Annotated in this window: 55 protein-coding genes and 1 other annotated feature; of the genes, 38 read left to right on the top strand and 17 right to left on the bottom strand. The window is 54.5% G+C overall.

All coding sequences use genetic code 11. The features are described 5' to 3' along the window. The first annotated feature begins 240 nt into the window (after positions 1-240). From OOJ60_RS21270 to phoU, 9 genes are all read left to right on the top strand, one after another. Entirely contained in the window at positions 241-765 is a 525-nt protein-coding gene (locus OOJ60_RS21270) for a fimbrial protein (protein ID WP_042287311.1), read from the top strand. Between the two features lie 94 nt (positions 766-859). Continuing rightward, positions 860-1,534 (top strand): fimbria/pilus periplasmic chaperone, encoded by a 675-nt coding sequence (locus OOJ60_RS21265; protein ID WP_205613147.1) that lies wholly within the window; start codon positions 860-862, stop codon positions 1,532-1,534. Positions 1,535-1,573: 39 nt separating this feature from the next. Then, on the top strand, positions 1,574-4,045 hold the full coding sequence (locus OOJ60_RS21260) for a fimbria/pilus outer membrane usher protein (protein WP_233470914.1): 2,472 nt from the start codon (positions 1,574-1,576) through the stop codon (positions 4,043-4,045). Between the two features lie 10 nt (positions 4,046-4,055). Continuing rightward, the gene (locus OOJ60_RS21255) at positions 4,056-5,114 is read left to right on the top strand and encodes a fimbrial protein (RefSeq protein ID WP_042287306.1); all 1,059 of its coding nucleotides are present in this window, start codon (positions 4,056-4,058) and stop codon (positions 5,112-5,114) included. Between the two features lie 244 nt (positions 5,115-5,358). Then, positions 5,359-6,399: a phosphate ABC transporter substrate-binding protein PstS gene (pstS, locus tag OOJ60_RS21250; RefSeq protein WP_205613145.1), complete on the top strand. Its 1,041-nt coding sequence runs from the start codon at positions 5,359-5,361 to the stop codon at positions 6,397-6,399. Between the two features lie 124 nt (positions 6,400-6,523). Beyond that, complete coding sequence (gene pstC / locus OOJ60_RS21245) at positions 6,524-7,483, top strand: phosphate ABC transporter permease PstC (RefSeq protein WP_042287300.1); 960 nt, start codon at positions 6,524-6,526, stop codon at positions 7,481-7,483. After that, positions 7,483-8,373, top strand: a complete 891-nt coding sequence (gene pstA, locus OOJ60_RS21240) for a phosphate ABC transporter permease PstA (protein WP_042287297.1) — start codon at positions 7,483-7,485, stop codon at positions 8,371-8,373. Before pstC ends, pstA begins: the two co-directional genes overlap by 1 nt. 47 nt (positions 8,374-8,420) lie before the next feature. Next, positions 8,421-9,194 carry a phosphate ABC transporter ATP-binding protein PstB gene (gene pstB / locus OOJ60_RS21235; RefSeq protein WP_015961095.1) on the top strand — a complete coding sequence of 258 codons (774 nt, stop codon included), beginning with the start codon at positions 8,421-8,423 and terminating at the stop codon, positions 9,192-9,194. Positions 9,195-9,220: 26 nt separating this feature from the next. Further along, the gene (gene phoU, locus OOJ60_RS21230) at positions 9,221-9,946 is read left to right on the top strand and encodes a phosphate signaling complex protein PhoU (protein ID WP_012907987.1); all 726 of its coding nucleotides are present in this window, start codon (positions 9,221-9,223) and stop codon (positions 9,944-9,946) included. Between the two features lie 45 nt (positions 9,947-9,991). On the opposite strand, the gene yieH is transcribed toward phoU, so the two are convergent. Beyond that, positions 9,992-10,657, bottom strand: a complete 666-nt coding sequence (gene yieH / locus OOJ60_RS21225) for a 6-phosphogluconate phosphatase (protein WP_205613144.1) — start codon at positions 10,655-10,657, stop codon at positions 9,992-9,994. Positions 10,658-10,823: 166 nt separating this feature from the next. Between yieH and adeP the strand changes: the two genes are divergently transcribed. Next, entirely contained in the window at positions 10,824-12,161 is a 1,338-nt protein-coding gene (gene adeP / locus OOJ60_RS21220; protein WP_042287290.1) for an adenine permease AdeP, read from the top strand. Positions 12,162-12,222: 61 nt separating this feature from the next. Here adeP and OOJ60_RS21215 read toward each other — a convergent pair whose 3' ends face one another. The 8 genes from OOJ60_RS21215 to OOJ60_RS24905 all read right to left on the bottom strand — a co-directional run bounded on the left by OOJ60_RS21215 (position 12,223) and on the right by OOJ60_RS24905 (position 17,914). Further along, positions 12,223-12,789 carry an NADPH-dependent FMN reductase gene (locus OOJ60_RS21215; RefSeq protein ID WP_042287287.1) on the bottom strand — a complete coding sequence of 189 codons (567 nt, stop codon included), beginning with the start codon at positions 12,787-12,789 and terminating at the stop codon, positions 12,223-12,225. A gap of 10 nt (positions 12,790-12,799) precedes the next feature. Continuing rightward, entirely contained in the window at positions 12,800-13,549 is a 750-nt protein-coding gene (locus OOJ60_RS21210; RefSeq protein ID WP_042287283.1) for a 4'-phosphopantetheinyl transferase family protein, read from the bottom strand. Between the two features lie 201 nt (positions 13,550-13,750). After that, on the bottom strand, positions 13,751-15,115 hold the full coding sequence (gene mnmE, locus OOJ60_RS21205; protein WP_205613143.1) for a tRNA uridine-5-carboxymethylaminomethyl(34) synthesis GTPase MnmE: 1,365 nt from the start codon (positions 15,113-15,115) through the stop codon (positions 13,751-13,753). 106 nt (positions 15,116-15,221) lie between these two features. Beyond that, positions 15,222-16,865, bottom strand: a complete 1,644-nt coding sequence (gene yidC, locus OOJ60_RS21200) for a membrane protein insertase YidC (RefSeq protein ID WP_181822286.1) — start codon at positions 16,863-16,865, stop codon at positions 15,222-15,224. A 2-nt stretch (positions 16,866-16,867) separates the two neighbouring features. Continuing rightward, entirely contained in the window at positions 16,868-17,125 is a 258-nt protein-coding gene (gene yidD / locus OOJ60_RS21195; protein ID WP_001307474.1) for a membrane protein insertion efficiency factor YidD, read from the bottom strand. Further along, a complete protein-coding gene (rnpA, locus tag OOJ60_RS21190) occupies positions 17,089-17,448 on the bottom strand; it encodes a ribonuclease P protein component (RefSeq protein ID WP_042287256.1) in 360 nt (119 codons plus the stop codon). Before rnpA ends, yidD begins: the two co-directional genes overlap by 37 nt. Before the next feature lie 16 nt (positions 17,449-17,464). Then, positions 17,465-17,605 (bottom strand): 50S ribosomal protein L34, encoded by a 141-nt coding sequence (rpmH, locus tag OOJ60_RS21185; protein ID WP_000831330.1) that lies wholly within the window; start codon positions 17,603-17,605, stop codon positions 17,465-17,467. A gap of 228 nt (positions 17,606-17,833) precedes the next feature. Continuing rightward, positions 17,834-17,914, bottom strand: coding sequence for a hypothetical protein (locus tag OOJ60_RS24905; RefSeq protein WP_420245489.1), 81 nt, complete (start codon positions 17,912-17,914; stop codon positions 17,834-17,836). 296 nt (positions 17,915-18,210) lie between these two features. On the opposite strand from OOJ60_RS24905, the gene dnaA reads away from it, so the two are divergent. The 10 genes from dnaA (at position 18,211) to OOJ60_RS21135 (ending at position 30,304) form a co-directional block, all read left to right on the top strand. Next, positions 18,211-19,617 (top strand): chromosomal replication initiator protein DnaA, encoded by a 1,407-nt coding sequence (dnaA, locus tag OOJ60_RS21180; RefSeq protein ID WP_060569962.1) that lies wholly within the window; start codon positions 18,211-18,213, stop codon positions 19,615-19,617. A gap of 4 nt (positions 19,618-19,621) precedes the next feature. Beyond that, positions 19,622-20,722 (top strand): DNA polymerase III subunit beta, encoded by a 1,101-nt coding sequence (gene dnaN / locus OOJ60_RS21175; protein ID WP_042287249.1) that lies wholly within the window; start codon positions 19,622-19,624, stop codon positions 20,720-20,722. Between the two features lie 147 nt (positions 20,723-20,869). Continuing rightward, positions 20,870-21,943 (top strand): DNA replication/repair protein RecF, encoded by a 1,074-nt coding sequence (gene recF, locus OOJ60_RS21170; RefSeq protein ID WP_042287247.1) that lies wholly within the window; start codon positions 20,870-20,872, stop codon positions 21,941-21,943. Between the two features lie 28 nt (positions 21,944-21,971). Then, on the top strand, positions 21,972-24,386 hold the full coding sequence (gene gyrB / locus OOJ60_RS21165) for a DNA topoisomerase (ATP-hydrolyzing) subunit B (RefSeq protein ID WP_042287244.1): 2,415 nt from the start codon (positions 21,972-21,974) through the stop codon (positions 24,384-24,386). A gap of 111 nt (positions 24,387-24,497) precedes the next feature. After that, a complete protein-coding gene (gene yidA, locus OOJ60_RS21160) occupies positions 24,498-25,310 on the top strand; it encodes a sugar-phosphatase (protein WP_060569964.1) in 813 nt (270 codons plus the stop codon). Between the two features lie 269 nt (positions 25,311-25,579). Further along, positions 25,580-26,269, top strand: coding sequence for a D-galactonate utilization transcriptional regulator DgoR (gene dgoR / locus OOJ60_RS21155; RefSeq protein WP_042287238.1), 690 nt, complete (start codon positions 25,580-25,582; stop codon positions 26,267-26,269). Then, the gene (locus OOJ60_RS21150) at positions 26,266-27,144 is read left to right on the top strand and encodes a 2-dehydro-3-deoxygalactonokinase (protein ID WP_205613142.1); all 879 of its coding nucleotides are present in this window, start codon (positions 26,266-26,268) and stop codon (positions 27,142-27,144) included. The genes dgoR and OOJ60_RS21150 overlap by 4 nt, the downstream gene beginning before the upstream one ends. Continuing rightward, positions 27,128-27,745, top strand: a complete 618-nt coding sequence (locus OOJ60_RS21145; RefSeq protein ID WP_205613141.1) for a 2-dehydro-3-deoxy-6-phosphogalactonate aldolase — start codon at positions 27,128-27,130, stop codon at positions 27,743-27,745. Before OOJ60_RS21150 ends, OOJ60_RS21145 begins: the two co-directional genes overlap by 17 nt. Further along, positions 27,742-28,890, top strand: coding sequence for a galactonate dehydratase (gene dgoD / locus OOJ60_RS21140; protein WP_042287229.1), 1,149 nt, complete (start codon positions 27,742-27,744; stop codon positions 28,888-28,890). The genes OOJ60_RS21145 and dgoD overlap by 4 nt, the downstream gene beginning before the upstream one ends. Before the next feature lie 76 nt (positions 28,891-28,966). Continuing rightward, positions 28,967-30,304 (top strand): MFS transporter, encoded by a 1,338-nt coding sequence (locus OOJ60_RS21135; RefSeq protein ID WP_060569967.1) that lies wholly within the window; start codon positions 28,967-28,969, stop codon positions 30,302-30,304. On the opposite strand, the gene cbrA is transcribed toward OOJ60_RS21135, so the two are convergent. Continuing rightward, the gene (gene cbrA / locus OOJ60_RS21130; protein WP_205613140.1) at positions 30,301-31,407 is read right to left on the bottom strand and encodes a colicin M resistance lipid reductase CbrA; all 1,107 of its coding nucleotides are present in this window, start codon (positions 31,405-31,407) and stop codon (positions 30,301-30,303) included. The two genes, OOJ60_RS21135 and cbrA, sit on opposite strands and share 4 nt — an antisense overlap. A 99-nt stretch (positions 31,408-31,506) precedes the next feature. On the opposite strand from cbrA, the gene OOJ60_RS21125 reads away from it, so the two are divergent. Continuing rightward, positions 31,507-32,733, top strand: a complete 1,227-nt coding sequence (locus OOJ60_RS21125) for a DUF3748 domain-containing protein (protein ID WP_205613139.1) — start codon at positions 31,507-31,509, stop codon at positions 32,731-32,733. On the opposite strand, the gene OOJ60_RS21120 is transcribed toward OOJ60_RS21125, so the two are convergent. After that, the gene (locus OOJ60_RS21120; protein ID WP_060569970.1) at positions 32,734-33,066 is read right to left on the bottom strand and encodes a YceK/YidQ family lipoprotein; all 333 of its coding nucleotides are present in this window, start codon (positions 33,064-33,066) and stop codon (positions 32,734-32,736) included. A 243-nt stretch (positions 33,067-33,309) separates the two neighbouring features. Beyond that, positions 33,310-33,382, top strand: a sequence feature (ROSE (Repression Of Heat Shock gene Expression) occurs in the 5'-region of heat shock genes and acts as an RNA thermometer to modulate expression.). Between OOJ60_RS21120 and ibpA the strand changes: the two genes are divergently transcribed. From ibpA to OOJ60_RS21105, 3 genes are all read left to right on the top strand, one after another. Further along, positions 33,376-33,789: a small heat shock chaperone IbpA gene (gene ibpA / locus OOJ60_RS21115; RefSeq protein ID WP_001532742.1), complete on the top strand. Its 414-nt coding sequence runs from the start codon at positions 33,376-33,378 to the stop codon at positions 33,787-33,789. Its footprint overlaps the feature before it by 7 nt. Before the next feature lie 108 nt (positions 33,790-33,897). Next, positions 33,898-34,326, top strand: a complete 429-nt coding sequence (ibpB, locus tag OOJ60_RS21110; protein WP_042287214.1) for a small heat shock chaperone IbpB — start codon at positions 33,898-33,900, stop codon at positions 34,324-34,326. 186 nt (positions 34,327-34,512) lie between these two features. Next, positions 34,513-36,174: a putative transporter gene (locus OOJ60_RS21105; protein ID WP_042287210.1), complete on the top strand. Its 1,662-nt coding sequence runs from the start codon at positions 34,513-34,515 to the stop codon at positions 36,172-36,174. Between the two features lie 32 nt (positions 36,175-36,206). Here the strand turns inward: OOJ60_RS21105 and OOJ60_RS21100 are convergent, their stop codons facing one another. Then, complete coding sequence (locus tag OOJ60_RS21100) at positions 36,207-37,082, bottom strand: helix-turn-helix transcriptional regulator (RefSeq protein WP_060569971.1); 876 nt, start codon at positions 37,080-37,082, stop codon at positions 36,207-36,209. Between the two features lie 167 nt (positions 37,083-37,249). On the opposite strand from OOJ60_RS21100, the gene OOJ60_RS21095 reads away from it, so the two are divergent. The 5 genes from OOJ60_RS21095 to OOJ60_RS21075 all read left to right on the top strand — a co-directional run bounded on the left by OOJ60_RS21095 (position 37,250) and on the right by OOJ60_RS21075 (position 42,365). Continuing rightward, positions 37,250-38,965 carry a solute:sodium symporter family transporter gene (locus OOJ60_RS21095; protein ID WP_200035975.1) on the top strand — a complete coding sequence of 572 codons (1,716 nt, stop codon included), beginning with the start codon at positions 37,250-37,252 and terminating at the stop codon, positions 38,963-38,965. Beyond that, positions 38,962-40,455: a sulfatase-like hydrolase/transferase gene (locus OOJ60_RS21090; RefSeq protein WP_205613138.1), complete on the top strand. Its 1,494-nt coding sequence runs from the start codon at positions 38,962-38,964 to the stop codon at positions 40,453-40,455. Before OOJ60_RS21095 ends, OOJ60_RS21090 begins: the two co-directional genes overlap by 4 nt. A 101-nt stretch (positions 40,456-40,556) precedes the next feature. Beyond that, complete coding sequence (locus OOJ60_RS21085; protein ID WP_042287198.1) at positions 40,557-40,904, top strand: YidH family protein; 348 nt, start codon at positions 40,557-40,559, stop codon at positions 40,902-40,904. Beyond that, positions 40,894-41,256, top strand: coding sequence for a DUF202 domain-containing protein (locus OOJ60_RS21080; protein WP_060569974.1), 363 nt, complete (start codon positions 40,894-40,896; stop codon positions 41,254-41,256). Before OOJ60_RS21085 ends, OOJ60_RS21080 begins: the two co-directional genes overlap by 11 nt. Next, complete coding sequence (locus tag OOJ60_RS21075; RefSeq protein ID WP_199957828.1) at positions 41,253-42,365, top strand: anaerobic sulfatase maturase; 1,113 nt, start codon at positions 41,253-41,255, stop codon at positions 42,363-42,365. The genes OOJ60_RS21080 and OOJ60_RS21075 overlap by 4 nt, the downstream gene beginning before the upstream one ends. Before the next feature lie 52 nt (positions 42,366-42,417). On the opposite strand, the gene dsdA is transcribed toward OOJ60_RS21075, so the two are convergent. Next, a complete protein-coding gene (gene dsdA / locus OOJ60_RS21070; RefSeq protein WP_200035972.1) occupies positions 42,418-43,740 on the bottom strand; it encodes a D-serine ammonia-lyase in 1,323 nt (440 codons plus the stop codon). Positions 43,741-43,757: 17 nt separating this feature from the next. After that, positions 43,758-45,095 (bottom strand): D-serine transporter DsdX, encoded by a 1,338-nt coding sequence (dsdX, locus tag OOJ60_RS21065; RefSeq protein WP_200035971.1) that lies wholly within the window; start codon positions 45,093-45,095, stop codon positions 43,758-43,760. Between the two features lie 226 nt (positions 45,096-45,321). Here dsdX and dsdC point away from each other — a divergent pair, with 226 nt between their 5' ends. Continuing rightward, positions 45,322-46,251, top strand: coding sequence for a DNA-binding transcriptional regulator DsdC (dsdC, locus tag OOJ60_RS21060; protein ID WP_042287184.1), 930 nt, complete (start codon positions 45,322-45,324; stop codon positions 46,249-46,251). A 16-nt stretch (positions 46,252-46,267) separates the two neighbouring features. On the opposite strand, the gene emrD is transcribed toward dsdC, so the two are convergent. From emrD to tisB, 3 genes are all read right to left on the bottom strand, one after another. Continuing rightward, complete coding sequence (gene emrD, locus OOJ60_RS21055; RefSeq protein WP_205613137.1) at positions 46,268-47,452, bottom strand: multidrug efflux MFS transporter EmrD; 1,185 nt, start codon at positions 47,450-47,452, stop codon at positions 46,268-46,270. A 231-nt stretch (positions 47,453-47,683) separates the two neighbouring features. Beyond that, complete coding sequence (locus OOJ60_RS21050; protein ID WP_060569979.1) at positions 47,684-48,517, bottom strand: DMT family transporter; 834 nt, start codon at positions 48,515-48,517, stop codon at positions 47,684-47,686. 125 nt (positions 48,518-48,642) lie between these two features. Further along, on the bottom strand, positions 48,643-48,732 hold the full coding sequence (gene tisB, locus OOJ60_RS21045) for a type I toxin-antitoxin system toxin TisB (protein ID WP_042287176.1): 90 nt from the start codon (positions 48,730-48,732) through the stop codon (positions 48,643-48,645). Between the two features lie 524 nt (positions 48,733-49,256). Here tisB and ivbL point away from each other — a divergent pair. From ivbL to OOJ60_RS21005, 8 genes are all read left to right on the top strand, one after another. Next, a complete protein-coding gene (ivbL, locus tag OOJ60_RS21040) occupies positions 49,257-49,355 on the top strand; it encodes an ilvB operon leader peptide IvbL (RefSeq protein WP_042287173.1) in 99 nt (32 codons plus the stop codon). A 105-nt stretch (positions 49,356-49,460) separates the two neighbouring features. Continuing rightward, the gene (gene ilvB, locus OOJ60_RS21035) at positions 49,461-51,155 is read left to right on the top strand and encodes an acetolactate synthase large subunit (RefSeq protein WP_042287169.1); all 1,695 of its coding nucleotides are present in this window, start codon (positions 49,461-49,463) and stop codon (positions 51,153-51,155) included. Positions 51,156-51,158: 3 nt separating this feature from the next. Then, the gene (gene ilvN, locus OOJ60_RS21030; protein WP_012908032.1) at positions 51,159-51,449 is read left to right on the top strand and encodes an acetolactate synthase small subunit; all 291 of its coding nucleotides are present in this window, start codon (positions 51,159-51,161) and stop codon (positions 51,447-51,449) included. A 77-nt stretch (positions 51,450-51,526) separates the two neighbouring features. Then, complete coding sequence (uhpA, locus tag OOJ60_RS21025) at positions 51,527-52,120, top strand: transcriptional regulator UhpA (RefSeq protein WP_042287167.1); 594 nt, start codon at positions 51,527-51,529, stop codon at positions 52,118-52,120. After that, positions 52,117-53,619 carry a signal transduction histidine-protein kinase/phosphatase UhpB gene (uhpB, locus tag OOJ60_RS21020; protein WP_200035967.1) on the top strand — a complete coding sequence of 501 codons (1,503 nt, stop codon included), beginning with the start codon at positions 52,117-52,119 and terminating at the stop codon, positions 53,617-53,619. The genes uhpA and uhpB overlap by 4 nt, the downstream gene beginning before the upstream one ends. A 9-nt stretch (positions 53,620-53,628) precedes the next feature. Further along, positions 53,629-54,957: an MFS transporter gene (locus OOJ60_RS21015; protein WP_205613136.1), complete on the top strand. Its 1,329-nt coding sequence runs from the start codon at positions 53,629-53,631 to the stop codon at positions 54,955-54,957. Between the two features lie 132 nt (positions 54,958-55,089). Beyond that, entirely contained in the window at positions 55,090-56,481 is a 1,392-nt protein-coding gene (gene uhpT / locus OOJ60_RS21010; protein WP_181822302.1) for a hexose-6-phosphate:phosphate antiporter, read from the top strand. 185 nt (positions 56,482-56,666) lie between these two features. After that, on the top strand, positions 56,667-57,105 hold a 439-nt coding region (locus tag OOJ60_RS21005; RefSeq protein WP_268077694.1), incomplete at its 3' end, for a DUF6531 domain-containing protein.

The raw sequence follows: 57,105 nt of genomic DNA, 5'->3' as shown, positions 1-57,105 counted from the left end.
AAATTAATTGCGGGTGATTTATCTTTTTAAAAAAATAACTATAGTAACGAGCGTTTTTCGTGGTTTATAAAATATAATATTATTTAGTTGTTATTTTTCCGCCCTTTACATAAAAAATAAATAAATATTTTTATATTGCGATTTCATTGTCGTAGGTTTACTATTCTTTCGCTGAAATACTTTAATGGTATTTGTTTAAAAAATACTTCTTTGTTATTTATAATTTAAGGATGTTTTATTGTGAAAGGAAAAGTATTAAGTAGTGCTTTAATTTGTTCTGCTCTGTTTGTAACTTCTCAGGTGCATGCAGCTAACGGCAATGGCGTGGTTCATTTTACTGGTGAAATTATTGATAGCACCTGTGAAGTTACGACTAATTCTCAGGACCAGATCGTAGATCTTGGTAAAGTTAATAAATCAACTTTTACCGGCGTGGGGTCTACCGCTTCTGTTCAGGCATTTCAAATCGATCTGATTAATTGCCCTGATACGTATAAAAAGGCGGCCGTGCGTTTTGACGGTACCGAAGACGGAGATGGTTATCTTAAAGTTAACACCGGAGGCGCAGAAGGTGTGGCTGTCGCTCTTTACAACAAAGTCGATAACAGTTTGTTGAAGCTTTACAATGAATCCACTTACGCTGATATCAATACTGACGGTACAGCGACAATCCCCTTTATTGCACGTTATATTGCCACCTCTGATACCATAAAAGCGGGTCTGGCAAACGCCGATTCTGAATTTACTGTTACCTATAGCAATTAAAATTCGTCCTTACTTTTTAAAACCTCAGGCCTGATAAGGCTTGTTTTGCCTGTCCAATTTTAGAAACAAGCCCAGGCCTGCTACAGGATTCAATATGTGCTGGCGTCTTTTTAGTGTTATTTTTTTTCTTTGTTTTACGTTTCCAACTTATTCAGGAATTGTTATTGGTGGAACGAGAGTTATCTTTCAAAGCAGTAAACCTGACGTGACGTTGTCGGTAATTAATAAAGACACGACTTTACCTTATCTGATCCAGGTATGGGTGGACCCTTTTAACGCTACGGATAAAAATAAACCACCTTTTACTGCTATACCACCAGTTTCTCGTCTGGAGCCAAAACAGGAACGCGTATTGAGAATTATCAAAACGCAGGGTGAATTACCCTCAAACAGAGAATCGGTTTTTTGGATAAATGTAAAAAATATCCCACCATCACCAACTAAAGACAGCAGCAAGCTGGAGATTGCGATTAAAACGCGGATCAAACTTTTCTGGCGCCCCTCCAGCATTAAGGAAACACCCGAAACGGCTAGCAAAAAGCTCACATGGCGGCGTGAAGGACGACTGTTGGTAGTGACCAACCCGACAGCGATTCACGTGAATATGATTGATGTTGCTGTCGACGGTAAACCAATTGATATTGCTATGATAAAACCATTTGAAATACAAAGAATTACATTACCCATTGATATATCTGGCAAACGTCTGACATGGCACTGTATTAACGATTACGGCGCCATCAGCGAAGTAATCCAGCAGTCAATTTAATTGCCGGGAGGCGGTACGTTGAATTACTCCCGTTTATCACTGCTGTTTTTTACTCTGTGGATATCGATTCCTCCATCGTTAGCTCAGGCAGAAGAACACTTTAACTCTCGATTGTTGGAGTTTGAACATCCGGTTGATGTGGATATCAGCCAGTTCAGTAAGGCGAATACGTTACCGGAAGGGGAATACAGCGTCGATATTTACATCAATGAACGGTTCTTTGAGCGAAGGCATGTGACGTTCAGAAGAGGTCAAAATGAAGAGGAGCTTCAGCCCTGTTTCTATGATTTGAAAAGTACCCTGCGTAGCTTTGGAACCAAAGTGAAGGCGTTAAAGACGCTGGAAAACGTGGAAGCCCGGCGCTGTGAATACCTTCCTTCGCCGGAAGGTATTTTCGGGAAACTGGACAGCGAAAAGTTGGTGCTCCGCATCGCCATACCACAAATTTATCTCGATGCCGCCTCACGTGACGCTATCCCCCCCTCTCGTTGGGAGCAGGGGATTAACGCGCTGCTGCTGAATTATGATTTTTCAACGACCCAGACGCTGAAGTCGCAGTATGACAGTGACGATCTTTATTATCTTAATTTGCGCAGTGGGATCAATCTTGGGGCGTGGCGATTACGTAATTACAGCACGCTTAATGCGGTGAACAGCCAGGGAGACTACCACTCTGTGAGTACTTACTTACAGCGTGACATCGCCGCTTTGCGAAGTCAGGTCATGTTTGGCGATACCTGGACGGCAAGCGACCTGTTTGACAGTACGCAAGTTCGGGGGCTTCGTCTATATACCGACAGCGATATGCTTCCGGACAGCATGAACGGTTTTGCGCCTGTGGTTCGCGGCGTCGCCAAAAGCAACGCTGTGGTGACTATCCGCCAGAACGGTTACATGATTTATCAGTCAGCAGTACCGCAGGGGCCTTTTGCGCTGACCGATCTCAAGACCACCAGTAGCGGTGGCGATCTTGACGTTACCGTTAAAGAGGAAGACGGCAGCGAAACACATTTCACGCAGCCTTATGCTTCCCTTGCCATATTACGAAGAGAAGGACAAACCGATGTTGATATCAGCATTGGCGAGCTACGTAACAACGACTTTTTTACGCCGAATGTGTTTCAGGCCCAGGCCATGCGCGGCTTGCCCTGGGGTATGACCCTGTATGGTGGCACGCAGATTGCCAAAGACTATGCCGCTGTTGCTGCTGGCGTTGGCAAAGATCTCGGTGAGATGGGCGCGATATCTCTGGATGTAACCCACGCTCGGTCCCGGTTTTTTGATGACTCCGAACAGGGTCAGTCCTGGCGATTTTTGTATTCCAAAACCTTTGAAACCAGTAATACGAATCTGCGAATTGTTGGCTATCGCTATTCGACAGAAGGATTTTATACCCTTGATGAATGGGCTTCGCGACAGGACGACAGCGAATTGTTCTGGCAAACCGGCAACCGGCGTAGCCGGTTAGAAGGGACATGGACGCAGCCTTTCGCGGAAGGGTTCGGCAATATCTATTTAATGCTCAGCAGGCAGCAATACTGGCAGACGGATAATGTTGAACGCCTGATTCAGTTTGGTTACAGCAACAACTGGAACCAGATGCTATGGAACCTGTCATGGAATTACAGCGATATGGCTAACCGGGTAGCAACAGGCCAAGAGGGTAATGATAACGAACATGTTTTTATGTTGTCGCTTTCTGTTCCACTGTCTCGTTTTCTTCCTCAAAGTTATTTGAATTATAGCTATACCCACAATGGTAATAGCAGCCCGATGCACCAAATCGCACTGAATGGAAGTCTGGCTGAGAGGAATAACGTTGGCTGGAGTCTTCAGCAGTCGTTCAATGAAACGGGAGAGAATAACAGTGGTAACGCAGGCGTGACGTGGGATGGTACCTACGGTTCTGTAAAAGCGAATTATGGCTGGAGTGATGAATCCAGACAACTGAACTATGGTGTTCGCGGTGGGATTTTATGGCACGCCGACGGTATCACGCTTTCACAGGAAATGGGCGAAACAGTCGCATTGATTAAAGCGCCCGGCGCAGAAGGGTTAACTCTGGAAAACACCACGGGTATTGCCACTGACTGGCGCGGTTATACCGTTAAAACACAGATGACGCCTTATGAAGAGAATCGTATTGCTATCGGAAGCAACTATTTTTCTTCAGGTAACGTGGAGTTAGAAAAAAATGTTCTCAGTCTGGTTCCAACCCGTGGCGCCGTGGCGAAAGCGGAGTTTGTCACTCACATCGGTTATCGCGTGTTATTCCGTGTCGTTTTGGAAAATAACAAACCCGCTCCGTTTGGCGCAATGGCGTCAGTCTCCCTGCCGTCAGGGATCGTAACCGGCATCGTTGGCAGTGACGGCGAGCTTTATCTCGCCGGTATGCCTGAAACAGGCTTATTCACGCTAACTCTGCAAAACGGCGTGACCTGCTCTGCGCACTACGAAATTCTCCAACCATCAAACAATGGGCTGATTCAGCTGCCTGCAACGTGTCAATAAAGGAATATATATGAAAATAACCAAGGGGTTCTGGCTTTTCACCCTGCTTATCCCGGTATTGACAGCTAGCGCCGCGCCTACCGGCTATTGCGTGGCGAATGAAGGTACGCACCATAACTATTTTGATGTTACCAAAACGTTTTCTTACTACGACAATATGGCGGGTATCATAGTTTCATCAACGACCAGCGCGGATAACGCAACGTTTAAAGGCACCTGTTATTGCCTCACAGGGCGAAACCAGGTGTCAGAGACCACGTATTTTACATCGGTGATGAATCCATCGTTATCGTCGGCCGGAACGCACAATAACCAGTCTTTTTTCTGGCTAAACGATTTTCTGGATATTGCAATGGAGACCTACATCCTCGGCGTTGGCTTCGTTAAGCTTCCCTACGATCACATTCCCAATGAACAGGACGCTCACAGATGTAAAGAGGGAGTAGATAACAATATCACTTTTTACAGCGGTGGTTCTGCAACCGTCAGCCTGTACGTCAAAAAACCGATCGTCGGAACCATGACCATTCCATTGACATTGATCTCCAGCATTTACGCTACGCTGGATCCGCATACGGTATCTCATCATTACATCGCAGACATTATGATTAAAGGATCGATAACCGTTCCTCAGTCTTGTGAAATTAGTGAAGGAGAGACGCTGGTCATTGATTTTAAAAAAATTCTTGCCTCTGAGTTTCCTGCCGTGAAAGGCCAGGCGTTGAACGATCATAAAATTACCCGCAAAGTGGCCGTCAGGTGCAGCAATATCGGGAAATATCAGAGCATAAATGCGCATATCAGCGCGGCTTCTGCCGGCACCGAAGACGATATGATTCAGACCAGCAACCCTGATGTAGGAATCAAAATCTATGATAAACAGGGGCGTGAGGTTAACGTCAACGGGGGCGAATTAGTAACCGACATTACCTCCTTACCATCCGGTATGATGGGCGATAAGAACGGTGAAATCACCTTTTCCAGCACCCCTGCCAGTGCGACCGGCGCGAAACCCCAGCCTGGCTTTTTTAACGCGACCGCCACATTAACTATTGAGATTGAAAACTGAATTTACGGCGGTTGAGATGACAACTGCTGTCATTTTGCTTCTACCGGAAGCGAGCTGAACAAATGTATATGACAAAAAAATGAACAAGACGTGAATTAATGACTATAGTTTTCATGTGGTTACTCTTTACAATTTCATTGTCATAAAACTGTCATATTTCGTACATTTAACTGTCACCTGTTTGTCCTATTTTGCTCATCGTAGCCACTTAACAATGATTTACGAAAATCTTGCAGGAGACATTATGAAAGTTATGCGTACCACTGTCGCAACTGTTGTCGCCGCGACCTTATCCATGAGCGCTTTCTCTGTATTCGCAGCAGCAAGCCTGACAGGCGCAGGTGCAACTTTTCCTGCGCCGGTGTATGCCAAATGGGCCGATACTTATCAGAAAGAGACCGGTAGTAAGGTTAACTACCAGGGTATCGGCTCCTCCGGTGGTGTTAAACAAATCACAGCAAATACCGTTGATTTCGGTGCTTCTGATGCGCCGTTGTCTGACGAAAAACTGAACCAGGAAGGTCTGTTCCAGTTCCCGACCGTGATCGGCGGCGTGGTGCTGGCGGTAAACATTCCGGGTCTGAAATCGGGTGAACTGGTACTGGATGGTAAAACCCTGGGCGATATCTACTTGGGTAAAATCAAGAAGTGGGATGACGAAGCCATCACCAAACTGAACCCGGGTCTGAAACTGCCTTCGCAGAATATCGCCGTGGTTCGTCGTGCTGACGGTTCCGGTACTTCCTTCGTCTTTACCAGCTACCTGGCGAAAGTGAACGAAGAGTGGAAAACCAAAGTGGGTTCTGGCTCTACCGTAAACTGGCCGACCGGTCTGGGCGGTAAAGGTAACGACGGTATCGCCGCATTTGTACAGCGTCTGCCGGGCTCTATCGGTTACGTTGAGTACGCTTACGCGAAGCAGAACAACCTGGCTTACACCAAGCTGATTTCTGCCGATGGCAAACCGGTTAGCCCGACGGAAGAGAGCTTCTCCAACGCGGCGAAAGGCGCAGACTGGAGCAAATCTTTCGCTCAGGATCTGACGAACCAGAAAGGTGACGATGCGTGGCCAATCACGTCCACCACCTTCATCCTGGTCCACAAAGAGCAGAAGAAACCTGAGCAGGGCGCAGAAGTGCTGAAGTTCTTCGACTGGGCTTACAAAAATGGCGGCAAACAGGCGAACGACCTGGACTACGCCAGCCTGCCAGACAGCGTGGTTGAGCAGATTCGTGCTGCATGGAAGACCAACGTGAAGGACAGCAGCGGTAAAGTGCTGTACTAAATACCCGCATATTGTGAGCCGCAGCGGTATTGGCTGCAGCTCGAATTATTTAGGGTATGGCATTACGTTAGCCAGGAAGCACGATAAAATACGCGCTTCCTGGCCCAAACTTAAAGAGTGATTTATGGCTGCAACCAAGCCTGCTTTTAACCCACCGGGTAAAAAGGGTGACATGATCTTCAGCGCGCTGGTAAAACTGGCTGCGCTGATTGTGCTATTGATGTTGGGTGGCATTATTGTCTCTCTGATCATCTCCTCCTGGCCGAGCATTGAGAAGTTTGGTTTCTCGTTCCTGTGGACCAAAGAATGGGATGCGCCAAACGATATCTACGGCGCGCTGGTGCCGATCTACGGTACGCTGGTGACCTCTTTTATCGCACTGCTGATCGCCGTTCCGGTGAGCTTCGGCATTGCGCTGTTTCTGACAGAACTTGCTCCCAACTGGCTGCGTCGTCCGCTGGGTATCGCCATTGAACTGCTGGCGGCAATCCCCAGTATCGTTTACGGCATGTGGGGGCTGTTTATCTTTGCGCCGCTGTTCGCCACTTACTTCCAGGAGCCGGTCGGCAATATTCTTTCCAACATTCCGTTTGTTGGCGCGCTGTTCTCCGGCCCGGCGTTTGGTATCGGTATCCTCGCGGCAGGCGTGATCCTCGCCATCATGATCATTCCGTACATTGCGGCGGTGATGCGTGACGTATTTGAACAAACCCCGGTGATGATGAAAGAGTCAGCCTACGGCATCGGCTGCACCACCTGGGAAGTTATCTGGCGTATCGTCCTTCCGTTCACCAAAAATGGGGTGATTGGCGGCATTATGCTGGGCTTAGGCCGCGCGCTGGGTGAAACCATGGCGGTGACCTTTATTATCGGTAACACGTACCAGCTCGATAGCGCGTCGCTATACATGCCTGGCAACAGCATTACCTCTGCGCTGGCGAACGAATTTGCGGAAGCTGAATCCGGTCTGCACGTTGCGGCGCTGATGGAACTGGGCCTGATCCTGTTCGTGATTACCTTTATCGTACTGGCCGCGTCTAAGTTTATGATTATGCGCCTTGCGAAGAACGAGGGGGCACGCTAATGGCTACGCTTGAAATGCAAAATACCGCTGCGCTGGCAGAGTCCCGTCGCAAAATGCAGGCGCGTCGCCGCGTGAAAAACCGTATCGCCCTGACGCTTTCTATGGCAACGATGGCGTTTGGTTTGTTCTGGTTAATCTGGATCCTGATGTCCACCATTACGCGTGGTATCGACGGGATGTCGCTGGCGCTGTTCACCGAAATGACGCCGCCGCCGAATACCGCGGGCGGGGGCCTTGCGAACGCCCTGGCGGGTAGCGGTCTGCTGATTCTGTGGGCGACTGTATTCGGTACGCCGTTGGGCATTATGGCGGGGATTTATCTGGCTGAGTATGGTCGTAAGTCCTGGCTGGCTGAAGTGATTCGCTTTATTAACGACATTCTGCTTTCCGCTCCGTCTATTGTGGTCGGTCTGTTTGTCTACACCATCGTGGTGGCGCAGATGGAGCACTTCTCCGGCTGGGCTGGCGTAATCGCGCTGGCGCTGCTGCAGGTGCCAATCGTGATCCGTACGACCGAAAACATGCTGAAACTGGTGCCGGACAGCCTGCGAGAAGCCGCTTACGCGCTGGGCACGCCGAAATGGAAGATGATTTCGGCGATCACCCTGAAGGCGTCTGTTTCCGGGATCATTACTGGCGTGCTGCTGGCTGTTGCGCGTATTGCCGGTGAAACCGCGCCGCTGCTGTTTACCGCGCTCTCCAACCAGTTCTGGAGCACGGACATGATGCAGCCGATCGCCAACCTGCCGGTGACGATCTTTAAATTTGCGATGAGCCCATTCGCGGAATGGCAGCAACTGGCCTGGGCCGGGGTGCTGATCATCACCCTTTGCGTACTGTTGCTGAACATTCTGGCGCGCGTCATTTTCGCGAAGCAGAAACACGGTTAAATTTTTACGGCGCGGCACATCGCGGCGCCGAATGAGGAAATGAGTCAATGAGTATGGTTGATACTGCCCCGGGTAAGATTCAGGTTCGTGATTTGAACTTCTACTACGGCAAATTCCATGCCCTGAAGAATATCAACCTGGATATCGCGAAGAACCAGGTGACGGCATTCATCGGTCCGTCTGGCTGTGGTAAATCCACGCTGCTGCGTACCTTTAACAAGATGTATTCGCTCTATCCGGAGCAGCGTGCGGAAGGTGAAATTTTGCTGGATGGCGACAACATCCTGACCAATACCCAGGATATCGCCCTGCTGCGTGCGAAAGTGGGGATGGTGTTCCAGAAACCAACGCCGTTCCCGATGTCGATTTATGACAACATCGCCTTTGGCGTGCGTCTGTTTGAGAAACTCTCCCGTGCGGATATGGACGAGCGCGTGCAGTGGGCATTGACCAAGGCCGCATTATGGAACGAAACCAAAGATAAACTTCACCAGAGCGGGTACTCTCTCTCCGGTGGTCAGCAGCAGCGTCTGTGCATTGCGCGCGGTATCGCCATTCGCCCGGAAGTGTTGCTGCTGGATGAGCCGTGTTCAGCGCTGGACCCGATCTCAACCGGGCGTATCGAAGAGCTGATCACCGAGCTGAAGCAGGATTACACCGTAGTGATCGTTACTCACAACATGCAGCAGGCTGCACGTTGTTCTGACCACACGGCGTTTATGTACCTGGGCGAGTTGATTGAGTTCAGTAACACGGACGATCTGTTCACTAAGCCCGCGAAGAAACAAACCGAAGATTATATTACTGGCCGCTACGGTTGATTTGCCTTAGTGCATGTGGAGAAACCATGGACAATCTCAATCTTAATAAACACATTTCCGGCCAGTTCAACGCAGAGCTGGAAAGCATTCGCACCCAGGTGATGACCATGGGCGGCATGGTCGAGCAGCAGCTTTCTGATGCGATCACCGCAATGCATAACCAGGACAGCGAACTGGCGAAACGTGTTATCGACGGCGATAAACACGTTAACATGATGGAAGTGGCGATCGACGAGGCCTGCGTGCGCATTATTGCCAAGCGCCAGCCGACGGCGAGTGACCTGCGTCTGGTGATGGCGATCATCAAAACCATCGCCGAGCTGGAGCGTATTGGCGACGTGGCGGACAAAATCTGCCGTACCGCGCTGGAGAAGTTCTCTCAGCAGCACCAGCCTCTGCTGGTGAGTCTGGAGTCACTGGGCCGCCATACCGTGCAGATGCTGCACGACGTGCTGGATGCGTTTGCGCGCATGGACCTTGACGAAGCGGTCCGTATCTACCGTGAAGACAAAAAGGTCGATCAGGAATACGAAGGCATTGTGCGCCAACTAATGACCTACATGATGGAAGATTCACGTACCATTCCGAGCGTCCTGACGGCGCTGTTCTGTGCGCGATCCATTGAGCGTATCGGCGACCGTTGCCAGAATATCTGCGAATACATCTTCTACTTCGTGAAGGGACAGGATTTCCGACACGTTGGTGGTGACGAACTGGACAAGCTGCTGGCGGGTAAGGATCCGAAAGAGTAAGGTTTAAGGCGGGTGGCGCTTAGCGCTTACCCGCCCTGTTTTCATTTAACGCGTAATATTCCACCCACGCGCTTTCCACAAAGCGGGCAGCTGCGCCAGATCTGTAAAGGTCGTCACTTTGGGATGTTCGATCGGCTTGTTGTGCGGATCGGCGCAAAAATAGAAAACTTCCATTCCCGCATCAATCCCCGACTGGGCGCCAGCGGATGAATCATCCACCAGAATACAGTTTTCAACGTTAACGTTCATCGCTTTAGCGGCATGTAACATCAAGGCCGGATCGGGCTTCCAGCGTTGAATATCGTAGCCGCTGAACAGTTTTTCCGGGAAGTGATGCAACATACCGAGCTTGCCCAGCGAGTGCTGCATTTTGCTTACTGGCCCGTTAGAGACCACGCAGATCGGCACCGTCATCGCATCCAGCAGCGCGTTTGCACCGGCAATAACCTCCAGTTCGGCGTCGAAAAGGCGTGCGACCTCGGCGCGATAAACGGGTTCTAAGTCGGCTATTGCCAGCGAAACGCCCTGTTCCTCATTAATGATATCAATGATTTCGTAGAGCTTGACGCCTTTAAAGCGCTTAAACACTTCTTCGAGATCGAGGGTGATACCGAATTCCTGGAACATCGCCACATACGCGCGGGAACAGATAACTTCACTGTCAACCAGCGTACCGTCACAGTCGAAAAATACCGCTTCAATTCCGGACATGCCTTTCCCTTTTTACGAGTTTAACGTTTACGTACTGCGCGATCGTGAGACGCAATCGTTGCCGTATAAGCAAATTCAATGAAAAAAACATCGCACAATCGCCCCCTATTGTCGCATTTTGGTATAGGATAGCGACGAATTTTCCCTCCTTGTTCGGAAATTGATAATGAGTCAACAACACACAACCCAGACTTCTGGTCAGGGGATGCTGGAACGCGTGTTTAAACTGCGCGAACATGGCACGACGGCACGCACCGAAGTGATCGCCGGTTTCACCACCTTCCTGACGATGGTTTACATCGTTTTTGTGAACCCGCAAATTCTCGGCGTCGCTGGCATGGACACCAGCGCCGTCTTTGTCACTACCTGTCTGATTGCCGCGTTTGGCAGCATCCTGATGGGTCTGTTCGCTAACCTGCCCGTGGCGCTGGCGCCCGCGATGGGCCTGAACGCCTTCTTTGCGTTCGTTGTGGTTGGCGCGATGGGGCTGCCGTGGCAGGTTGGTATGGGCGCGATTTTCTGGGGGGCGGTTGGTTTGCTGCTGCTGACCATCTTCCGCGTGCGTTACTGGATGATTGCTAACATCCCGGTCAGCCTGCGCGTGGGGATCACCAGTGGTATCGGCCTGTTTATTGGGATGATGGGGCTGAAAAACGCCGGTGTTATCGTCGCGAACCCGGAAACCCTGGTGAGCATTGGTAACCTGACCTCCCACAGCGTGCTGCTGGGCGTACTCGGCTTCTTTATCATCGCGATCCTCGCCTCCCGCAATATTCATGCCGCGGTGCTGGTGTCTATTATCGTTACCACCCTGTTGGGCTGGCTGCTGGGTGATGTGCATTACAATGGTATCGTCTCCGCTCCGCCGAGCATTTCTACCGTGGTTGGTCATGTCGATCTGGCGGGTTCGTTTAATCTCGGTCTGGCGGGGGTTATCTTCTCCTTCATGCTGGTCAACCTGTTCGACTCCTCCGGTACGCTGATCGGCGTTACTGATAAAGCGGGTCTGGCCGATGAGAAAGGAAAATTCCCGCGCATGAAACAGGCGCTGTTTGTCGACAGCGTCTCTTCCGTAACGGGGTCGTTTATCGGGACCTCTTCCGTGACCGCCTACATTGAGTCGTCTTCCGGCGTGTCCGTTGGCGGGCGCACCGGTCTGACGGCCGTGGTTGTCGGTCTGCTGTTCCTGCTGGTGATCTTCCTGTCGCCGCTGGCGGGGATGGTGCCGGGTTACGCAGCGGCTGGCGCGCTGATCTACGTCGGCGTGCTAATGACCTCCAGCCTGGCACGCGTGAAATGGGAAGATTTAACCGAGTCTGTTCCGGCTTTTATTACCGCGGTGATGATGCCGTTCAGCTTTTCGATTACTGAAGGGATTGCGCTGGGCTTTATCTCTTACTGCGTGATGAAATTGGGTACCGGACGACTGCGCGATCTCAGCCCGTGTGTGGTGGTGGTTGCTCTGCTGTTCGTGCTGAAGATTGTGTTTATCGACGCGCACTAATATTGCGATGTTGCCGGATGGCGCAACGGCGTCTCCGGCAAATGTCTAAGAAGATTGGCGCTTACGCTTTTACGCGCTGGATGTAATCGCCAAATGCCGTTAACTGCCCGGTCAGGTGGTCCAGCGTGCTTTGATCAATCACTTCTCCGCTTTGCGGATCCACTTTGTTCTGAATAACACCGCCCATAAATTCCGGCTTGTTCATCACCATTGCATCCAGGAACACCAGAATCTGACGCAGATGATACTGGCAGCGCGCGCCGCCAATCGCGCCCATTGAGCTGGTCTGAATCAGCACCGGCTTGCCAGCCAGCGGCTGATCGGGAAGGCGGGACAGCCAGTCGATGGCATTCTTCAGACCGCCGGGTACCGAATAGTTGTATTCCGGCGTAACGATGACGACGCCGTCGGCATGGCGGATCTGTTCGGCCAGCGCTTCGACGCTCGCCGGGAAACCCTCCTCCTGCTGCAGGTCTGCGTCGTAAAGCGGAATATCAGCGATAGACGGGAGTGGACTTACCTCCATTCCTGCCGGAGCGATCTTCGGCAGCGTACGGGCGACCATTCCATTAAACGACCCTTTGCGCAGACTTCCCAGTAACGTGACAACCTTTAACGTTTCAGACATGGTGACTCCATCAGTTATGCGTATAAGACTTCGCCGCGGATAATTGCGCGAATCGCATCAGACGACCCGTTTCCGCATTAGCGCGGGTCTGGATATCAGGCAGGTTTTTCCAGCCCTGCTTACCATCAAACTCCCAAACCTGTAATTTATCAATGCCTGGCGTAACCGCCACTGACCACACCAGCAGATCTTCCGCATCGCAGATCGCTTCCAACGGTGCGACATGCGCGCACTTCAGGCGCCCCGCGCCCGGCAGCAGTTGAAGCTCGCGGGGATCGTCATTGCGAACATCGCCAGTGAGTTTCAGGATGCTCTGACGCAAGGTGATCATCTGCGCGCGCGCCTCGTTGGGATCGTTTTGCTTGCTGATCCACAGACGTTCATTACTGGAGAAGACAGGGGGTGGCGAACAGTGAGGCGGGACAAAGCTGCGGGTGGCGCGCTGAAGTTCCATATCCAGCCCGCATTCGCCTTCGGTCGCCAGTGCCACACCAACGACATTTCCTGCGTAGGCGATAGAAAAACTGGGGAGATTTTGTTCACGAAACGCGGGTTTGCCTTTCGCTTTTATGATGATTTCCGGTAACTCAAGCGTGCCATACAGCATGAACATCAGCTCGGCGAGAAGGCCTCTGGACGCCAGGAAACGTGTCTGTCGATGCGCCGGAAGGCTTCGCGCGTCAAGGTGGCAGGAGGTGGGTAAACGCACCGAAATCAAATGCCCCTCCGTGAGTATCCCTCTGGCAAAATGTATCCCCATTTTTCGCTCCATGATTAATGGTCCTTAATAATGACGAGAGTAACATTTACGTGATTTATGGACATAGGAAATCACAAAAAAGTGCGACCGAAACCGCGTCTCTTACGTGCTTTTACATTTCAGGGAAAAGATGCCAAAGAAGTGGCGTCAGAAAGAAGCTGACCGGATGTTGGCATCTGCCGCCATCCGGCGCTATTTGGGTTACTTACCAATACAGAAGCTGGAGAAAATCCGCCCCAGCAGATCGTCCGAGGTAAACTCGCCGGTGATCTCACTCAGCGCCTGCTGCGCCAGACGCAGTTCCTCCGCCAGCAGTTCGCCCGCCCAGGCGCCCAGCAGCTGGTTTTTGCCCTGCTGGAGATGTTCTGCGGCTTCAGCCAGCGCCTGAAGATGACGGCGACGGGCCAGGAAGCCGCCTTCCATATTGGTGTCAAAGCCCATGCTCTGCTTGAGATGGTTACGCAGTACATCTACACCTTCGCCGGTTCGCGCAGAGAGGCGAACCAGTGAGTGACCATTCACCTCGCTGATGCCCAGCGTCTCTCCGGTAATGTCCGCTTTATTACGTACGACAGTTATCGGCAATTTAGCCGGCAGACGGGCGATAAAGTCCGGCCAGATCTCCGCCGGGTCGACGGCGTCGGTCGTGGTGCCGTCCACCATAAACAGCACGCGGTCGGCCTGCTCGATCTCCTGCCAGGCGCGCTCGATACCGATACGCTCAACCTCGTCGCTGGCATCGCGCAGACCGGCGGTGTCGATGATGTGCAGCGGCATGCCGTCGATATGGATATGCTCGCGCAGCACGTCGCGGGTGGTGCCAGCAATGTCGGTCACAATCGCTGCTTCACGTCCCGCCAGCGCGTTCAGGAGGCTCGATTTCCCGGCGTTAGGGCGTCCGGCAATGACCACCTTCATCCCTTCGCGCAGCAGGCTGCCCTGACGCGCTTCGGCGCGCACCGCGTCGAGGTCGGCAATAACGTCATTCAGCTGCGCTTCGATTTTGCCATCCGACAGGAAATCGATCTCTTCATCCGGGAAGTCAATGGCCGCTTCCACGTAGATACGCAGGTGAGTGAGCGCTTCCACTAGATGATTAATGCGGGTAGAAAACGCCCCCTGAAGAGAGTTCAGCGCAGAGCGTGCCGCCTGTTCGGAACTGGCGTCAATCAGATCGGCAATGGCTTCTGCCTGTGCCAGATCGAGCTTATCGTTAAGAAACGCACGTTCGGAAAACTCGCCGGGACGGGCGATACGCAGACCAGGAAGGGTCAGAATGCGTTTTAACAGCAGATCGAGAATGACCGGGCCACCGTGTCCTTGTAGCTCCAGCACGTCTTCGCCCGTGAAAGAGTTCGGGCCGGGGAACCACAGGGCGATCCCCTGATCCAGCGCCGATCCGTCGGCGTCTTTAAACGGCAGATAGTCGGCATAGCGCGGCTTGGGCAGTTTACCCAGAACGGCTTCGGCAACCTCGCGCGCTTTCAGGCCGGAGATGCGCAGAATACCGACGCCCCCGCGTCCCGGTGGGGTTGCCTGGGCGACGATAGTGTCGTTATGGCTCATGATAAATCTCGTTATTTCGCAATAAAAAAGGCGGTCATCAGACCGCCCTTCAGGTTATGTTCCGTGTGCCGGATGGCGGCTTCGCCTTACCCGGCCTGACGCCGAATTAAGACTTCTTCTCGCGGCTATGCAGACCACGTTTTTCCAGCCCGCGATAAATCAGCTGCTGCTGGATGATGGTCACCAGGTTGCTGACGATATAGTACAGCACCAGACCTGACGGGAACCACAGGAAGAACACGGTGAAGATGACCGGCATAAAGGTCATGATCTTCTGCTGCATCGGGTCGGTCACGGTGGTCGGCGACATCTTCTGGATGAAGAACATCGTCACGCCCATCAGGATCGGCAGGATGTAGTACGGGTCCTGTGCGGACAGGTCATGGATCCACAGCGCGAACGGCGCGTGACGCAGCTCCACGGAACCCATCAACATGTAGTACAACGCCAGGAAGATAGGCATCTGGATCAGCAGCGGGAAGCAGCCGCCCAGCGGGTTAACCTTCTCTGCTTTGTACAGCGCCATCATCTCCTGGCTCTGACGCTGTTTGTCGTCGCCCAGACGCTCACGCATGGCCTGAATCTTCGGCTGCAGCATACGCATCTTCGCCATGGAGGTGTACTGCGCTTTGGTCAGCGGGTACATGATGCCACGAACGATAAAGGTGATGATGATGATCGAGAAGCCCCAGTTACCCACGAAGCTGTGGATCCACTTCAGCAGTTTGAACAGCGGTTGAGAGATGAACCACAACCAACCGTAATCCACGGTCAGATCCAGGTGCGGTGCAACGGCCGCCATTTTGTCCTGAATTTCCGGGCCAACCCACAGAGTGCTGGTCATCGCGCCAGTCTGACCAGGCTGTACCAGTACCGGCTGAGATTTATAGCCGATAGCCGCTACGCCGTTGCCCAGATTCGCGGTATAGAAGTTGTTGGTGCCGTCATTACGAGGAACCCATGCCGTTGCGAAATACTGTTGCAACATTGCGACCCAACCGTCTTTAGCGTTGACGTTCAGGTTTTCGTTTTCAGCAATGGTGTCGAATTTGTATTTCTCATACTTCTCATCCGGCGTGGAGTACGCCGCGCCACGGAAAGTATGCAGCGCAAAGTTGCTGCTTCCGGTGTCACGATGAGACGGCAGATTGATGGATTGCTTCAACTGACCAAAGGTGGAGATCTCCAGCGGTTTCTCGCCGGCGTTCTGCACGCTGTAGTTGACGTTGACCGCATAGTCGCCACGTTTCAGGACGAACGTTTTCGTAAACGTGTTGCCTGCGGCGTCGGTATAGGTCATCGGGATCTGCAATTCGTTTTGACCGTCGGCCAGTACAAACGCGTCTTTTTCAACGTTGTACAGCGGACGCGGACCGTTAGCCGGGTTATCCGGGCCGTCGCGACCGGTCAAACCACTCTGGGCCTGATAGATAAACTGTGGGGTAGTTTCCAGCAGTTGGAATGGTTCGCTGGAACCGAGCTCTTTCGGGTAAGCGGGCAGCAGGGCCTGTTCCACATCACCACCACGGGTGTTAATGGTCAGATCAAGCACGTCAGTCTTAACCGTAATCAGTTTCCCCTGGCCACTGGCCGGTACGCCCTGGTCGGCGGCGCTACCCGCTGCGGTGGTCGTTGTCTGCGTGGTCTGTTGGGTCTGGGGTTGCGGATTTTTATCCTGCTCCCAGGCTTGCCAGATCATGAAAGACACGAACAGCAAAGCGATGATAAGAAGATTGCGTTGCGAATCCATCGTTAGTGTTCTCTGGTATCAAATGGTCCGGGCGGGACGGGATCGTCACCACCAGGGTGTAAAGGGTGGCATTTTAATACGCGTTTCACCGTCAACCAACTGCCTTTTATCACTCCAAACCTGCGCAATGCCTCAATTCCGTAGCTTGAACAGGTTGGCGTGAAACGACAGTGCGGCCCAAGCAGCGGACTGATCAGGCGTTGATAGACCCGAATAAGGGCTATCAGGACCCGCGAGCCAGGCGACAGTGGCGGCGCCATAATTTTTCCAACGCTTCCGAGAGAGCACGGTTATCGAGGTCGGCAACCCCCTTTTTCGCCACCACCACGAAGTCCATTGCAGGAAGTTCGTGCTGACGCAGACGAAAGCTTTCACGCGTCAGACGTTTAATCCGATTGCGTTCATGGGCGCGTCGAACGTTTTTCTTGGCGACGGTAAGACCGATACGGGGATGCCCCAGCGAATTCAGGCGGCCGAGGATGGTGATTTGCGGCGTGCCAGCCCGTTGTGGCTGCTGGAAGACGAATGTGAAATGATTGGGAGTTAACAAACGTAACTCCCTGGGAAATGCGAGCTTAACCACTCAGGGGTTAGCTTTATTACTTGGAAACGGTCAGACGAGCGCGGCCTTTAGCACGACGACGTGCCAGAACCTGACGACCATTTTTAGTAGCCATACGAGCACGGAAGCCGTGAGAACGGTTGCGCTTCAGTACAGACGGTTGAAAAGTGCGTTTCATGGCGATTTCTACCTAAACTTGAATAAATTCACTGACTTTTGCGTATACCCGAACGAGTTTCGAACGACTTACGCCACAGTGTGGGTGATTAAAGAGGCCGGATTGTAATAATTGTACACTCCGGAGTCAATTCTCTTTCCTTAAATCCCTGCCTTTTTCCGCACCTTTTCGCACGAAAAACAGACAGCGTTGACGCCGTTTCACAGGCATCGCGCGACGGGTGGAGAATTATACGGACTGGTGGGTAAAGCGCAAGGATCGCCCGGGATCTTTATTAGATCGTTTAAGGCGTAAACCGTCTTTACTCATTAAATTTTCCGATATGGGCGCGAAATCGCCCTGATCCTCTCCAGGATCGTTTACACTTACCCCGTCTTGTGAAGACCTGTGGATAAATCGGGAAGAATCTGTGAGAAACAGAAGATCTCTTTCTCAGTTTACGCTATGATCCGCGGTCCCGATCGTTTCCAGAGATCCTGATCGGGTAAAATTGCAGATAGCAATTCGCACGTCACCCTTTGCATAGGGTCTTGTCGATGTGCGTCAACAATCATGAATGTTTCAGCCTTTGTCATTTATCGACTTTTGTTCGAGTGGAGTCCGCCGTGTCACTTTCGCTTTGGCAGCAGTGTCTTGCCCGATTGCAGGATGAGTTACCAGCCACAGAATTCAGTATGTGGATACGCCCGTTGCAGGCGGAACTGAGCGATAACACGCTGGCTTTGTATGCGCCAAACCGTTTTGTGCTCGATTGGGTAAGAGACAAGTATCTCAATAATATCAATGGGCTGCTGAATAATTTTTGCGGCGCTGACGCCCCGCAGCTACGCTTTGAGGTCGGGACGAAGCCGGTCACCCAGACGCTGAAGACGCCGGTCAATAACAATGTTGCCGCGCCCGCTCAGGTGGCTCAGGTACAACCACAGCGTCAGGAACCCGCGGCGGCGCGTCCCGGCTGGGACAACGTACCGGCCCCCGCTGAGCCTACCTACCGTTCTAACGTTAACGTGAAACACACGTTTGATAACTTCGTCGAAGGTAAATCTAACCAGCTGGCGCGCGCGGCGGCGCGTCAGGTGGCGGACAACCCTGGCGGCGCCTATAACCCGTTATTCCTGTATGGCGGCACCGGTCTGGGGAAAACCCACCTGTTGCACGCGGTAGGAAACGGTATTATGGCGCGCAAGCCCAACGCGAAAGTCGTGTATATGCACTCCGAACGCTTTGTGCAGGACATGGTGAAGGCCCTGCAAAACAACGCGATCGAAGAGTTCAAACGCTACTACCGTTCCGTTGACGCGCTGCTGATCGATGACATTCAGTTCTTTGCCAATAAAGAACGATCCCAGGAAGAATTTTTCCACACCTTTAACGCCTTGCTCGAAGGTAATCAGCAGATCATTTTGACGTCGGATCGTTATCCTAAAGAGATCAACGGCGTCGAGGATCGTTTGAAATCCCGCTTTGGTTGGGGGTTGACGGTGGCGATCGAACCACCTGAACTGGAAACCCGCGTGGCGATCCTGATGAAAAAGGCTGATGAAAACGACATTCGTCTGCCTGGCGAAGTGGCGTTCTTTATCGCCAAGCGACTGCGCTCTAACGTGCGTGAGCTGGAAGGGGCGCTGAACCGCGTGATTGCTAACGCCAACTTTACCGGTCGGGCGATCACCATCGACTTCGTTCGCGAAGCGCTGCGCGATCTGCTGGCGTTGCAGGAAAAACTGGTCACTATCGACAATATTCAGAAGACAGTGGCGGAGTATTACAAAATCAAGATTGCGGATCTGCTGTCCAAGCGTCGTTCTCGCTCGGTAGCGCGTCCGCGTCAGATGGCGATGGCGCTGGCCAAAGAGCTTACCAACCACAGTCTGCCGGAAATTGGCGACGCGTTTGGCGGGCGTGACCACACCACCGTACTCCACGCCTGCCGCAAGATTGAGCAGTTGCGTGAAGAAAGCCATGATATTAAAGAAGATTTCTCCAATTTAATCAGAACATTATCTTCGTGACGCTATGAAATTTACCGTTGAACGTGAACATTTATTAAAACCGCTTCAGCAGGTCAGCGGCCCGCTGGGTGGTCGTCCTACGCTGCCGATTCTCGGTAACCTGTTGCTGCAGGTGGCTGACGGTACGCTTTCGCTGACCGGTACCGATCTTGAAATGGAAATGGTGGCGCGCGTTGCGTTGATTCAACCGCATGAGCCTGGCGCGACCACTGTCCCGGCACGCAAATTCTTTGATATTTGCCGTGGCCTGCCGGAAGGCGCTGAAATCGCCGTTCAACTGGAAGGCGATCGCATGCTGGTGCGCTCTGGTCGCAGCCGATTTTCGCTTTCCACCCTGCCTGCCGCCGACTTCCCGAATCTGGACGACTGGCAGAGCGAGGTCGAATTCACGTTGCCGCAGGCGACGATGAAACGTCTGATTGAGGCCACGCAATTCTCCATGGCGCATCAGGATGTGCGTTACTATTTAAACGGTATGCTGTTCGAAACGGAAGGTGAAGAGCTGCGTACGGTGGCGACCGATGGTCACCGTCTGGCGGTCTGCTCCATGCCGATCGGCCAGTCGCTGCCGAGTCATTCAGTGATCGTGCCGCGTAAAGGCGTGATTGAACTGATGCGTATGCTCGACGGCGGCGAAAACCCGCTGCATGTGCAGATCGGCAGCAACAACATCCGCGCTCATGTGGGCGACTTTATCTTTACGTCCAAGCTGGTGGATGGCCGCTTCCCGGACTACCGTCGCGTGTTGCCGAAAAATCCGGATAAACATCTGGAAGCCGGCTGCGATATTCTTAAGCAGGCGTTTGCCCGTGCGGCGATCCTCTCGAACGAGAAGTTCCGCGGCGTGCGCCTGTACGTGAGTGAAAACCAGCTCAAAATTACCGCCAATAACCCGGAACAGGAAGAAGCAGAAGAAATTCTGGATGTGACTTATCCGGGAACGGAAATGGAGATCGGCTTTAACGTCAGCTACGTGCTGGATGTGCTGAATGCGCTGAAGTGTGAAACCGTGCGCATTATGCTGACCGACTCCGTCTCCAGCGTACAGATTGAAGATGCCGCATCACAAAGCGCGGCATACGTCGTCATGCCTATGAGACTTTAGTGAAAAATATCGGGCTATCTTGCTTGCCATTATCAACCTGGGCTGTGCTCGCCCCTGTCACGTACTTCGTGTACGCTTCAGGGTTTGCGCGCAGTCCGCGTTGAAACTGGCTGCGCCGATTACGCCCTGGCCCGAAGAAACCCTGATATGTCACTGACGCGCCTTTTAATCAAAGACTTCCGCAATATCGAAAGCGCGGATCTCGCTTTATCCCCCGGCTTTAACTTCCTGGTTGGCGCCAACGGCAGCGGCAAAACCAGCGTGCTCGAAGCCATCTATACGCTCGGCCATGGCCGGGCGTTTCGCAGTTTGCAGCCAGGCCGCGTGATTCGCCATGAACAGGACGCGTTTGTTCTGCATGGACGTTTGCAGGGTGCAGAGCGGGAAACCGCCATCGGCCTGACCAAAGACAAACAGGGCGACAGCAAAGTGCGCATCGATGGCACCGACGGTCACAAGGTCGCGGAGCTGGCGCACCTGATGCCAATGCAACTGATTACCCCCGAGGGGTTTACTTTGCTCAATGGCGGCCCCAAATACAGAAGAGCGTTCCTCGATTGGGGATGCTTTCACAACGACACCGGATTCTTTACCGCCTGGAGCAACCTGAAGCGGCTGCTGAAACAGCGTAACGCCGCGCTGCGCCAGGTGAGTCGTTACGAACAACTGCGTCCGTGGGATAAAGAACTCATTCCGCTGGCGGAACAAATCAGCACCTGGCGCGCTGCGTACAGCGCCGGTATCGCGCAGGATATGGCGGACACCTGCCAGCAGTTTCTTCCTGAATTCACGCTCTCGTTCTCTTTCCAGCGCGGCTGGGAGAAAGAGACGGAGTATGCCGAGGTGCTGGAGCGCGGTTTCGAACGCGACCGCATGTTGACTTACACCGCGCACGGTCCGCACAAAGCGGATTTTCGCATTCGCGCCGATGGCGCGCCGGTGGAAGATACCTTGTCGCGTGGGCAGCTTAAGCTGCTAATGTGCGCCTTACGTCTGGCGCAAGGCGAATACCTCACCCGCGAGAGCGGGCGGCGGTGTTTGTACCTGATAGATGATTTTGCCTCTGAACTTGATGATGCGCGTCGCGGGCTGCTGGCCAGCCGCTTAAAAGCGACGCAATCGCAGGTCTTCGTCAGCGCAATCAGCGCTGAACACGTTCTGGACATGTCGGATGAAAATTCGAAGATGTTTACCGTGGAAAAGGGTAAAATAACGGATTAACCCAAGATTAAATGAGCGAGAAACGTTGATGTCGAATTCTTATGACTCCTCCAGTATCAAAGTCCTGAAAGGACTCGATGCGGTGCGTAAGCGCCCGGGTATGTATATCGGCGACACGGATGACGGCACCGGTCTGCACCACATGGTATTTGAGGTGGTAGATAACGCTATCGACGAAGCGCTCGCGGGTCACTGTAAAGACATTATCGTCACGATCCATGCTGATAACTCCGTTTCCGTACAGGATGACGGGCGTGGCATCCCGACCGGTATCCATCCGGAAGAGGGCGTCTCGGCGGCGGAAGTGATCATGACCGTCCTGCACGCAGGCGGTAAATTCGATGATAACTCCTATAAAGTGTCCGGCGGTCTGCACGGCGTTGGTGTTTCCGTGGTAAACGCCCTGTCCCAGAAACTGGAACTGGTTATCCAACGCGATAACAAAATCCACCGTCAGATTTATGAGCACGGCGTACCGCAGGCTCCGCTGGCGGTGACCGGCGACACCGACAAAACCGGTACGATGGTCCGTTTCTGGCCAAGCCTGGAAACCTTCACCAACGTCACTGAGTTCGAATACGAGATCCTGGCGAAACGTCTGCGTGAGCTGTCCTTCCTCAACTCTGGCGTCTCTATTCGCTTGAAAGACAAGCGCGACGGTAAAGAAGACCACTTCCACTATGAAGGCGGCATCAAGGCGTTCGTTGAGTATCTGAACAAAAACAAAACGCCGATTCACCCGAATATCTTCTATTTTTCTACAGAAAAAGACGGTATCGGCGTGGAAGTGGCATTGCAGTGGAACGACGGTTTCCAGGAAAACATTTACTGCTTTACCAATAACATTCCACAGCGTGACGGCGGTACACACCTTGCTGGCTTCCGGGCGGCGATGACCCGTACCCTGAACGCCTACATGGATAAAGAAGGTTACAGCAAAAAAGCCAAAGTCAGCGCCACCGGCGACGACGCCCGTGAAGGTCTGATTGCCGTGGTGTCCGTGAAAGTGCCGGATCCGAAGTTCTCCTCCCAGACCAAAGACAAGCTGGTGTCGTCTGAGGTGAAATCGGCGGTGGAACAGCAGATGAACGAACTGCTGAGCGAATACCTGCTGGAAAATCCGTCTGACGCGAAAATCGTTGTCGGTAAGATTATCGACGCGGCGCGCGCCCGTGAAGCGGCGCGCCGCGCCCGTGAAATGACTCGCCGTAAAGGCGCGCTGGACTTAGCCGGTCTGCCGGGTAAGCTGGCGGACTGTCAGGAACGCGACCCGGCGCTGTCCGAACTGTACCTCGTGGAAGGGGACTCCGCGGGCGGCTCTGCGAAGCAGGGGCGTAACCGCAAGAACCAGGCGATTCTGCCGCTGAAGGGGAAAATTCTTAACGTCGAGAAAGCGCGTTTCGACAAGATGCTCTCTTCGCAGGAAGTGGCCACGCTTATCACCGCGCTGGGCTGCGGCATTGGCCGCGACGAGTACAACCCGGACAAACTGCGCTATCACAGCATCATCATCATGACCGATGCGGACGTTGACGGCTCGCACATCCGTACGCTGCTGTTGACCTTCTTCTACCGTCAGATGCCGGAAATCGTCGAGCGCGGGCACGTCTACATTGCTCAGCCGCCGCTGTACAAAGTGAAGAAAGGCAAGCAGGAACAGTACATTAAAGACGATGAAGCGATGGATCAGTACCAGATCTCCATCGCGCTGGACGGTGCGACGCTGCATGCCAACGCCAGCGCGCCGGCGCTGTCCGGTGAAGCGTTAGAAAAACTGGTGTCTGAGTACAATGCGACGCAAAAAATGATTGGTCGTATGGAGCGTCGTTTCCCGAAAGCACTGCTGAAAGAGCTGGTTTATCAGCCGACGCTGGTGGAAGCCGATCTTTCTGACGAGCAGAAAGTGACTCGTTGGGTGAACGCGCTGATCACCGAGCTGAACGAGAAAGAGCAGCACGGCAGCATGTGGAAGTTCGACATTCAGCACAATGCGGAACAGAACCTCTACGAGCCGATCGTCCGGGTACGTACTCACGGCGTGGATACCGACTATCCGCTGGATCACGAGTTTGTGACCGGTGCGGAATACCGTCGCATCTGCACGCTGGGCGAGAAACTGCGTGGCCTGATCGAAGACGACGCATTTATCGAACGTGGCGAACGTCGTCAGCCGGTTGCCAGCTTCGAGCAGGCGCTGGACTGGTTGGTGAAAGAGTCTCGTCGTGGCCTCGCTATTCAGCGTTATAAAGGTCTGGGCGAGATGAACCCGGAACAGCTGTGGGAAACTACCATGGACCCGGAAAGCCGTCGTATGCTGCGCGTTACCGTGAAAGATGCGATTGCCGCCGACCAGCTGTTTACCACGCTGATGGGCGATGCCGTCGAACCGCGTCGCGCCTTTATCGAAGAAAACGCCCTGAAAGCGGCGAACATCGATATTTAATCGGACCACAAAAGGGGAAATCCGTTTCCCCTTTCAATCCTCCTTTTGATAGCTGTTTTTTGAGCGGAATCGCGTTAGCATGAGTCAGGACTCATTTAATGCGGGGAATTCATGGCTATCAAACTCATTGCTATCGATATGGATGGCACCCTTCTGCTGCCCGATCACACCATTTCGCCTGCGGTAAAAAACGCGATTGCCGCTGCCCGGGAAAAGGGGGTCAACGTAGTGTTAACCACCGGTCGTCCCTATGCTGGTGTGCACAGCTACCTGAAAGAACTCCATATGGAACAGCCTGGCGACTACTGCATCACGTATAACGGCGCGCTGGTGCAGAAAGCAGGCGATGGCAGTACCGTTGCGCAAACAGCGCTAAGCTACGACGATTACCGTTACCTGGAAAAACTCTCCCGCGAAGTGGGTTCACACTTTCACGCCCTGGATCGCAACACGTTATATACCGCCAACCGTGACATAAGTTATTACACCGTGCATGAGTCCTACGTTGCGACCATTCCGCTGGTGTTCTGTGAAGCGGAAAAAATGGACCCGGCAACCCAGTTCCTGAAAGTGATGATGATTGACGAGCCCGCGATCCTCGATAAAGCCATTTCCCGCATTCCGGCAGAGGTGAAAGAGAAGTACACGGTACTGAAAAGTGCGCCGTACTTCCTCGAAATCCTGGATAAACGCGTCAATAAAGGCACCGGCGTGAAGTCGCTGGCCGATGCGCTGGAGATCAAGCCGGAAGAGATTATGGCGATTGGCGATCAGGAAAATGATATCGCCATGATTGAATACGCTGGTATGGGCGTGGCGATGGACAACGCTATACCGTCGGTGAAAGAGATCGCCAACTTTGTCACCAAATCTAATCTGGAAGACGGCGTGGCATACGCAATTGAAAAGTTTGTGCTGAATTAATGCCTGATCGTTAACACGCGAGCCGTTATTCGGCAAACAACCCCACCCGCATTTATTGCGGGTTTTTTTATGTCTTTCGTTTCTCTCTCATAACATTTTTATTACCGATTGTCGTTTTTGTGATCTAAATTGTAGTACAACACAATGGTGTTGTACTACATTGCGCGCATGGCAATGACGAATGACGTCACGTTAGTACTACAAAATTGAGGCGAATTTCAGCGGTAACGGTAAAGTAGAGCGGTACATTCAGAGCAGAAGGACTTTTCATGACTCTCAATAAAACCGATCGCATCGTTATCACGCTGGGCAAACAGATTGTTAGCGGTAAGTACGTACCTGGTTCAGCGCTTCCGGCAGAAGCGGAGCTGTGTGAGGAATTTGAAACCTCACGCAACATCATCCGCGAAGTGTTCCGTTCGCTGATGGCGAAACGCCTTATTGAAATGAAGCGTTATCGCGGGGCGTTTGTTACGCCACGTAATCAGTGGAATTACCTTGATACTGACGTCCTGCAATGGGTACTGGAAAACGACTACGACCCGCGCCTGATTAGCGCAATGAGTGAAGTGCGTAACCTGGTCGAACCGGCTATAGCACGCTGGGCAGCGGAACGCGCGACCTCAAGCGATCTGGCGGAAATCGAGTCGGCGCTCAATGACATGATCGCCAACAACCAGGATCGGGATGCCTTCAATGAAGCGGATATTCGCTACCACGAGGCGGTGTTGCAGTCGGTACATAACCCGGTTTTACAGCAGCTTAGCGTGGCGATTAGCTCGCTACAGCGGGCAGTTTTTGAACGGACCTGGATGGGCGATGAGGCCAACATGCCGAAAACGCTCCAGGAACATAAGGCGCTATTCGATGCAATACGGCATCAGGATAGCGATGCGGCAGAGCAGGCGGCCTTAACCATGATCGCCAGCTCGACACGAAGGCTCAAGGAAATCACATGACAGCACGCTACATCGCAATTGACTGGGGATCGACCAATCTGCGCGCCTGGCTATATCAGGGCGAGCAGTGCCTGGAGAGCAAGCAATCCGAAGCGGGCGTAACGCGTCTGAACGGTAAATCCCCGGAGGCGGTGTTAGCAGAAGTGACCGATGCCTGGCGCGACGGCGCTACGCCGGTAGTGATGGCGGGAATGATCGGCAGTAACGTGGGCTGGAAAATCGCCCCTTATTTACCGGTTCCCGCCAGTTTCTCGGCCATTGGCGAGCATGTAACGTCTGTTGGCGACAATATCTGGATTATTCCCGGGCTTAGCGTTTCGCGCGAGGATAATCATAACGTGATGCGTGGCGAAGAAACCCAACTGCTGGGCGCTCGTACGCTCTCTCCTTCCGCTGTCTATGTCATGCCCGGAACCCACTGCAAATGGGTGCAAACCGATGCTGAGCAAATCCACGATTTTCGCACTGTGATGACAGGAGAACTGCATCACCTGCTGCTGCGTCATTCGCTGGTGGGCGCAGGTTTGCCTGATCAGGTTCCGTCTCCGGAGGCGTTCACCGCCGGTCTGGAGCGCGGTCTCACCTCGCCTGACGTTCTGCCAAAACTCTTTGAAGTTCGCGCTTCCCACGTGCTGGGAAGCCTGCCGCGAGAGCAGGTCAGCGAATTTTTATCCGGCCTGCTGATTGGCGCGGAAGTCGCCAGTATGGGCGATTTTATCCTTGGCGAGCAGGCCATCACCCTTGTTGCTGGCTCATCGCTGACCGCGCGCTATCAGCAGGCATTTCACGCTGTCGGGCGCGAGGTGGCGACGGTAGCCGGCGATACGGCATTTCAGGCAGGCATAAGGAGCATCGCACATGCAGTGGCAAACTGATCTTCCGCTAATCGCGATTCTGCGCGGCATTACGCCCGACGAAGCGCTGGCACACGTCGGCGCGGTCATCGACGCCGGTTTCGATGCGGTTGAAATTCCGCTTAACTCTCCGCAATGGGAAAAAAGCATTTCGACAGTCGTCGATGCGTTTGGTAACAGGGCGCTGATCGGGGCCGGAACGGTACTTAAGCCCGAACAGGTAGACCAGCTCGCACAGTTGGGATGCAGGCTGATTGTTACGCCAAATATCAATCCAGACGTGATTCGCCGCGCGGTGGGCTACGGCATGACCGTCTGCCCGGGATGCGCTACGGCCACAGAAGCCTTTACCGCTCTCGATGCGGGCGCGCAGTCTCTCAAAATTTTCCCGTCGTCGGCCTTTGGCCCGGATTACATCAAAGCGCTGAAAGCGGTCTTACCCCCCAGCGTGCCGGTCTTTGCCGTGGGCGGCGTAACGCCGGAAAACCTGACGCAGTGGATAAACGCAGGCTGTGTGGGGGCGGGGCTGGGCAGCGATCTCTATCGTGCGGGTCAGTCAGTGGAACGAACCGCGCAGCAGGCGGCAGCATTTGTTAAAGCGTATCGAGAGGCAGTGAAATGAAGATAACGAAAATCACCACGTACCGTTTACCTCCGCGGTGGATGTTCCTGAAAATCGAAACCGATGAAGGCGTAGTTGGCTGGGGCGAACCGGTCATTGAAGGACGCGCGCGCACGGTGGAAGCGGCAGTCCATGAATTTGGCGATTACCTGATTGGTCAGGATCCAGCGCGTATCAACGATTTGTGGCAGGTCATGTACCGGGCCGGGTTTTACCGCGGCGGCCCAATCATGATGAGCGCCATCGCCGGTATTGACCAGGCGTTATGGGATATCAAAGGGAAAGTGCTGAACGCGCCGGTATGGCAACTGATGGGCGGTCTGGTGCGGGATAAAATCAAAGCCTACAGCTGGGTCGGCGGCGACCGTCCTGCAGAGGTGATTGATGGCATCAATAAGCTGCGTGGGATTGGTTTTGACACCTTCAAACTCAATGGCTGCGAAGAGCTGGGCGTTATCGACAATTCTCGGGCGATAGACCGCGCCGTCAATACCGTGGCGCAAATCCGTGAAGCCTTTGGCAGCGAAATTGAGTTTGGCCTGGACTTCCACGGTCGCGTCAGCGCGCCGATGGCAAAAGTGCTAATTAAAGAGCTGGAGCCGTATCGCCCGCTGTTTATTGAGGAGCCGGTACTGGCCGAGCAGGCGGAATACTATCCGAAACTGGCAGAACAGACGCACATTCCGATCGCGGCGGGTGAACGTATGTTCTCGCGCTTTGAATTCAAACGCGTGCTGGAAGCCGGCGGCATTGCGATATTACAGCCCGATCTCTCCCACGCGGGCGGCATCACTGAATGCTACAAGATTGCCGGGATGGCGGAAGCGTACGATGTGGCCCTGGCGCCGCACTGTCCGCTTGGACCCATCGCACTGGCGGCCTGTCTGCATGTGGATTTTGTCTCCCGCAACGCGGTGTTCCAGGAGCAAAGCATGGGTATTCACTACAACCAGGGCGCGGAGCTGCTCGACTTTGTGAAGAATAAAGAAGACTTCAACATGGAAGGCGGTTTCTTCAGGCCATTAATGAAACCGGGTCTGGGCGTAGAAATTGATGAAGCGAAGGTCATCGAGCTGAGCAAAAATGCGCCGGACTGGCGTAATCCTTTATGGCGTCATGAAGACGGCAGCGTAGCGGAGTGGTAATACGCGCCATACTTCGCGCATTCCGGTTACGTTTTTAATTAAAAAAATTAAACACACCCTCTGTAAATTACAGGGCATGGTGAGCGGCTTCGCTATGCCCAAAATCTGGAGACAGATTGCGATGGATATTCCAGTTACTGCTGCAAAAACCGGGCGTCGTCGTTATGTGACGCTGATTATGATCTTTATTACCGTGGTGATTTGCTATGTTGACCGCGCCAACCTTGCCGTGGCTTCAGCGCATATCCAGGAGGAGTTTGGCATCAGCAAAGCGGAAATGGGCTATGTTTTCTCGGCGTTTGCCTGGCTGTATACGCTGTGCCAAATCCCTGGCGGCTGGTTCCTTGACCGTGTGGGGTCGCGCCTGACTTACTTTATTGCCATTCTCGGCTGGTCGGTGGCGACCCTGTTCCAGGGATTCGCGACCGGATTGCTGTCGCTGATTGGCCTGCGTGCGATTACCGGGATTTTCGAAGCGCCCGCTTTCCCTACCAACAACCGGATGGTGACCAGTTGGTTCCCGGAGCATGAACGCGCTTCCGCTGTGGGTTTTTACACCTCAGGGCAGTTTGTCGGCCTGGCATTCCTCACTCCACTCCTTATCTGGATCCAGGAGCTGCTAAGCTGGCACTGGGTGTTTATCGTCACTGGCGGGATTGGCATCATCTGGTCGCTGATCTGGTTTAAGGTCTACCAGCCGCCGCGCCTGACCAAAAGTATCAGCAAAGCGGAACTGGACTATATTCGTGACGGCGGCGGCCTGGTGGACGGCGACGCGCCGGTGAAGAAAGAGGCGCGCCAGCCGCTGAGCAAAGCCGACTGGAAATTGGTGTTTCACCGCAAGCTGGTGGGCGTCTATCTGGGGCAGTTTGCGGTAACCTCGACGCTGTGGTTCTTTTTGACCTGGTTTCCGAACTACCTGACGCAGGAAAAAGGCATCACTGCCCTGAAAGCCGGTTTTATGACGACGGTGCCTTTCCTCGCCGCGTTCTTCGGTGTCCTGCTTTCCGGCTGGCTGGCAGACAAACTGGTGAAAAAAGGCTTCTCCCTCGGCGTGGCGCGTAAAACGCCGATTATCTGCGGCCTGTTAATCTCAACCTGTATTATGGGGGCGAACTACACCAACGATCCGGTCTGGATTATGACTCTGATGGCGCTGGCCTTCTTTGGCAATGGGTTTGCCTCTATCACCTGGTCGCTGGTTTCATCGCTTGCCCCGATGCGACTGATCGGCCTGACCGGCGGCGTGTTTAACTTTGTCGGTGGGCTCGGCGGGATCACCGTACCGCTGGTTATTGGTTACCTGGCGCAGGATTACGGCTTTGGCCCGGCGCTGGTCTATATTTCAGCCGTTGCCCTGGTGGGCGCCCTTTCTTATATCCTGCTGGTGGGGGATGTAAAACGCGTCGGTTAGGGCGTATTTACCAGCCTACCAGCGTTAACGGTGGGCTGGTCATCCTGCGTTACGGGAATATGCGCCACGCCGCTTTGCATGATCCACCTACGGGTCATCGCCGAGGTTAATACCCGACTCTTCAGGATTTTGCCATACAGCTTAAGGCGTAATTTGCGGGTCGCTTTTCGGTAAGCGCTATTTTTGTCCGCTGTTTTCTGCCCGAAAATACCGTGAAGGATCTCCGCGCTGTCCAGCGCATAGCTGATGCCTTCCAGCGAGCTGGCGCTGATAAATCCTGCCGCTTCGCCAATCAGAAAGGCATTCTCTTTACCGCAGACGAAGTCCGCCCAGCGCGACGGGAACAGAACCGTGCATTTCTCGCTTTTTACCGGTTTGCCGAAGCGGAACTGAAATGCCTCCATCCTGGCTTTTAATGCTTCAAATCGGGCTTGTCCGTCCTTCATCGGATACGCCCCGCCAAAGATAAAATAGCCATCCTTACTGATGCTCCAGGAATAACAGTCCGTGGCGGCGTTATCGAAAATGCAGGAATAAAACGGCACCGGATGGATTTCCGCAAACCACTGCTGGATAGCGACATATTTGCGAATCCGATGTTGTGGATAAAGAGCACGGCGTACCAGTGAGTTTGCGCCATCGGCACCGACCAGATAGCGGGCGCTAATCTGCTGCTCCCAGCCGTCGGCGCGAAAAATAACGTGCCATTTGCCCTCTTCCCGCCAGACTTTACGGCACAGGCTGTCATGGTAAACCTGCACATCGTCAGGGATCAGCGACTTCATCCATAAATCAAAGGCATGGCGATTAATGTTGATGTAACTGCGCGGGTAGTTACGCGTGAGGGCTGCGTCAACGTCTACCGTCTTAACGCTGAATATTTGCGGATTAGCGATCACGTCCACAGGGAGCGTCATTCCGTCGCGAATAAATGAACGTTGTGCATCTGGCGCCAGCAGGCCGCCGCAAGGTTTAGTAAAGCCTTCGTTTTCGCACTGACGCTTTTTATCCAGCGCGATGACCCGCATCTTACCGCTTAACTTACGCGCCAGGGCTGCGCCCGCCGGGCCAAGGCCAATAATCGCAACGTCGAAATGTTCCATCTTTCTGTCCGCAAAAATAAAGATGACGCTACGCTAAAGCCTGAAAGTGAAGTCCTTGTGAAGTATGATGAGCAAAATCGTTTTGCAACGGGCTAACTCATGAAGCAAGTCACCTTTACGCCGCGTCATCATCAGCTGACCAATATCAATACCTGGACGCCGGACAGCAGCTGGCTGGTTTTTGATGTTCGCCCGTCCGGCGCGTCGTTTACGGGAGATACCATTGAGCGGGTCAATATACATACCGCTGAGCGGGAGGTGATTTACCGTGCCGATCGGGGGGCGCACGTTGGCGTCGTGACCGTTCATCCGCAGGTTGAAAAATATGTGTTCATTCACGGACCGGAGCATCCGGATGCGCACTGGCAGTACGATTTTCATCACCGTCGCGGAGTCATCGCTGAAGCGGGAAGCGTGTCGACTCTTGATGCGATGGACATCACCGCGCCCTGGACGCCTGGCGCGTTGCGTGGCGGCAGTCATGTCCATGTGTTTAGCCCGAACGGGACATTTGTCAGCTTTACCTATAACGATCATGTGCTTCATGAGCGCGACCTGGCGCTGGATTTACGCAACGTTGGCGTCGCGACGCCGTATGGTCCGGTTACTGTTTCCGCAGAGCATCCCCGTGAGTACAGCGGCAGCCACTGGTGTGTGCTGGTCAGTCAGACCACGCCTTCGCCACAGCCGGGTAGCGATGAAATCAACCGCGCCTACGAAGAAGGCTGGGTGGGCAACGCTGCGCTGGCGTTTATTGGCGACACGCTTTCCGTGACGGGCGAAAAGGTGCCGGAACTGTTTCTGGTCGATCTCCCTCAGGATGAGGCGGGCTGGAAAACCCCCGGCGACGCGCCGCTGGAAGGAACGGCGTCAACCTTGCCCGCGCCGCCGCGCGGCGTGAATCAGCGTCGCCTGACGTTCACCCACTCGCGTCGTTTCCCGGGGCTGGTCAACGTGCCGCGCCACTGGGTACGTAGCAATCCACAGGGAAGCGAAATTGCCTTTTTGATGCGCGATGATAAAGGGATTGTGCAGCTCTGGCTTATTCCGGCGCAGGGTGGCGAACCGCGGCAGTTGACGCGCCATGCTACGGGCATACAGTCTGCGTTTAACTGGCATCCGTCGGGAAAATGGCTGGGATTTGTGCTGGATAACCGCATCGCCTGCTGCGATGCGCAAAACGGGGTGACGACGTTTCTGACCCAGCAACACGGGAATCCGCCGTCTGCGGATGCCGTCGTGTTCTCACCGGATGGCAAGTGGGTGGCATGGATGGAAGACGTTGACGGTTTCCGGCAGCTTTGGGTGACAGAAACCAGTCTGTAATTATTGTACGGGCATTCTGGCTGGCGGGATCACGGCATTGGTGGCCTGAGTGCTCTCCTCGCTTTTTTCAACGCGCGACCTGACCGAGCTGTCTTTGCGGAACAAATCCCACGGCAAAAGAATCGTGTCCATTACCGCGGTAAAAGGCATATCCAGAACCGCCAGCGATTTGGTGCCCCAGTTGGTTTCATCGTCGCCAATCATCGCGGCGCTGGCGCGCGTGCCTGGGTAAGTTCCCTCTTTACCGCCAGTATGTGACATTACGCTGGAGCAACCACTCAGTAAAACCATCCCACTGCACATCATCAGCGTTAACAACACATTTCTTATCATGATTTATTCATCTATTGATTATGGGTGTTTGCATGATGAGTTATAGCTGTCCCTTGCCAGAAAAACATCCTCATCATGTCGCTCTGTGGCGGTTATCGCACTTTACCATTACGTGCCTTACCCACCCAGTCTATGCAATAGACACCAAACTGCAAAAAAAAAGTCCGCCGGACGCGCTTGAAAAGTTCGCAATCAGACCCATTTTGATGTTGTAGACGAATGAAGGACACGCCTGATGGGTGTTCTGACTACCAGACCTGTCCATGATGGAAGGTCATATATTCTCGCTGATTTCAGGAGCTATTGATTATGCGTAACTTTGATTTATCCCCGCTGTACCGTTCTGCAATTGGTTTTGACCGCCTGTTTAACCTGCTAGAGAACAACCAGAGCCAGAGCAATGGCGGCTACCCTCCGTATAACGTTGAGCTGGTAGACGAAAACCACTACCGCATTGCGATTGCCGTTGCCGGTTTCGCAGAAAGCGAACTGGAAATTACCGCGCAGGATAACCTGCTGGTGGTGAAAGGCGCTCACGCGGATGAGCAAAAAGAACGTACTTACCTTTACCAGGGCATTGCGGAACGCAACTTTGAGCGCAAGTTCCAGTTAGCCGAGAACATTCATGTTCGTGGCGCGAATCTGGTAAACGGACTGCTGTATATCGAGCTTGAGCGCGTGATTCCGGAAGCGAACAAACCGCGCCGTATCGAGATCAACTAATTCCGCGGGCCGCGTTGCGCGGCCTGTTAAACAGTGCTTGCCGTCAGGGAGCACAGGCGAATCTGCGGATTCGCAAGCTTAACTCGCTTCTTAGAAGGAGAAACAACGATGCGTAACTACGATTTATCCCCTCTGCTGCGTCAATGGATCGGTTTCGACAAACTGGCCAGCGCGTTGCAAAATGCCGGTGAAAGCCAGAGCTTCCCGCCCTATAACATCGAAAAAAGCGACGATAACCACTACCGCATTACCCTTGCGCTGGCCGGTTTTCGTCAGGAAGATCTGGACATTCAACTGGAAGGCACACGGTTAACGGTAAAAGGCACCCCCGTACAGCCTGAAAAAGAGACCAAATGGTTACATCAGGGGCTGGTCAGCCAGGCGTTCAGCCTGAGCTTCACCCTGGCTGAAAATATGGAAGTCTCCGGCGCCACTTTCGTTAACGGGTTGCTGCATATCGATTTAACCCGCAATGTGCCGGAAACCCTTGCTCCGCAACGTATCGCCATTAGCGAACGTCCCGCGTTAAACAGCTAATAAAATAGCTCCTTGCCATTGCCCCGCCAGAAATGACGGGGCTTTTTTGTGTGAAGCGTACAACACGCCCGTCTTAAGCGCCTTTCCGGTTTTTTGTAACATCATAATGTGCGCCAGTCTGCATATATGCCTGAACGATTCAGTCATAATCCTTATAAATTCAAATGTTATTCACAGGGAATAAAAATGAGTGATATAGCATTGACGGTCAGCGTTCTGGCGTTGGTGGCAGTTGTCGGATTATGGATCGGCAATATCAAGGTGCGGGGTGTCGGCTTCGGCATTGGGGGCGTGCTGTTCGGCGGGATTATCGTCGGACACTTTGTCGACCAGGCAGGCGTGACGCTGAGCGGCGATATGCTGCACTTCATCCAGGAGTTTGGCCTGATCCTTTTTGTCTACACCATTGGCATTCAGGTGGGGCCGGGCTTCTTCGCCTCGCTGCGCGTTTCAGGCTTACGCCTCAACCTGTTTGCGATTCTGATAGTCATCATGGGCGGCCTGGTCACCGCAATCCTGCATAAAATCTTCGCTATCCCGCTGCCGGTGGTGCTGGGGATATTTTCTGGCGCGGTGACCAATACCCCGGCGCTGGGGGCAGGGCAGCAAATTCTGCGCGATCTGGGTACGCCCATGGAGGTGGTGGATCAGATGGGGATGAGCTACGCGATGGCTTATCCGTTTGGTATTTGCGGCATTTTGCTGACCATGTGGCTGATGCGGCTGATTTTCCGCGTCAATGTCGATGCGGAAGCGCGACAGCATGAATCGACGCTCACTCATGGACATTCACTGATACAGACCATCAATATCCGCGTTGAAAACCCTAACCTTAACAATATGGCGATCCAGGATGTGCCCATCCTGAACAGTGACAAAATTATCTGCTCGCGTCTGAAGCGTGAGGAGACGCTAATGGTGCCGTCGCCGACCACCGTCATTCAGATTGGCGATCTGTTGCACCTGGTTGGGCAGCCCGGCGATCTGCATAACGCCCAGCTGGTTATCGGTCAGGAAGTGGATACCTCGCTTTCAACGCGGGGCACCGATCTGCGCGTTGAGCGGGTGGTGGTGACTAACGAAAAAGTGCTCGGCAAGCGCATCCGCGATCTGCATTTTAAGGAACGTTACGATGTGGTGATCTCCCGACTCAACCGCGCAGGTGTTGAGTTGGTCGCCAGTAGCGATGCCAGCTTGCAGTTTGGCGACATTCTCAATCTGGTGGGCCGTCCAGCCTCGATCGATGCCGTGGCCAATGTCGTTGGAAACGCCCAGCAGAAGCTACAGCAGGTACAGATGTTGCCGGTATTTATTGGTATCGGTTTGGGGGTATTGCTGGGCTCCATTCCGCTGTTCATTCCTGGCTTCCCGGTGGCCTTAAAACTGGGGCTGGCGGGTGGGCCGCTGATTATGGCGTTGATCCTCGGCCGTATCGGCAGCGTCGGTAAGCTGTACTGGTTTATGCCGCCGAGCGCCAACCTGGCGTTGCGGGAACTGGGTATTGTGCTTTTCCTGGCGGTTGTCGGCCTGAAATCAGGCGGTGACTTTATCGATACCCTGACCCAGGGCGAAGGCTTAAGCTGGATTGGCTACGGCATATTTATCACCGCGATCCCGCTGATTACCGTTGGTCTGCTGGCGCGAATTTTCGCCAAAATGAACTACCTGACGCTGTGCGGAATGCTGGCCGGTTCAATGACCGATCCGCCCGCGCTGGCGTTTGCGAATAACCTGCATGCCACCAGCGGCGCGGCGGCGCTCTCTTATGCCACGGTGTATCCGCTGGTGATGTTCCTGCGAATTATCACGCCGCAACTGCTGGCGGTGATTTTTTGGGGGTTAGGATAACGTTGGCTGCCGGATAGCGCTGTGAATTGCGCTTATCCGGCATACTCATTTTTACGTTTCAGCACTGCCGATGGCGCATAGCCAAATTTCTGTTTAAACGCCTTGCTGAAGTGAAACGAATCAAAAAAGTTGAGCCTGTCCGCCACCTGCCCGACGGTATTTCCCTCTTGCTTTAACAGCGACAACGCCAGTTCCAGCCGGGCATCCAGTACATATTCCTTCGGCGTCTTGCCGGTATAGCGTAAAAAGAGCCGACGTAGCCAGGCTTCGCTACAGGGAAGCGTTGCCGCCATATCAGCGACGCTCCAGCGCTGTTGCAAACTGGCATGGAGAGTGGCAATAAGTTTTTCAATTTGCAGACGTTGCGGATCTTTTTTACCTTCTGCGTCAATAAGACAAATCCACTGATAAATTATTTTGGTGAGAAACGCGACGGCAAGGTTATTTTTGATCGGCTCTGGCGACGTGATTAATTGTGAGACATATTCCAGTTCATTATTATAATCCTCACCCTGATAAATAACGCTTTGTTGACGAACAGGAATATCCATAACGCTGGTGGGCGTAAACTCCATCCAGTATTGTTCCCACAGCAATCCGTCACAATGATAAGACTGAATATCCGTCGGTTTTAAAAAAATGATGCAATTGCCATTAAGTGTAATTTGTTCGCCGTCTTTTAAGCGTATTTTCCCGCACCCCTGAACGGTATACACAGCGACCCAGGCGTTGGCGATTAGCGGTTTTTTCTTATCGCGTGGCCAAATAACCCGATACTGTTCATCGGCGAAGGTGTGCCACAGCGATATCAATGAAATGCCGCTGGAGATCACATTTTCATTAATCAACAGCGGAATATTGTACGTCGTTTCGTTTTTTACATGCGAACTTTGCAAATTTCCATTCATTTTAATTTCTCGCCGGAGAATTATGCTCACAACCTGAACATAACAGAAAAGGATCCGTTCAGGGATATGACGTATGTACTTTAAGAAATCTGACTGCCTGAACCGGCCTGTTATTGCTCTTCCCTACACCGAGCGCGCCGGGACATAAACACTAAAAGGGCTAAGAGATGAATACGCTACAAATTTTGAGCTTTGTCGGCTTTACGCTGTTGGTGGCGGCGATCACCTGGTGGAAAGTACGCAAAACGGATACCGGTTCGCAACAGGGATATTTTCTGGCGGGGCGTTCGCTGAAAGCGCCGGTTATCGCCGCGTCGTTAATGCTGACCAACCTGTCCACCGAACAGTTGGTGGGCCTTTCTGGCCAGGCGTACAAGAGCGGGATGTCGGTCATGGGATGGGAAGTGACGTCCGCTGTTACCTTAATTTTCCTCGCGCTGATCTTCCTGCCGCGTTATCTCCAGCGCGGCATCGCGACCATTCCTGATTTTCTTGAAGAGCGCTATGACAAAACGACGCGCATTATTATTGACTTCTGCTTTCTGATTGCGACTGGCGTCTGTTTTCTGCCGATCGTGTTGTATTCCGGCGCGCTGGCGTTAAACAGCCTGTTTCATATCAGCGAATCGCTGCAAATATCCCACGGCGCGGCGATCTGGCTGTTGGTTATTTTACTCGGGCTGGCGGGGATTATTTACGCGGTTATCGGCGGTCTGCGGGCAATGGCGGTGGCCGACTCTATCAACGGTATCGGTCTGGTGATTGGCGGTCTGTTAGTGCCCATATTTGGCTTAATGGCCATGGGGAAAGGCAGTTTTTTACAGGGTATTGAACAGCTCACTACCGTGCATGCGGAAAAATTAAACTCCATTGGCGGGGCGAACGATCCGTTGCCCATTGGCGCGGCGTTTACCGGCCTGATTCTGGTAAACACTTTTTACTGGTGCACAAATCAGGGCATTGTGCAGCGCACGCTGGCGTCGAAAAGCCTGGCGGAAGGGCAAAAAGGGGCGTTATTAACCGCCGTACTGAAAATGCTCGACCCGCTGGTGCTGGTATTGCCGGGATTGATTGCGTTTCACCTGTATCAGGATTTACCTAAAGCGGATATGGCGTACCCGACGCTGGTGAATAATGTGTTGCCGGTTCCGCTGGTGGGTTTTTTTGGCGCGGTATTATTTGGTGCGGTGATCAGCACCTTCAACGGTTTTCTTAATAGCGCCAGCACGTTATTCAGCATGGGCATTTATCGCCGCATCATCAACCCGCAGGCGCAACCAGACCAGCTTGTGCGCGTCGGACGTAAATTCGGCTTTTTCATCGCCATTATTTCCGTTCTGGTGGCGCCGTGGATCGCCAACGCGCCGGAAGGGCTTTACAGCTGGATGAAACAGCTTAACGGCATCTATAACGTACCGCTGGTGACGATTATTATCATGGGCTTTTTCTTCCCGCGGATTCCTGCCCTGGCGGCAAAAGTGGCGATGGCGCTGGGAATTGTCAGTTATATCACCATCAACTATCTGGTGAAGTTTGATTTTCACTTCCTCTATGTCCTGGCCTGTACCTTCTGCATCAATGTTTTCGTCATGCTCATCATCGGCGCGATCAAACCGCGCGCCACGCCGTTCAGGTTTCAGGACGCGTTTGCGGTGGACATGCAACCGTGGAAAAACGCGAAGATCGCCTCCGTTGGCATCCTGTCCGCCATGATTGGCGTCTATTCCGGCCTCGCGCAGTTTGGTGGTTATTCTACCCGCTGGCTGACCATTCTCAGTTACGGCATAACAGCGCTGGTCATTTTTTATTTGATCTACAGCAGTTGGCAGACCCGCCGTTCTGCCGCTGCGACCTGTGTCCCTGACGCTAAGGAAAACGCATGACCCGGCCTAACTTTCTGTTCATCATGACCGACACTCAGGCAACCAATATGGTTGGGTGTTACAGCGGTAAGCCGCTGAACACGCATCATATTGACCAGCTGGCCGCCGAAGGTATCCGCTTCAATTCCGCCTTTACCTGTTCGCCGGTGTGCACGCCCGCCCGCGCGGGACTGTTTACCGGCATCTACGCCAATCAGTCCGGACCGTGGACGAACAATGTCGCGCCGGGGAAAAATATCTCCACGATGGGGCGTTATTTTAAAGATGCGGGCTACCACACCTGTTATATCGGGAAATGGCACCTTGACGGGCACGACTATTTTGGGACTGGCGAATGCCCGCCGGAATGGGACGCTGACTACTGGTACGACGGGGCGAATTACCTGGCGGAACTGAGTGAGAAAGAGATCGCCTTGTGGCGTAACGGCCTGAACAGCATAGACGATTTACAGGCCAACAACATTGATGAGACGTTTACCTGGGCGTATCGCATCAGCAACCGGGCGGTGGATTTTCTTCACCAGCCCGCCCGCGCTGACGAGCCATTTTTGATGGTTGTCTCCTACGACGAACCGCACCATCCGTTTACCTGCCCGGTAGCGTATTTGCAGAAATATCAGGATTTTTATTACGAACTGGGGGCGAAAGCGCGCGATACGCTGGCAAACAAGCCTGAACATCATCGCTTGTGGTCCCAGGCGATGCCCTCGCCGGTGGGCGAAGACGGGCGCTATCATCATCCGCTCTATTTTGCCTGCAACGACTTTGTTGACGATCAGATCGGACGGGTCATTAATGCTTTAACGCCGGAGCAAAGGGAAAATACCTGGGTGATCTACACGTCCGATCATGGCGAAATGATGGGCGCGCATCGGCTGATCAGTAAAGGGGCGGCGATGTACGATGACATCACGCGCATACCGCTGATCATCCGTTCGCCACAGGGCGAGCGCCGCCAGGTGGATACGCCGGTCAGCCATATCGATCTGCTGCCGACCCTGATGGCGCTGGCGGGTATGGATAAGCCGGATATTCTGCCGGGTGAAAATATTCTGGCCGCGCATTCGCCGCGCGGCGTGATGGTGGAGTTCAACCGCTACGAAATTGAACACGACAGCTTTGGCGGGTTTATTCCGGTGCGCTGCTGGGTGACGGAGGAATACAAGCTGGTGCTTAACCTGTTCACTACTGATGAACTCTATGACCGGAAAAACGATGCGGATGAGTTAAATAACCTGATCGATGACCCCGGTTTCACTGAGGTTCGCAACGCGATGCACGATGCGCTACTGGATTATATGGACAAAATCCGCGATCCGTTTCGAACGTACCAGTGGAGTCTGCGCCCGTGGCGCAAAGACGCGCAGCCGCGCTGGATGGGCGCTTTCCGCCCGCGTCCTGAAGACGGTTATTCGCCGGTTGTACGTGATTACGATACCGGTTTGCCCACTCAGGGCGTGAAAGTGGAGGAGAAAAAACAGAAGTTCTGACTACAATGTTTGCTTGCCCGGCCTGCGTTTCCGCATACCCGTAGGCCGAATAAGGCGTCAGCCGCCCCGGCGCCAGGCAATATTGATGAAAAGGAGTCCTGATGAAGATTTCCCGCCTTGGAGAAGCGCCGGACTACCGCTTCTCGCTGGCAAACGAGCGTACATTTCTGGCGTGGATCCGCACCGCGCTGGGTTTTCTGGCGGCAGGCGTCGGTCTCGACCAGCTCGCGCCGGATTTCGCCACGCCGGTGATTCGTGAACTGTTGGCGCTACTGCTGTGCCTGTTTTCGGGCGGTCTGGCGATTTACGGCTATCTTCGCTGGTTACGTAACGAAAAGGCGATGCGCCTGAAAGAAGATCTACCCTACACGCATAGCTTACTGATTATCAGCCTGATTTTGATGGTTGTGGCGGCGATCGTTATCGCGCTGGTGCTGTATGCCGGATAGCCGGAAAGCGCGGCGGATTGCCGACCCCGGGTTACAGCCTGAACGCACATCGCTGGCCTGGTTTCGCACACTGCTGGGCTATGGCGCGTTGATGGCGCTGGCGGTCAAACACAACTGGCATCAGGCCGGATTTCTGTTCTGGGTCTCCATCGCGGTGCTGGCGGTGGTCGCGATTATCCTCTGGCGCTATACCCTGAATCGTAACCTGATGGACGTGACGCACCCGGATTTTTCGCAATCCAGAGCAGTGCGTGACAAATTTATGATCTCCCTCGCGGTGTTATCCCTCGCAATACTGTTTGCTGTTACGCACATTCGCCAACTTATTGCCTTTATCGGGAATTTCGCATGACAGGATGTCAGGTCATGGCCAAGCCGGCCAGTTCACGTTGTAACCTTGATTGTCGTTACTGTTTTTATATCGATAAACCCACCCAGCCAGTGATGGATGACGCCACGCTCACGGCGTTTATCCAGCAACATATTGCTGCGCAGCCGGGGCCGGAGGTGCTGTTTGCCTGGCAGGGCGGCGAACCGACCCTTTGTGGCCTGGATTTTTTCCACCGCGTCGTTGCCTTACAAAAACTGTACGGCGAGGGGAAACAGATCCGCAACGCCTTCCAGACAAATGGCATAGTACTTAATGACGACTGGTGCCGTTTTCTGCATGACAACGGCTGGCTGGTTGGACTGTCGCTGGATGGTCCGGCGGCGCTGCACGACGCGTATCGCGTGAGCCGAAGCGGGTGCCCAACCCATCATAACGTCATCAACGCACTGGAGAAGCTTGTCGCGCATCGCGTCGCGTTCAACCTGTTGGTGGTGGTCAATCGGCTCAACAGCCAGCAGCCGGAGGAAATGTATCGTTATCTTCGTCAGCTCGGCACGCCGTTTTTGCAGTTTATTCCGTTGGTGGAATATGACGAAACCGGCGCGTTGAGCGCAGAGTCCGTCGAGCCGCGGGCGTGGGGGGATTTTTTGAGCCGCGTGTTTGACCTCTGGGTGCGGGAAGATATTGGCCGCGTCTATATCCAGCTTTTCGATTCGACGCTGGGCGTATGGTGCGGCTACCCGTCACAGATGTGTGCGTTAAGTAAAACCTGCGGTCATGCGTTTGCGCTGGAGGCGAATGGCGATCTGTATCAGTGCGACCATTACGTTTATCCGCAGTATCTGTTAGGTAATATTCATCACACGTTATTGAAAGTCATCAATGAGATGCCTCAGGTGGAGGCATTTGGTCGCAGTAAAAACACCACCCTGACCGCAACCTGTCAGCGCTGCGTCTGGCTAAAATTCTGCCATGGCGACTGTCCTAAACATCGGGATGCCTCAGGAAAAAGCCCGCTGTGCGCGGGCTACAGAGCCTTTTTTTCCCATACTGCGCCATATATGCGGGTGATGCGCGACCTCATTAAAAGGCATCGCTCACCGATGGAACTGATGGCGATGCTGCGCTAAGTGGCGGCAGACCGGTTACGCACTGCGCCATCCGGCCTGTTTCAACAGGAAACTAACGCCCTTTCGCAAGGTATTGCGCCATTTCCGCTTCCGGCACCATGCCGCCGCCGGTTGCCCAGACCACATGCGTCGCGCTGGCGAGCTGAGACGGCGTAAAACGGTGCATTCGCGAGTAGTCCGCCGAGGCGCAGACGCGTTGCGGCCCGGCCATACCCGCCAGTGCTGACGGTTCCAGACGGATATTTTCTTCCTGCGCCAGCCAGCCCAGCATGTCGTACATGGTCTGATCGTCGAGGGTATATAGCCCGTCCAGCAGGCGCTCCATGGCCCGGCCAACAAATCCTGAGGCGCGTCCCACGGCCAGCCCGTCAGCGGCGGTCACGTTATCAATCCCAATGTCCTGCACCGAGAGCGCGTCATGCAGGCCGGTATACACGCCGAGCAGCATACACGGCGAATGGGTTGGTTCGGCGAAAAAGCAGTGAACATGGTCGCCGAAGGCCAGTTTAAGACCAAATGCCACCCCGCCAGGACCGCCGCCCACGCCGCACGGCAGATAGACAAACAGCGGATGCGCGGCGTCTACCACGCGCCCCTGTTTTTCAAACTGCGCCTTCAGACGCTGCCCGGCCACCGCATAGCCTAAAAACAGCGTGCGCGAGTTTTCATCGTCGATAAAGAAGCAGTTCGGGTCGGCCTCCGCCGCCTTGCGCCCCTGCTCCACCGCCACGCCGTAATCCTCTTCATACTCAACCACGGTAACGCCGTGGCTGCGCAGTTTAGCCTTTTTCCACGCGCGGGCGTCAGCGGACATATGCACGGTGACCTTAAAGCCGATGCGGGCGCTCATAATACCGATCGACAGCCCGAGATTGCCTGTTGAACCTACCGCAATACTGTACTGGCTGAAAAAGGCTTTGAACTCCGGACTGAGAAGCGCGCTGTAATCATCTTCGGTGGTCAACAGACCGGCTTCCAGCGCCAGTTTCTCTGCGTGAGTCAGCACTTCATAAATGCCGCCACGGGCTTTAATGGAGCCGGAGATTGGCAGATGACTGTCTTTTTTGAGCAAGATTTCGCCGCTGATGGCCTGTCCATACTCTTTTTCCAGCCGTTGTTGCATTGCCGGAATCGCCACCACGTCAGATTCAATAATCCCGCCGCTAACAGCGGTTTCCGGAAAGGCTTTCGCGAGATACGGCGCGAAGCGGGCCAGCCGGGCGTGCGCACCTTTAACGTCGGCTTCCGTTAACCCCACGTAGGGTAAACCTTCTGCAAGAGAGGTCGTGGCAGGGTTAAACCAGGTGGTTTCTTTCAGCGCCACCAGATCCTCTACCAGGGGATAACGGGTCATGAGTTGTTGAATGTTTTCCATAGTACGTCTCTTTGCATTCAGATGATAAAGGAAAGCAGGAATGTGCAGGCCAGCGCAATGACCGAGGCGATAAATGTCGCGGTCGTATAATATTTGAACGTTTCATTCAGCGATGCGCCACAATACTGCTTCACCAGCCAGAAGAGGGAATCGGTCACGATCGTGCAGCCAATGGCGCCGGAACCGATGGCAATGGCGATGATCTCAGGACTTACGTTGGGATAGAGCGGCAGCATCGGGGCGACAATCGCCGTTGCCCCCATCATCGCGACGGTGGCGGAACCGACCGCGGCATGAAGAATCAACGCCACCAGCCAGGCCAGCAGAATCGGATGCATATCCATGTTCGAGAGGATCACCGCCAGCGTATCCGCCAGTCCGCTACTTTTAAGGATCGCGTTAAACGCGCCGCCAGCACCGATAATCAGCAGGATATTGGCAATCGAACCGAAGCCGTTTTCGGTGTGGGTCAACATCGTGCCCATGCTCATCTGCTGGCGCAGGCCAAGAATGTAATAAGCCACAAAGACGGCGATGAACATGGCGGTAATTGGGTTGCCGATAAACTCCAGCAGCGTATACAACGTGCTGCCTTTGGCCATGTTTAACTCTGCGACGGTTTTCAGCAGCATCAGGCCAATGGGCAGCAACACGGTAAACAGCGTTGCGCCTAAAGACGGCAGCGTACTTTCTTCGCGCACCTTAAGGTCGGAAAACTCGGCCGGTACTGCCTTAAACGGCAGGCGGTTGCCGAGAAACTTCAGGAACAGCGGCCCGCCAACCAGCGACGCCATCAACCCTACCAGCAGGCCGTAAACGATCACCGAACCGATATCCGCGCCCAGTTTATTCGCCACAAACAGGGCGGCCGGGTGCGGCGGCACCACGCAGTGGACGGCCATCAGCGCGGTACAAAGCGGAATGGCGAGCTTAAGCAGCGAGGTATTGGTTTTCTTCGCAATAGAGAACGCCAGCGGAATGAGCAGCACCACGCCCACTTCCACAAACAGGGTGATCCCGCAGATCAGCCCCACCAGCACCATAATGACGTCGGCGGAGAGCCAGCGGCAACGCTGGAGCGTCAACCCGATGCGTTCCGCCGCGCCGGAAACTTCCATCATTTTGCCAAGAATGGTGCCAAGCCCGATAACTGCGGCGAGGAAGCCCAGCGTACCGCCGATCCCGCTTTCAACGGCATTGACCATGTCCAGCGGTCCCATGCCCATCATGGTTCCCACGAAGAAGCTGGCGAGCAACAGCGCCAGAAACGGGTGGAATTTGAATTTCACGATGGTCAATACAATTAACACGATGCTTACCAGCAGCGTGCTCACAACCCAGATTTGAGAGTGCATATCTCACCTTGCCCTGTGATTTACCTGCTTCCATTGGACGAAAAAACAGCACGCGCTGACAAACGATATAAATACGCTTTCACATGAACCAGATTGAACCAAACAGGTGATATATGTCGAAAAAAGAGGCGTAATTGCGATCTGATTCACTGTAGTTCATCTTAGTGCTGAATTTTTGCGCGCGATTTTTTACACTTTGTCAGGGATTGTTTTTACTGAGGCATCGATGGAACCTGTTCGCGACGTACGCAACCAGCTACTGAACGGCTGGCAGCTCTCTAAACTCTACACTTTCGAAGTGGCGGCCCGGCATCAGTCGTTTGCCCTGGCGGCCGACGAACTCTCGCTCACGCCGAGCGCCATCAGCCATCGCATTAACCAACTGGAAGAGGAACTGGGGATTCAGCTGTTCGTGCGGTCGCACCGTAAGGTTGAGCTGACCCATGAAGGCAAGCGGGTATTCTGGGCGCTGAAGTCATCACTGGATACGCTGAACCAGGAAATACTCGATATTAAGAATCAGGAATTGTCCGGGACCCTTACCGTCTATTCGCGACCATCCATTGCGCAATGCTGGCTGGTACCCGCGCTGGGCGACTTTACCCGACGTTATCCCTCCATTTCCCTGACGATCCTGACCGGAAACGATAACGTCAATTTACAGCGGGCCGGGGTTGACCTGGCGATCTACTTCGACGACGCGCCGTCTGCACAGTTGGCGCACCATTTTTTAATGGATGAGGCCATTCTGCCGGTCTGCAGCCCGGACTATGCGCGCCGTTTCGCGTTGGAGGGACGGCTGGCAAATCTGCGTCACTGTACGCTGCTGCACGATCGTCAGGCGTGGAGCAACGATTCGGGAACCGACGAGTGGTACAGCTGGGCGCAGCATTTTGAGGTGAATTTGCCGCAATCGTCAGGGATTGGCTTCGATCGTTCGGATTTAGCGGTGATTGCCGCAATGAATCATATTGGCGTGGCGATGGGGCGTAAGCGGTTGGTGCAGAAACGTCTGGAGAGTGGTGAGCTGGTCGCCCCATTCGGTGAAATGGCCTTAACCTGTCATCAACATTATTACATGACAACGCTGCCCGGCAGGCAGTGGCCGAAAATCGAGGCGTTTATCGGCTGGTTACACGAACAGGCCGGACGCTAAGCCCGGCCTGCCAGGGTTAAATGGCCTGTCCCTGATGCGACAGGCGGGACGCCAGCGGCAACCAGCAAAGTAAAATCAGCAGTCCCATCAAAGACATTAACAGACCGAGACTGCCCTGGCCGGTTTGCGGCAGCATCGCCGAAAGCCAGGCCAGCACGCCGGAGCCGATATTTTGCAGGCCGCCGACCAGTGCGCCCGCCGTCCCGGCGAGAAACGGAAACGGCTCCATTGCGCCGCTGGTCGCCAGCGGGAACAGCATTCCTGCGCCAAAGAAAAACAGCGCAGCGGGGATCAACAGCGTCCAGACATTCATCACGCCGAACCAGCCGGGGACCCACATCATCAGTCCCGCCAGCAGACAGCTAATCACTGACTGCCACATCAGTGTGGAAAAGCGCTTATTCGGCCGACCGGCAAACCACGCGCCGAAAAACGCCGCCGGAATCGGCAGGATAAACAGAATGCTGACCACCATGCTGTTCAGGCCGAGTACGGCGCCCATCAGCACGCCGGAACAGGCTTCAAATACCGCAATCCCGGCCAGACCGCCAATCAGCATCAGCAGATAACAGTTAAACGCGCCGTTGCCGAACAGGGTTTTATAGCTGACGATAAGTCGCGTGCGTGGCGCACCCGCCGGGCGCGTTTCCGGCATCCAGCGCGCCATGCTGAAGGTGACGCCCGCGCAAAGCACCAGCAGGAAAACGTAACAGGCGCGCCAGTTCCACATTGTATCCAGCAGGCCGCCGAGCAGGGGAGCCAGCAGCGGGCTGACCAGAATCCCCATATTCAGCAGACTGTTGGCGTGGCGCAGTTGCGTGCCTTCGTACAGGTCACGCGGCAGGGTACGCGCCATCACGCCGCCGACGCCGGTACCCATCCCCTGTAGCGCGCTGGCGGCAATGAGTACCGTCAGGTTATGGGTGGTAATGGCAACAAGGGTGGCGAGCATAAAAATTGACATCCCGACGAGGATCACCGGGCGACGGCCCACACGGTCAGACAGGGGACCATAGATCAGTTGCGACACACCGTAAGTCAGAAGATAGGCCGCCATTACGCTCTGAACGGCCCCTTCCCGGACGTTCAGATCCCGCGCCATATCGGCGATGGCGGGGATATAAATGGTTTGCGCCATCTGACCTACCGCCACAAGTAGTACCAACATCAACAACAAATTGACGCTTCTCTGCCTTTTCATTTCGCTGATTACTTTTCAAAAAGAGAAAAAATAAGAATAAGGTGCTGTGCATTCCCATAAATGCGAGTGAAATCTACCACACAAAACGCAGAAGGCCAGTGAGCAGGCAGGAATGAAAAACAGCTGAACGGCAGGAAATGTAAACAAATAGCGGCAATAAATGTTGCCGGAATGAATCAGGTTACATCGCTGTCGGATAAGGCGTAAGCGCCGCCACGCGACTGTCACGCTTCACGACAGACGCAGTAAAATCGCCCCGGCGGCAATGCCTCCGGCGGCTACCAGCCGCAGTCCGGCGACTCGCTCTTTCAGCAGAAGCCAGGCGATCAGCGCGCCAAACAGAATGGAGGTTTCCCGCAGCGCGGCGACCACCGCCAGCGGCGCCTGGGTCATTGCCCACAGCGCCAGGCCATAGGAGCCCATGGTGCCGATACCGCCAAAAATCCCTTTTTTCCAGTGCTGTGCCAGATAGCGCGACGCTTCGCGACGCCGGGCAAGCATTGCCCAGCCGAGCAGACACGAACCGTTGAGGAAAAAGGTCCACAGCGTATAGCCCAGCGCGGTTTCCGACAGCCTGACGCCGGTACCGTCTACCAGCGTGTATCCGGCAATGAAACAGGCGTTAATCAGTGCGAGCACAATGCCCTGCTGCGAGCTGGCGCGACCGTTAAAAGCCATGCCGAGGATTGCCAGGCAGATCACCGCAATACCCGTCCACGCCAGTGACGACAGACTGTCCCCCAGAAACAACACGCTGATAACCGCGACCAGTAACGGCGCAGTGCCGCGCATCAGCGGGTAGGTTTGGCTCATGTCCGAAACCTGATACGTCCGCGCGACCAGCACGGTGTAAATGACCTGCAGGGCGGTTGAAGCGGCTAAAAACGGGATGCTGGCGCTTGAGGGCTGCGGCGCGAAAGGCAGGAAGATTAACGCCATGATGGCGGCCGATCCGCTGACGCTGATAGCGGCATACAGCTTATCGTTTCCGGCTTTCACAATGGCGTTCCAGCTGGCATGCAGCAGTGCGGCGAACAGCAAAATACAGAAAACGGAAAGGGTCATGGCTCAGGCATCGTCAGGGAGTGTCATAAAAACGTAACATAACCAGCGGACGCACGCATCCGGGGAAAGCGCCATGTGAAAGGGGAGCGGTTGCCCGCTCCCCTTTGGTGCGACTTGAATCTGAATTACTTGTAATATTTCAGAACGGCATCAAGCAGTTGCATAACTGCAACAATGAGTTTCAGGATAAGAATGGTGATATCCACGAGGCTCATACGCGTCTCCTTATGGTAAAAGGAGCACGGTGCTGACGTGCCTTTCCGCCGCCTGTTGCCAGCACCTTCGTTGACATAACACAGTGTGCTCTCTGGGGGGGTTAAGGCGCTGACGGCACCACCCGTTTCAGCCAGGACTTCATTGCGCCGGTTAACGATGCGGCCCCACCTGACACACTGTGTACTGAGTTATTATAGATAAATACTGTATGGATGAACAGTAATTTATGGACAGATTTAATCTTCTGATCCATACTCAAAAACGTCAAAATTCGCGCCGAAATTGCGTGTTCCTCACAGAACGCGTATACTTTTGCTGTTGACATAACACAGTGTGCTTTGCGGTCACCAACCGCATTACGCTGAAAAAACCTCGCTCCGGCGGGGTTTTTTGTTTTTAGCGTTTTTTTCCCTGAAACGTGATCGTTGACGCATTTTCAAGCAGATGAAATTTTTTCCATTGTCTCGCTTAAAAAGCTGTGCTTGTATAAATCCAGTTAATGAATAAACAGACAAGGCCCCTAATGACCCCTTTCATGCTGACTGCGACCCTACTAAACACTGCGCCATCTCGCGCAGCGGTCGTCGTGCGTGTGGTGGTGGTCGTCGGCAATGCGCCGTAGGGTCCGGAACAACACACGATTCCAAAACCCCGCCGGCGCAAACCGGGCGGGGTTTTTCGTTTAGAGACCTGCCCGGCGCCCCGGCCAAGAAAAAAGGACTGGAGCATGGCAAGTTCGGGCACAACAGCAACATCCACGCGTAAGCGCTTTACCGGCGCGGAATTTATCGTTCATTTTCTGGAGCGACAGGGTATTCAGATTGTCACCGGTATTCCCGGCGGGTCGATACTCCCCGTCTACGACGCCTTAAGCCAGAGCACGCAAATTCGTCATATTCTGGCGCGTCATGAGCAAGGGGCGGGTTTTATCGCCCAGGGCATGGCGCGTACCGACGGCAAACCCGCCGTTTGTATGGCCTGTAGCGGGCCTGGCGCAACCAACCTGGTGACCGCTATCGCCGATGCGCGTCTGGACTCTATCCCGCTGGTTTGCATCACCGGCCAGGTTCCGGCGTCGATGATTGGCACCGACGCCTTCCAGGAAGTCGACACCTACGGCATTTCTATCCCCATCACAAAACACAACTATCTGGTCAGACATATCGATGAATTACCGCAGGTGATGAGCGACGCCTTTCGCCTTGCTCAGTCAGGTCGTCCTGGCCCGGTGTGGATAGACATACCTAAGGACGTCCAGACCGCAGTTTTTGAGATCGACGCGATGCCCGCTCCGGCGGAGAAAATGGCGGCGCCAGCCTTTAGCGAGCAGAGCGTGCGCGACGCGGCGGCAATGATTAACGCGGCGAAGCGTCCGGTGCTGTATCTCGGCGGCGGCGTGATTAACGCCCCCGAGCGGGTACGCCAACTGGCGGAAAAAGCGCAGTTGCCGACCACCATGACGCTGATGGCGCTGGGCATGTTGCCGAAGGCGCATCCGTTGTCGCTGGGTATGCTGGGGATGCACGGCGCGCGCAGTACCAACTACATCCTGCAGGAGGCCGATCTGCTGGTGGTGCTGGGCGCGCGTTTTGATGACCGGGCGATTGGCAAAACCGAACAGTTCTGCCCGAACGCCAGAATTATTCACGTGGATATCGACCGCGCCGAGCTGGGCAAAATCAAGCAGCCGCACGTGGCTATTCAGGCGGACGTGGACGAGGTACTGACACAGTTAATTCCGCAGATTGAGGCGCAGCCGCGCACGGAGTGGCATCAGCTGGTGCGCGATCTGCAGCGCGAGTTCCCGTGTACCATTCCGCAGGAAAGCGATCCGCTCAGCCACTACGGGTTGATTAACGCCGTAGCCGCCTGCGTGGATGACAACGCGATTATTACCACCGATGTGGGGCAGCACCAGATGTGGGCGGCGCAGGCGTATCCGCTGAACCGTCCGCGCCAGTGGCTGACCTCCGGCGGTCTGGGCACCATGGGCTTTGGCCTGCCCGCGGCGATTGGCGCGGCGCTGGCGAACCCGGACAAAAAAGTGCTGTGCTTCTCCGGCGACGGTAGCCTGATGATGAACATTCAGGAGATGGCGACCGCCAGCGAAAACCAACTGGATGTGAAAATCATCCTGATGAATAACGAAGCGCTGGGGCTGGTGCATCAGCAGCAGAGCCTGTTTTACAAGCAGGGTGTGTTTGCCGCCACTTATCCGGGAATGATTAACTTTATGCAGATTGCCGCCGGGTTTGGTCTGGAAACCTGCGATTTAAATAACGAAGCCGACCCGCAGGCGGCGCTGCAGGCGATTATCAGCCGTCCGGGTCCGGCGCTGATCCACGTGCGTATTGATGCAGAAGAAAAAGTGTATCCGATGGTACCGCCGGGCGCGGCCAATACTGAGATGGTGGGGGAATAAGCCATGCAGAAACAATCACATGAAAACGTTATTCTGGAACTCACCGTCCGTAACCACCCCGGCGTCATGACGCACGTCTGTGGGTTGTTCGCCCGTCGCGCGTTTAACGTGGAAGGGATCCTCTGCCTGCCGATTCAGGGCAGCGACCAAAGCCGCATCTGGCTACTGGTGAACGATGATCAACGTCTTGAGCAGATGATCGCCCAGATCGACAAGCTAGAAGATGTGGCGAAAGTGGTGCGCAACCAGTCCGATCCCACCATGTTTAACAAAATTGCGGTATTCTTCGAATAAATCGCTCATTGCTTGAACACCCGCGCGCTTATCGTTAAGGTAAGCGCGTTTTTTTATCCGCCCGCCAGGAACGCGCTATGACCACCATCGCCCTTATCGACGACCATCTTATCGTCCGCTCTGGATTCGCCCAGCTTCTGAACCTTGAGCCTGATTTTCAGGTGGTGGCTGAGTTTGGTTCCGGGCGTGAAGCGCTTGCTGGCCTGCCGGGGCGCGGCGTGCAGGTGTGTATCTGCGACATCTCAATGCCTGACGTTTCCGGGCTGGCGTTGCTGAGTCAACTGCCAAAAGGCATGGCGACCATCATGCTTTCGGTACATGACAGCCCGGCGCTGGTGGAGCAGGCGCTAAACGCCGGCGCACGGGGATTTCTTTCCAAACGTTGCAGCCCGGACGAGCTGATTGCCGCTGTGCATACGGTTGCGACCGGCGGCTGCTATCTGACCCCGGATATCGCCATCAAGCTGGCTGCGGGCAGGCAGGATCCGCTGACAAAACGCGAGCGTCAGGTGGCGGAAAAACTGGCGCAAGGGATGGCGGTCAAAGAGATTGCCGCCGAGCTGGGCCTCTCGCCTAAAACGGTGCACGTGCATCGCGCGAATCTGATGGAAAAACTGGGCGTTAACAATGACGTTGAGCTGGCGCGCAGAATGTTTGACGGCTGGCAATGAACACGCATCTTTCCCGATTTATCACCGTAATCGCCTGCTTTTTTATCTTCTCCGCCGCCTGGTTTTGCCTGTGGAGCATCAGCCTGCATCTGGTGGAGCGCCCTGAGCTGGCGGTGCTGCTGTTCCCCTTCGGCCTGCGCCTGGGGTTGATGTTGCAATGCCCGCGCGGCTACTGGCCGGTGCTGCTTGGCGCGGAGTGGCTGCTGGTTCTCTGGCTGGCGCAGGAAGTGGCGCTGGCGCACCCGATATTATTGATGATCGGCAGTGCGCTAACGCTGATACCGGTGGCGCTGATCTCCCGTTACCGTCACCAGCGCGACTGGCGCACATTGTTGCTACAGGGGGCCGCTCTCACCGCAGCGGCGCTGTTGCAGTCCTTGCCCTGGCTTGGGCAGGGAGAGCAGGCGTGGAACGCCCTGCTGCTGACGCTCACCGGCGGCTTAACGCTGGCCCCCATCTGTCTGGTGTTCTGGCATTATCTCACCAGCGCCATCTGGCTGCCGCTTGGTCCGGCGCTGGTTTCGCAGCCGGTAAACTGGCGCGCCCGGCATCTCATCTGGTATCTGCTGCTGTTTGTGGTCAGCCTGTGGCTACAGCTTGGTCTGCCCGCTGAATTATCGCGCTTCACGCCGTTTTGTCTGGCGCTGCCGATCATCGCGCTGGCCTGGCACTACGGCTGGCAGGGAGCATTGATTGCGACGCTGATGAACGCCATCGCGCTGATCGCCAGCCAGACCTGGCACGATCATCCGGTGGATTTACTGCTTTCACTGCTGGCGCAAAGCCTCACCGGACTGCTGCTTGGCGCAGGGATCCAACGCTTGCGCGAGCTGAACCAGTCGCTGCAAAACGAACTGGCGCGCAACCACCGTCTGGCGGAACGGCTGCTGGAAACTGAAGAAAGCGTACGCCGGGAGGTGGCGCGCGAGCTGCACGATGACATCGGTCAGACCGTTACCGCCATTCGCACCCAGGCCGGTATCGTTCAGCGACTGGCGGGAGATAACGGCGGCGCGAAGCAGAGCGGGCAGTTGATCGAACAGCTGTCGCTCGGCGTGTACGATTCGGTACGTTGTCTGCTGGGGCGGCTGCGCCCGCGTCAGTTGGACGATCTTACGCTTGAACAGGCCATACGTTCTTTGATGCGTGAAATGGAGCTGGAAAGCCGCGGCATCATCAGCCATCTCGACTGGCGGATAGACGAGTCTGCGCTCAGCGAAAGCCAGCGGGTGACGCTGTTCCGCGTCTGTCAGGAAGGGCTGAACAATATCGTCAAACATGCCAGCGCCAGCGCGGTCACGATACAGGGCTGGCAGCAGGACGAGCGCCTGATGCTGGTGATTGAAGATGATGGCTGCGGCCTGCCGCCGGGCTCCGGTCAGCAGGGATTTGGCCTGACTGGTATGCGGGAACGCGTGACGGCGCTCGGCGGTTCGCTCTCTATTTCCTGTACTCACGGCACGCGCGTCAGCGTTTCGTTGCCGCAGCGTTATGCCTAAGGAGCGGCGATGTTTCAGTTTTTAAAGGCCCCGGCCAGCGCGCCGTTGATGACCGATAAACAGGAAATTGATGCCCGCTACCGCTACTGGCGACGGCATATCCTGTTAACCATCTGGCTTGGCTATGCGTTGTTTTATTTTACCCGTAAGAGCTTTAATGCCGCCGTGCCGGAGATCCTCGCCAGCGGCGTGCTGACCCGCAGCGATATCGGTCTGCTGGCGACGCTGTTTTATATCACCTACGGTCTGTCGAAGTTTGTGTCGGGTGTCGTCAGCGACCGCTCGAACGCGAGATACTTTATGGGGGCAGGACTTATCGCCACTGGCGTGGTGAATATTCTTTTCGGCTTTTCCTCCTCGCTGTGGGCGTTTGCGCTACTGTGGGCGCTGAACGCCTTTTTCCAGGGATGGGGCGCGCCGGTGTGCGCGCGTTTGCTCACCGCCTGGTACTCGCGCAACGAGCGCGGCGGCTGGTGGGCTATCTGGAATACTGCACACAACGTCGGCGGCGCGCTGATCCCCATCGTGATGGCCGCCACCGCGCTGCACTACGGTTGGCGGGCGGGGATGATGATTGCCGGAACGTTGGCGATTGCCGTCGGCATTGTGCTGTGCTGGCGGCTGCGCGACCGCCCCCAGGCCGTGGGTCTACCGCCCGTGGGCGACTGGCGGCACGATGCGCTGGAGATTGCCCAGCAGCAGGAGGGCGCAGGCCTTAACCGTAAAGCGATCCTCACCAAATACGTGCTGCTTAACCCGTACATCTGGCTGCTGTCGCTCTGTTATGTGCTGGTGTACGTGGTGCGCGCGGCCATCAACGACTGGGGCAACCTGTATATGTCCGAGACGCTGGATGTGGATCTGGTGACCGCCAACTCGGCGGTGACCATGTTCGAGCTGGGCGGATTTATCGGCGCGCTGGTGGCGGGCTGGGGCTCGGACAAACTGTTCAATGGCAACCGTGGCCCGATGAACCTCATTTTTGCCGCCGGGATCCTGCTTTCCGTCGGCTCGCTGTGGCTGATGCCGTTCGCCAGCTACGTGATGCAGGCGGCGTGCTTCTTCACCACAGGCTTTTTCGTTTTTGGCCCACAAATGCTAATCGGCATGGCGGCGGCGGAGTGTTCGCACAAAGAGGCGGCGGGCGCGGCCACCGGCTTTGTCGGGCTGTTTGCCTATCTTGGCGCCTCGCTCTCCGGCTGGCCGCTGGCGCAGGTGCTGGAGATCTGGCACTGGACGGGATTCTTTGTGGTGATTAGCGTGGCATCAGGCATTTCTGCACTCTTGCTGCTGCCATTTTTAAACGCACAGGCGCCGCGCATGGTCAGCGAAGCGTGATGTACCTCACCTTTTCACCGCAAACGGGACAAAACTAAGACATTTTCCCGGTTTTACCTGGACGCTGTCTCAGGCATCTCTCCCGGCTGATTTTTACAATGCGGTAAAAATCAGCTCAGGAGTAAACCAACCATGCTGGCCTTTCTGAATCAGGTGCGCAAGCCGACCCTGGATCTGCCGCTCGATGTGCGGCGTAAGATGTGGTTCAAACCGTTCATGCAGTCTTATCTGGTGGTCTTTATCGGCTACCTGACCATGTACCTGATCCGCAAAAACTTTAACATCGCCCAGAACGACATGATCTCGACCTACGGGCTGAGCATGACGCAACTGGGGATGATTGGCCTCGGCTTCTCCATCACCTATGGGGTGGGGAAAACGCTGGTTTCTTATTATGCTGACGGTAAGAATACCAAGCAGTTCCTGCCGTTTATGCTGATCCTCTCGGCGATCTGTATGCTCGGCTTCAGCGCCAGCATGGGCAGTGGCTCTGTCAGCCTGTTCCTGATGATCGCCTTCTACGCCCTGAGCGGTTTCTTCCAGAGTACCGGCGGGTCGTGCAGCTACTCCACCATTACCAAATGGACCCCGCGGCGCAAGCGCGGCACCTTCCTTGGCTTCTGGAACATCTCTCATAACCTCGGCGGCGCGGGCGCGGCTGGCGTGGCGCTGTTCGGCGCGAACGTCCTGTTCGACGGCCACGTGATCGGTATGTTTATCTTTCCGTCGGTTATCGCCTTGATTGTCGGCTTTATCGGCCTGCGCTTCGGCAGCGATTCCCCGGAATCTTACGGTCTCGGCAAAGCCGAAGAGCTGTTCGGCGAGGAGATCAGCGAAGAGGACAAAGAGACCGAAGAGAACGAGATGTCCAAATGGCAGATCTTTGTTGAATACGTGCTGAAAAACAAAGTGATCTGGCTGCTGTGCTTCTCGAATATCTTCCTGTACGTCGTGCGCATCGGCATCGACCAGTGGTCAACCGTGTATGCTTTCCAGGAGCTGAAGCTCTCGAAAGAGGTGGCGATTCAGGGCTTTACCCTGTTCGAAGTGGGCGCGCTGGTCGGCACGCTGCTGTGGGGCTGGCTCTCGGATCTCGCCAACGGCCGTCGCGCGCTGGTGGCGTGTATCGCGCTGGCGCTGATTATCGCCACGCTCGGCGTATACCAGCACGCCAGCAACCAGTATGTCTACCTGGCGTCCCTGTTTGCGCTCGGCTTCCTCGTCTTTGGCCCGCAGCTGCTGATTGGCGTGGCGGCGGTCGGCTTCGTGCCGAAAAAAGCGATCGGCGCAGCCGATGGGATCAAAGGCACCTTCGCCTACCTGATCGGCGACAGCTTCGCCAAGCTGGGCCTGGGGATGATCGCCGACGGCACGCCGATTTTCGGCCTCACCGGCTGGGCGGGCACTTTCGCGGCGCTGGATGCGGCAGCGATTGGCTGTATCGTCCTGATGGCGATGGTGGCGGTGCTGGAAGAACGTAAGATCCGCCGTGAAAATCGTGCCCAGAAATTAAAAGTAGCCTGAGTGTGCAGGTAACTTCTTTGCCCGGTGTGGGATGCCGGGCTTTTTTTATTATTATCCTAAACGTTTTCTTAATTTAATGTCGGTTATGCACTGGTCTCTTCTTTGTATTTGAATGCAGGCGTAAGGTACAGACCTGTTTTTAACTGACAGATCTAATTTCTGTCTCTATGCATAAGGACATTGCATTGAGCGGCAAACCGGCTGCCCGCATGGGCGACATGACGAAGTACGGCGGGCCCATCGTTCAGGGCTCAGCGGGCGTGTTTATCGGCGCGCCCACCGGCGTGGCCTGCTCGGTGTGTCCCGGCGGCAGAACCTCCGGCAGCCCGGTGAACCCGCTGCTGGGGGCCAAAGTCCTGCCCGGCGAGACCGATATTGCGCTGCCGGGGCCGTTGCCGTTTATGCTCACCCGCGCATACAGTAGCTACCGGACGAAAACCCCTGCGCCGTCGGGCATATTCGGCCCCGGCTGGAAAGCCCCCTTCGATATCCGCCTGCAGCTTCGCGATGAGGAACTTATTCTCAACGATAACGGCGGGCGCAGTATTCACTTTGAGCCGCTGATGCCCGGAGAAACCGCCTTCAGCCGCAGTGAGTCGTTCTGGCTGGCCCGTGGCGGCGTGG

It is taken from the genome of Citrobacter sp. R4, from assembly GCF_026719175.1.
GTDB lineage: Bacteria > Pseudomonadota > Gammaproteobacteria > Enterobacterales > Enterobacteriaceae > Citrobacter_A > Citrobacter_A sedlakii.
The sequence above is the reverse complement of the archived record's forward strand: the minus strand, read 5'-3'. Positions and strand labels throughout refer to the sequence as shown.

What these genes read in the sequence shown, in the direction of transcription:
- OOJ60_RS21145 (WP_205613141.1), top strand. Translation starts at nt 27,128, where the DNA reads ATGCAGTGGCAAACTGATCTTCCGCTAATCGCGATTCTGCGCGGCATT.
- OOJ60_RS21100 (WP_060569971.1), bottom strand. Translation starts at nt 37,082, where the DNA reads ATGAATGGAAATTTGCAAAGTTCGCATGTAAAAAACGAAACGACGTAC.
- dgoD (WP_042287229.1), top strand. Translation starts at nt 27,742, where the DNA reads ATGAAGATAACGAAAATCACCACGTACCGTTTACCTCCGCGGTGGATG.
- OOJ60_RS21075 (WP_199957828.1), top strand. Translation starts at nt 41,253, where the DNA reads ATGACAGGATGTCAGGTCATGGCCAAGCCGGCCAGTTCACGTTGTAAC.
- uhpA (WP_042287167.1), top strand. Translation starts at nt 51,527, where the DNA reads ATGACCACCATCGCCCTTATCGACGACCATCTTATCGTCCGCTCTGGA.
- cbrA (WP_205613140.1), bottom strand. Translation starts at nt 31,407, where the DNA reads ATGGAACATTTCGACGTTGCGATTATTGGCCTTGGCCCGGCGGGCGCA.
- gyrB (WP_042287244.1), top strand. Translation starts at nt 21,972, where the DNA reads ATGTCGAATTCTTATGACTCCTCCAGTATCAAAGTCCTGAAAGGACTC.
- ivbL (WP_042287173.1), top strand. Translation starts at nt 49,257, where the DNA reads ATGACCCCTTTCATGCTGACTGCGACCCTACTAAACACTGCGCCATCT.
- tisB (WP_042287176.1), bottom strand. Translation starts at nt 48,732, where the DNA reads ATGAGCCTCGTGGATATCACCATTCTTATCCTGAAACTCATTGTTGCA.
- OOJ60_RS21015 (WP_205613136.1), top strand. Translation starts at nt 53,629, where the DNA reads ATGTTTCAGTTTTTAAAGGCCCCGGCCAGCGCGCCGTTGATGACCGAT.
- OOJ60_RS21090 (WP_205613138.1), top strand. Translation starts at nt 38,962, where the DNA reads ATGACCCGGCCTAACTTTCTGTTCATCATGACCGACACTCAGGCAACC.
- yidD (WP_001307474.1), bottom strand. Translation starts at nt 17,125, where the DNA reads ATGGCGCCGCCACTGTCGCCTGGCTCGCGGGTCCTGATAGCCCTTATT.
- uhpB (WP_200035967.1), top strand. Translation starts at nt 52,117, where the DNA reads ATGAACACGCATCTTTCCCGATTTATCACCGTAATCGCCTGCTTTTTT.
- OOJ60_RS21120 (WP_060569970.1), bottom strand. Translation starts at nt 33,066, where the DNA reads ATGATAAGAAATGTGTTGTTAACGCTGATGATGTGCAGTGGGATGGTT.
- OOJ60_RS21085 (WP_042287198.1), top strand. Translation starts at nt 40,557, where the DNA reads ATGAAGATTTCCCGCCTTGGAGAAGCGCCGGACTACCGCTTCTCGCTG.
- phoU (WP_012907987.1), top strand. Translation starts at nt 9,221, where the DNA reads ATGGACAATCTCAATCTTAATAAACACATTTCCGGCCAGTTCAACGCA.
- pstB (WP_015961095.1), top strand. Translation starts at nt 8,421, where the DNA reads ATGAGTATGGTTGATACTGCCCCGGGTAAGATTCAGGTTCGTGATTTG.
- OOJ60_RS21135 (WP_060569967.1), top strand. Translation starts at nt 28,967, where the DNA reads ATGGTGAGCGGCTTCGCTATGCCCAAAATCTGGAGACAGATTGCGATG.
- OOJ60_RS21210 (WP_042287283.1), bottom strand. Translation starts at nt 13,549, where the DNA reads ATGGGGATACATTTTGCCAGAGGGATACTCACGGAGGGGCATTTGATT.
- OOJ60_RS21050 (WP_060569979.1), bottom strand. Translation starts at nt 48,517, where the DNA reads ATGACCCTTTCCGTTTTCTGTATTTTGCTGTTCGCCGCACTGCTGCAT.
- OOJ60_RS21095 (WP_200035975.1), top strand. Translation starts at nt 37,250, where the DNA reads ATGAATACGCTACAAATTTTGAGCTTTGTCGGCTTTACGCTGTTGGTG.
- OOJ60_RS24905 (WP_420245489.1), bottom strand. Translation starts at nt 17,914, where the DNA reads ATGAGTAAAGACGGTTTACGCCTTAAACGATCTAATAAAGATCCCGGG.
- pstS (WP_205613145.1), top strand. Translation starts at nt 5,359, where the DNA reads ATGAAAGTTATGCGTACCACTGTCGCAACTGTTGTCGCCGCGACCTTA.
- recF (WP_042287247.1), top strand. Translation starts at nt 20,870, where the DNA reads ATGTCACTGACGCGCCTTTTAATCAAAGACTTCCGCAATATCGAAAGC.
- OOJ60_RS21215 (WP_042287287.1), bottom strand. Translation starts at nt 12,789, where the DNA reads ATGTCTGAAACGTTAAAGGTTGTCACGTTACTGGGAAGTCTGCGCAAA.
- yidA (WP_060569964.1), top strand. Translation starts at nt 24,498, where the DNA reads ATGGCTATCAAACTCATTGCTATCGATATGGATGGCACCCTTCTGCTG.
- rpmH (WP_000831330.1), bottom strand. Translation starts at nt 17,605, where the DNA reads ATGAAACGCACTTTTCAACCGTCTGTACTGAAGCGCAACCGTTCTCAC.
- ilvN (WP_012908032.1), top strand. Translation starts at nt 51,159, where the DNA reads ATGCAGAAACAATCACATGAAAACGTTATTCTGGAACTCACCGTCCGT.
- dgoR (WP_042287238.1), top strand. Translation starts at nt 25,580, where the DNA reads ATGACTCTCAATAAAACCGATCGCATCGTTATCACGCTGGGCAAACAG.
- ibpB (WP_042287214.1), top strand. Translation starts at nt 33,898, where the DNA reads ATGCGTAACTACGATTTATCCCCTCTGCTGCGTCAATGGATCGGTTTC.
- OOJ60_RS21255 (WP_042287306.1), top strand. Translation starts at nt 4,056, where the DNA reads ATGAAAATAACCAAGGGGTTCTGGCTTTTCACCCTGCTTATCCCGGTA.
- mnmE (WP_205613143.1), bottom strand. Translation starts at nt 15,115, where the DNA reads ATGAGCCATAACGACACTATCGTCGCCCAGGCAACCCCACCGGGACGC.
- uhpT (WP_181822302.1), top strand. Translation starts at nt 55,090, where the DNA reads ATGCTGGCCTTTCTGAATCAGGTGCGCAAGCCGACCCTGGATCTGCCG.
- OOJ60_RS21105 (WP_042287210.1), top strand. Translation starts at nt 34,513, where the DNA reads ATGAGTGATATAGCATTGACGGTCAGCGTTCTGGCGTTGGTGGCAGTT.
- dnaN (WP_042287249.1), top strand. Translation starts at nt 19,622, where the DNA reads ATGAAATTTACCGTTGAACGTGAACATTTATTAAAACCGCTTCAGCAG.
- pstC (WP_042287300.1), top strand. Translation starts at nt 6,524, where the DNA reads ATGGCTGCAACCAAGCCTGCTTTTAACCCACCGGGTAAAAAGGGTGAC.
- OOJ60_RS21150 (WP_205613142.1), top strand. Translation starts at nt 26,266, where the DNA reads ATGACAGCACGCTACATCGCAATTGACTGGGGATCGACCAATCTGCGC.
- adeP (WP_042287290.1), top strand. Translation starts at nt 10,824, where the DNA reads ATGAGTCAACAACACACAACCCAGACTTCTGGTCAGGGGATGCTGGAA.
- pstA (WP_042287297.1), top strand. Translation starts at nt 7,483, where the DNA reads ATGGCTACGCTTGAAATGCAAAATACCGCTGCGCTGGCAGAGTCCCGT.
- yieH (WP_205613144.1), bottom strand. Translation starts at nt 10,657, where the DNA reads ATGTCCGGAATTGAAGCGGTATTTTTCGACTGTGACGGTACGCTGGTT.
- OOJ60_RS21265 (WP_205613147.1), top strand. Translation starts at nt 860, where the DNA reads ATGTGCTGGCGTCTTTTTAGTGTTATTTTTTTTCTTTGTTTTACGTTT.
- ilvB (WP_042287169.1), top strand. Translation starts at nt 49,461, where the DNA reads ATGGCAAGTTCGGGCACAACAGCAACATCCACGCGTAAGCGCTTTACC.
- dsdC (WP_042287184.1), top strand. Translation starts at nt 45,322, where the DNA reads ATGGAACCTGTTCGCGACGTACGCAACCAGCTACTGAACGGCTGGCAG.
- emrD (WP_205613137.1), bottom strand. Translation starts at nt 47,452, where the DNA reads ATGAAAAGGCAGAGAAGCGTCAATTTGTTGTTGATGTTGGTACTACTT.
- dsdX (WP_200035971.1), bottom strand. Translation starts at nt 45,095, where the DNA reads ATGCACTCTCAAATCTGGGTTGTGAGCACGCTGCTGGTAAGCATCGTG.
- dsdA (WP_200035972.1), bottom strand. Translation starts at nt 43,740, where the DNA reads ATGGAAAACATTCAACAACTCATGACCCGTTATCCCCTGGTAGAGGAT.
- OOJ60_RS21125 (WP_205613139.1), top strand. Translation starts at nt 31,507, where the DNA reads ATGAAGCAAGTCACCTTTACGCCGCGTCATCATCAGCTGACCAATATC.
- OOJ60_RS21080 (WP_060569974.1), top strand. Translation starts at nt 40,894, where the DNA reads ATGCCGGATAGCCGGAAAGCGCGGCGGATTGCCGACCCCGGGTTACAG.
- yidC (WP_181822286.1), bottom strand. Translation starts at nt 16,865, where the DNA reads ATGGATTCGCAACGCAATCTTCTTATCATCGCTTTGCTGTTCGTGTCT.
- ibpA (WP_001532742.1), top strand. Translation starts at nt 33,376, where the DNA reads ATGCGTAACTTTGATTTATCCCCGCTGTACCGTTCTGCAATTGGTTTT.